Below are 57,671 nucleotides of genomic sequence, written 5' to 3'. Positions count from 1 at the left end.
GCTTATAAACCAGCAGGGCATTCTCTTTGGCATGTGCATGGGTTATTTATTTCTGGGCCTTTTTGAGCGCTATTTGTTCAATTTCGGAAATGCCACTTCACTGTTATTCATCATGGGAATAATGGCGTATCGGTCGGACGTTGAAGATATCTCACAGGCTGAGCCGGCACTTGAAGAGATCATGCGCCATGCCTGATACGAGGCTGAATGTTGTCATTACACACCACTTTCTTGCCCATTATAGAAGGACTATATATAACGCGTTGTGCAGACAACGGTTTCCGCTTCCTCATTATTCATTTGTTGCCGGCACCAGGACCAACATTCCTATCAAAACCATCGATGCAAAGACAGCGGAAATTGACCCTGATAGAGGCGGACTGAGGTGGAAATTTATTAAGAATTACTGGTTTTTCAAAATATTTCTGTGGCAAACCGGCCTCATGAAACTGGCTGTGAATCGTAATGTCGATGTAATTATTTACCTGGGAGTCATGTATCATCTCTCTACGTGGGTCAGCATTCTTATTGCGAAACTCACCGGCAAACGCGTTTTGATGTGGACACATGGATTTTTGCGGGAGGAAAAAGGAATTAAAGGTCATATAAGAGCGCTATTTTACAAATTAAGCGACGGTTTGCTGCTGTATGGAAATCGCGCAAGAGAGATTCTCGTGAAACGCGGATTTGATCCCGACAAGCTGTACGTTGTGTATAATTCTCTGGATTACGATTTACAATGCGCTGTCAGAAATGATCTATCAGACGAAGTTCTTGCCGGATACAAACGCGTATTTGCCCGCCCTCGTTTCCCAACATTAATTTACATAGGCAGACTCACTTCAGACAAGAGAGTAGACATGTTGATTCAGGCGGCTTATCTGCTGCGATCGCGAGGAATCAATGTAAACGTATTAATTCTTGGCGATGGACCTGCATTGGAGTCCCTTAAGCAGTATGTTGACTCCCGCGACATGAGCGAAAATGTATATTTTTATGGTGCCTGCTATAAGGAAGAGGACATCGGTGCCATGATAAGTTTGTCCGATTTATGCGTGGTTCCGGGCGATATCGGCCTGACCTGCATGCATTCCCTGGTCTACGGGACGCCCGTCATAACACATAACAATCCTGATTGCTCAGGCCCGGAATGGGAGGCAATCAAACCGGGTGAAAATGGGGATTTATTTCAATACAATGATGTTGATGATCTTGCGTTAGTAATAGAGAACTGGCTTAAAAGAAATAGACCAAGAGATGAGGTCGGGAGTGCATGTCGATCTTCAATAGATAAATACTATAACCCGCATTACCAGATAAAAATTATTAATAACGCCGTACAAGGTACGCCTGCCGGTCAATTAAACCAAATTCAATCGTAATGCTGCTCCTTAAAGCTTCCTGCCGTTTCGAATCGCACTGTGGCTCATATGACGATGAGAAAAAAAATATCAATTATAACGGCTTCCTTCAACAGCGGTTCCACTATCAAAGACTGCCTGGACAGCGTCGAAGATCAAGGGAACCAAGCCGAACACATCATTATCGACGGAGCGTCAACCGACGACACGCTGAGCATCGTCAGGTCATATCCACACATCGCCGAGGTCATTTCCGAGCCGGACCATGGCATCTACGATGCCATGAATAAAGGCATCGCTCTGGCAACCGGCGACGTGATCGGCATTTTAAACTCCGATGATTACTACGCCCATCCGCAAGTACTGGAAAGAGTCATGAAGGTGTTCGAAAACAGGGAAATAGATTCCTGTTACGGCGACCTGCTCTATTTCGATCCGGTCGACAAAACGAGGATCGTCCGTAACTGGATATCCGGCTCTTATCATGAACGAAGATTCTACTGGGGATGGATGCCTCCCCATCCGACTTTTTTTGTCCGCCGGTCCATGTATGAGAAATATGGCGGTTTCAAGCTGTCTCTTGGTTCCGCTGCGGATTACGAGCTCATGCTTCGTTTCCTGGTCAAGCACAAGATCAGTACGGCTTACCTGCCGGAGATCCTTGTCAGAATGCGTTCAGGTGGCATAAGCAATATGTCGCTCAGGAACAGGCTTACGGCAAATCGAATGGACCGCTATGCCTGGGAGGCCAATGAGCTGAAGCCTTATTTCTGGACTACGTTCGTCAAACCGCTATCGAAAATCATGCAGTTCTTCTGACTAGGGAGATGTTATTGCTCGTAAAGGGCGGGGGAGTGCCGGATGCTGAAAGGTTATAACGGAGGAAGAGGCGCTGAACAAGAAGCGGGAACGACTCCAGCGCCTCCTCTCAGGATGGTCCAGAGAGAGAGCTGAGCAAGAATAGGACGCATTTGGGGAGGAACGGAACATTGAAAGTTTTTGAAGGTACCACGATCAGACCGGAGAGCTGGCTTAAAGCAGGACTGTATGCCTCTGTTATCCTCCTCGTTTATTATTCCACATTCAAACAAATGATCTCGGCTTGGTCAGGCGAGGAGTACTCATACTGCTGGTTTATTCCTTTCGTCGCGCTCTATATCATCTGGGAAAAACGGGTCGAGCTTGCCAGGCTTGTCTCGGCCCCCTCCTGGCAGGGGCTGGCGCCGCTGGGCGTGGGCGTACTGTTTTACTGGTTGGGAGAACTCGGCGGAGAATACACGACTCTGTATCTGTCGCTCTGGTTTGTCATCATCGGTATCGTCTGGCTCCATATCGGCTGGCGAAAGATGCGAATTATTGCGTTCGCATTCATGGTGATGCTGGCCATGTTTCCCCTCCCTAATTTTATCTACACGCGGGTCACCGTTTGGGCCAAAATGATTTCGTCGCAATTAGGGGTTTGGATGCTTCATATGGCTGGAATGTCCGCATATCGCGAAGGAAACATCATCGACCTCGGGTTCACCCTTCTTCAGGTCGTCGACGCCTGCAGCGGTCTGCGGTATATCTTGCCGATGATGCTTTTCGGCCTCCTGCTTGCTTACTGGTTTAAAGCTCATATCTGGAAAAGAACGGCACTGTTCCTTTCGTCCCTGCCGCTCTCCATTCTCTTGAACAGTTTCAGAATCGCGCTAACCGGCATTTTGTACAGCGTGCTTGGGGCGTCAGCAGCGGAAGGCTTTTTTCACGGCTTTTCCGGCTGGCTTGTTTTTATGGCTTCCTTACCGGTTTTTCTGCTCGAGATGTTTGTGTTGAAAAAATTGCCGCCGAAAGAGAAGGGCGGAAGAGCCGCGCAGGTGTCTGCCGGTGAAGATGCCGATCGGTTTGAAAAGACAAAGAATGACAAAGCATTTTTGCAGCCCCCATTGATAGTGAGTATGGCGGTTCTCTTGCTTACGGCCGGACTTTCTCATGCCATAGAATTTCGGCAACACGTTGCGATCGGCAAGCCCCTCAGCCAGTTCCCCCTGCAGGTGGGGGAATGGAAGGGAGCGCGTGAAAACATGGAACAGCAGTTCCGCGATGCATTGATGTTCAGCGACTACATCATTGCGAACTTCACCGATCCGCAGAGCAAGTCTATAAATTTTTATGTGGCCTATTACCAGGATCAGCGCAAGGGTGAGGCAATCCATTCGCCCGAAACGTGCCTTCCCATGGGAGGCTGGACATTTATTGAGGAAGGCGACGCTGCGGTTTCCCTTGCTGACGGTAAATCCTCCCTGCCTGTGAACAGGGCATTTATAGAGAAAACAGGAGTGCGGGAGCTCGCCTATTACTGGTTCCCTCAGCGAGGGCGCACTCTCACGAAGCTTTACCAGCTGAAACTATACGCATTCTGGGATTCTTTGACAAAGCAGCGAGCGGACGGGGCATTGGTGCGGGTGATAACGCCAGTGTATCCATCTGAACGGCTAGAGGATGCCGAGAATCGTTTGCAGTCGTTCACGAGGGAGATCGTGCCGGTGCTGGATGGGTATATCCCGGGAAAGAGCTTGCAGCAATAAATGATATATTTAACCGCTTTACTTCTCTCGGTATTCATCACCGTCAGCCTGATACCCATGATGATCAGGCTCGCGGACAGATACCAGGTTGTAGACGTTCCCAACCCCCGGAAGGTCCATGTACGCCCCGTGCCGCGGATCGGGGGGCTGGCCATGGCCGTTGGTGTCTTCATCCCCATCGTTCTCTGGGCCTTGGCCGACGAGTTCGTACGGGCCTTCATCGTGGCAACGGGCATCCTGGTCGTCTTCGGATTCATCGATGATATGAAAGGGCTCGGTTACCGGGCGAAGTTCGGAGGACAGATCCTCGCGGCCCTGGTCATCATATTCTACGGCGGGCTCAAAATCAGCTCCCTCGGCAGCCTGTTGCCCGGAGAGATGCAGTTGACGGAATGGCTGAAGATCGCGCTCACCCTGGTGGCGATCGTCGGCGTCACGAATGCGGTGAATCTGGCCGACGGTCTTGACGGACTTGCGGGCGGGATCTCCCTGCTCAGCTTCTGCTGCATCGGATATCTGGCCTATCTTGACGGCAGCAATACGATCCTGACCATAACCATGGCCGTGGCGGGCGCGATATTCGGATTTCTCCGGTTCAACACCCATCCCGCCAGTCTCTTCATGGGCGATACGGGAAGCCAGCTGCTGGGGTTCTCCGCAGTCGTGCTGGCGGTCAAGACGACGCAGGGCAATACTCCCCTCAGCCCGGTGCTGCCGCTCATCATCCTCGGGCTGCCCGTGCTCGACACCCTGACCGTCATGGTGCACAGGATCAGCCGGGGCAGGTCGCCTTTTAAACCGGACAAGAACCATTTTCATCACCGGCTGATCAACTTCGGGCTATCCCATTCCGAAGCGGTTTTCGTCATATACGTGATACAGGCGCTGATGATCCTGTCCGCCATCTTCTTCAAGTATTATTCGGACTGGCTTCTTATTGCCGGCTACGGCGCCTTCTCCGTAGCCGTTGTCGGCCTGTTCGCCGCGGCGGACCGCAAGGCCCTGCGGCTCCCGCGCTTTCCCGGCATGGAGAACGTGGTCAGGGACCGGCTGCGCAAGATCAGGGAAAACAACTACACCATCAGGTGCTCCTTCGGCATATCGAAACTGCTCATCCCCCTCCTCCTGGTGGCCTCCTGCTTTATTCCGGCACGGATCCCGGCGTACGTCTCGATCACGGCCTTTTGCTTCAGCGTGCTGATCCTTGGGGTTTTTTTTGCACGGAAGAAATACCTGGGGACGGGTCTGCGCCTGGTGCTGTACCTGACGGTCCCTCTCGTTCTCTATTGCATCGAGGAGGGGAGCGCTGCCTGGATGAGCGAACAGGCGCTGTTCCTGTACCGGCTGTGCTTCGGCATCATTGCTGTGTTCGTGATGCTCACGGTCAAGTTCTCGAGACGGTCGAAAGGCTTCAGAATGTCGACCATGGACTTTCTGATCATCTTCATTGCCGTGACCGTACCCAATTTGCCTGGCCAGCTGGCGCAGCATTTCAACCTGGGCCTGCTGGCAGTGGAGATCATCGTGTTCTTCTTCGGCTACGAAGTGCTGATCAATGAACTGCGGGAAAAGTTCGATGGCCTTGCGATGGCGACGCTGGCGGCAACGGTCGTCCTCAGCGTGCGGGGATATGCGGGAGTGTGAGAAGGGCTTCCGGCAGGCGGGCCCTCTCCGGGGAGTGATACGGTCCGGCTCGCGCGAAGCCGGGCCGATAATCGTGAACAATGGCAGGGGGCTTAGTTCCCGGCCGTGGAAAAAGGGAGGCGTGGAACATGAACATTTTACAGAATAGATCGTTGCTGGGAATCGTTGCATTGTTGGCCTTGATGATCACGGTATCTTGCGGAGGGCCCGAACAGAAGAAGGCCAAGTTCTACAATAAGGGCAAAGCCCTGTATGAAAAAGGGGACTATGTAAAGGCGGGTCTGGAGTTTAAAAACGCGATACAGATCGATGTCAAGTATGCCGATGCCTATTACATGCTGGGCATGACCGCCTTGAAGAGCGGAGACCCGCGCGGGGCCTACGGCAGCCTCTCGAAGGCCGTTGAGCTGGATCCCCGGCACTGGGAAGCCCAGACTCAGCTGGGCTGGTTCCTCCTGGGCAGCGGCAAAACCGATGACGCCATGAACAAGGCGGAACTCGTCCTGAAGAACAACGCAGCCAACGAAGACGCTCTCATCCTCAAGGGAGCGGTGCTGCTGAAGAAAAAGGAGGTGGAAGAGGCGCGCCGGTTCTTCGAGTCAGTGCTCGGCCGTGACGTACATAAACCCGAAGGCTACCTGCTCCTGACCTCGATCTTCGTGCAAAAAGAAGACGCGAGGAACGTCGAGCGGGTCCTGCTGGACGGCATCAAGGAAAATCAGAAGGCCGTCCCCCTGCACCTCGGCCTTGCCGATCTCTACGTCAAGACAAAAAGGACCGACGATGCGATAAGCCGGCTGCAGAAGGTCATCGAGATAGAACCGGAGGTGAGCCAGCATCGCCTGAGCATGGCCGCAATCTACTGGCAGTCGGGCAGGGAACAGCAGGCAAAGGATGTTCTGAAAACGTTCCTCCAGGCTGATCCCAAAAAGGAGGAACGCTGGATTCAGGCTGCCCAGTTCTATATGGCGCGGAACAAACCGGGCGACGGCGAGGAGCAGTTGAAAGAAGGGATCCGGCAGAATGGAAAAAGCTTCCCGATCCGCTTCGCCCTGAGCAACGTCTATTTCGGGTCCAATCGCCCGGAGCAGGGGCTTGCCGTGCTGCAGGAATGCCTGGAGCTGGAACGGGATGCCGCGAATCCCAACATCCTGCACACCAAGAATGCGCTGGCCGGGTACTATCTTTCCCGTCAGGAACCGGACAAGGCGAAAAAGTACGCCGATGAGGTGATCAAGGAAAGCCCGAAGAACGTGGATGCCAACTACATCGAGGGCACCATTCATCTCGGGAAGCAGGAGGCCCTGCAGGCAGTGTCTTCTTTCCGGACGGTCATAAACGAGCAGCAGGAGTTCATCCCCGGTTATGTCGGCCTGGCTGGCGCCCATCTCCTGAACAAGGAGTACAATCTGGCCTTCGACACTCTTCAGAACGCATTGAAGATAGCACCGGACTCCCGTGAGGTGATCCGCGCCATGGCCCGCGTCTATGCCGCACAGAAGGATTTCAAGAGCGCCGAGGCCCAATATCGCAAGCTGCTGAACGCGAATCCCGGGGACCTTGACGTGCGTGCCGACCTGGGAGACCTGTTGCTGCTTGCGGGAGACGTGCGGCGGGCAGAAGGGGAGTACCAGGACATCAAACGCCAGGCGCCGAAGAATCCCGCAGGCTATGTGAAAATGAGCTCTCTTTATGGCAGGCAGAAGAAATGGGACAAGGCCATAAACGAACTGGAGCATGCGGTGCAGGCCAATCCGGAGCTTTGGACCACGACCAACGACCTGGCCTACCTTCTGAGCGAATACGGCAAGGGGAATAAGGACCTTGACCGCGCCTTTGTGCTCGCCGAGAAGGCCAGATTGCTGAAGCCCGATGAACCGTCCGTGTTTGACACCCTGGGCTGGGTCAACTACCGGAAAGGCGATGTGCAGAAGGCGGTGGAGTGGCTGGGAAAGGCGCAGTCCAGGAGCACCGGGAACCCGGTCTTCAGCTACCATCTCGGCATGGCCTACAGCAAGCTCGGCAATCAGGAAAAGGCGAAGGAGTATCTGAAGATAGCCCTCGCTTCGAACGTGTCGTTCCCCGGGAAAGATGAGGCCCAGAAGACTGCGGCAGTGCTCCGCTAATCTGAATCCCTCGACTTGCAATCCCCCGGCTGATGCCGGGGGGTTCCGCTCAAACGAGAGCAGACATGGCCAGGCCAGACCTATTCGCTGAATACGAAGATTCAGGCAGATTTAAAATAGGAGCAATGAATTTTGCATTAATCTGCTGAGTCTGTGTCATCTGCGGATAATATCGAATTTAATGTCGGTCTAAGCTCTTCTCAATATTGTCAGGAGGAACAAAGGAAAATGGTGCGAATAATACTGGCGCTGGTAATGGCAGGACTGCTGGGCCTCTCGTCTCCGGCCCTTGCCGCGGGATTGGGCGAACCGACTCCGTCGCCGGCGGCGGGAATCGCGGAACAGGGCTATCTTATCGGTCCGGGAGATGTACTGGATATATCCGTCTGGAAGGACGAGGCCTTGACAAGATCCTGCGTGGTCAGGCCGGACGGGTTCATCTCGTTCCCGCTTATCGGAGATATCCCCACCGCGGACAAGACCGTGTTCGAACTGAAATCGGAGATGGAGGGAAAACTGAAGCGCTTCGTCCCGGAAGTCGTGCTTTCCATCGACGTAAAGCAGATCAACAGCATGATCATCTATGTCATCGGCAAGGTGAATAGTCCGGGCCGGTTCATGCTGGGTGTCGACGTGAACGTCCTGCAGGCCCTGGCCACGGCCGGGGGGCTCAACGTTTTCGCCAAAGGGCGCAAGATCAGGATATTCCGTCACGGTAGCAACGAAACCACCATATTCCCCTTCGATTACGATGAGGTGGTGGACGGAACGCATCTGGAGCAGAACATCCATCTCAAGCGAGGCGACGTAGTCGTCGTACCGTGATGAATGCCGGACGCATCGTCTCACTGGTCCTGCTCCTGTTTGCCTTCACGGCGATGGCCCGGGGAGCCGAGATCTGCTTTGTTCCGTCCCTGGCCGTGAGGGAGGAATATAACAGCAATATCCTGCTATCGACTGACGCGGACTATGTCAGAAAGGATTATATCACCACCCTGTCGCCCGGATTTGAGTGGGCCGACAGGACTGAACGGCTCGATCCCATGCTGTCGCTCCGCCTGGACCGGCATCTCTATTCCCGGAACGATGAGCTCAATGCAACCGATCAGCAGTACAGCGGCAGCGTGCGATATGCAGCCACTCCGTTGCTTTCGATCTCCGCGGGCGCAGGATACCAAAAAACTTTCAATCCGAGCCTGGATACAGGGCCGGCCTTTCCCGGACCGCAGCCTGGCATGGTGTTCTCAAACACCAGCAGCGGAGGCGGTACCGGCAGTGGCGGAAGCGGTACCGGTACAGGCGGCGGAGGCCCGACCGGCAGCTCGAATACCGCCGGAGGAAGCACGTCTGCATCAGCGACGACACTGCCTTTTGCAGCGTCGCCTTTTCAGCGGATCAACTCTTCGGTGTCCGCGGGATATCAGCTGACGGAACAAACATCGTTCACGGCAGGGTACCAATACGGCTGGGACTCCTACGAAAATCCGCAGTATCGCGACACGACCCATGACGCGCAGGCCGGACTTGTCGTCGATCTGGGCGCGTATCTTCACCGGGTGAAAGGCATGCTTAACACGGGTTACAGCCAGTATCTCATCTACGGCCAGAATGTCGTGCCTGATTCGAGAACCATCAATGTCGCGGGTACCATCGGTTTTTCCTACGACATCAGTGAGACCTGGAGTACCCACATGGACGGCGGCTATCGCCGTACAGACGCGGAAACATTTGTGAACCAGGGGGTTCCCAACGGCACTGAGTTAATCGTTGTCAGGGAACGTCTGGACAATACCGAAACGGCGGGAACGGGCGACTTTTCCCTGAACTATAATGGGCAATACACGAGCGCCGGGCTTTCTTATGTTCAGGATTTCACCATGGCCTATCTTGCCTCGGGTCACAGGGCGCCGGCCGAGCGCGAAGCTTTGTCGTTCACTGCCCGGCATCAGATGACGCGTGAACTGTCGGTCAGTCTGACGGCTGGGTACACCAGATACATTTCCGAGCACGTCCTTACCCAGACCAGCGTCAACCTCTCTCCGCTCATCCGGTATGACCTTTTCCAAATGAGCGGCGAAAGGGACCTGGCACTCGAAGCGTCATACGAGCACGCGCGGATCGACTACACGGTATCGGGCACGGCGTACAGGGATCTGTACTTCATCCGCCTGACGGCCCGCTTCCCGTACTGCAGTTCGAGTCAGTACAAGTAACCACAGGAGCGTTTATGGAAAAAGCCAAAATAACGACTATCGAGGATGTCGTCAAGATCATCAAAAGACGGCGCTGGGCGCTCATCGTCCCTATGCTCTGCGTCCCTCTGCTTTCCGTGCTGGTCCTCATCATCTGGAAGCCCGTCTACCGCTCCACGTCCACGATCCTTATCGAGGAACAGGAGATTTCCCGGGAATATGTGATGACCGCCGTGACAAGCTACGCAGAGCAGCGGCTGCAGACCATCAACCAGCGGATCATGAGCGCTGCGCGGCTTCTCGAGATCATCAACCGCTTCAACCTGTATGCGGACAAGCGCGACAAGATGACTTCGGAGGAGATCATCGAGGACATGCGGAAGAAGGACATTAAGTTCGAGACAATCATGGCCGACGTCATTGACCGGCGGACGGGACAGAAAACGGCTGCTACCATCGCGTTTACGGTCTCCTACGAGGGGAACAATCCCCAGGTGGTCCAGCAGGTGGCGAATGTCCTCGCGTCCCTCTATCTCGAGGAGAACATGAAGGTCGTGGGGCAGCAGACGGAGGGAACAACGAGGTTTCTGGATGAGGAAATGAAATCCGTTCAGGCTACGCTGGGCGACCTGGAAAGGAAAATCGCCGTTTATAAAGAGCGGCACAATCAGGCCCTGCCTGAACTGCTCCAGTTCAACCTGCAGTCCCTCGACTGGAACGAGCGGAACCGGGACCAGTTGAATGAGCAGCTCCGGTCGCTCAGGGAAAAGGAGGGCTATTACCAGACCGAACTGGCCACAATGGCGCCGGACACGATCAACCAGAATAAAGACCGGCTGAAGGAGCTGCGTGTCGCCCTTGTCGCCCTCAAAGCGCGATATTCCGAGGAATACCCCGACGTTATCAAGACCAAGGCCGAGATAGCTGTTCTGGAGAAGAAACTTCAGGAATGGGCGAGCGAACCCGATGTTCAGGAAAAGCCGGACAATCCGGCATACGTCGCGCTCTCTTCTCAGCTGGCAAGCATCCGGGCCGAGATCAAGTCCGTCAAGCTTCAGCTCGAGGACCTCGACCGAAAGCAGGAGGATTACCGGCGCAGGCTGGAAGCGTCGCCCAAAGTAGAGGAGGGGTACAAGAAGCTGACGGTCGAGAGGAACAATACCCAGGCCAAATATGACGATCTCATGAGGAAGTACATGGAATCCAAAGTGGCCCATGGCCTGGAAAAGGAGCAGATGGGCGAACGGTTCACGCTGATCGATCCGGCAAGGCTCCCCGAAAAACCGGTACGCCCGAACCGTCCGGCCATTCTTCTGATCGGGCTCATTCTCGGCATAGGGTCCGGAGCGGGGACCGCGTCCTTCCAGGAAGCATCCGACCGGTCCGCCCGGAAGACGGAGGATCTGGCCAGGACATTCCCTTTCCCTGTTCTGGCGGAAATCCCGGAGATCGTAACAATCGAGGAAGAACTGCGAAAAAAGAAACGGTTGAAAATAGCCGCCGTCTCTTCGTTCCTCTTTATAGTGATCATCGCCCTGGCTATCCATTTCTTTGTGATGGATATGGATATCCTCTGGATCCGTGTTATGCGACACACTGCCATGTAACGACGCCGCTACGGCGCAAAGGAGTGAACCGATGATTCACAGGATCAAGGAAACAGTTGCCCTGATCAGGCGAAACAACGGAAATGGGCGACCGAAAAAGTCGCAGCCTTCTTTCCGGGACAATGCTTCAGAACAGGACAGGGAACAGGCAGGATGGATATCACCGGCCTACGTCCAGTCACGGTCGGTCAAGCTGGATCCGCAGGTCCTCGCCCGGAACCGTTGTCTCCTGAACCTGGACGACGCCAGGGAGGCGGAGTCCTACAGAATATTGCGAACGCAGATACTGCAGCGGACCAGGGAGTCGGGTGCCAACACGATCATGGTCACCAGCGCGCTCCCGGGCGAGGGAAAAACAATCACCGCCATCAATCTCGCCATCGCGATCGCGCGGGAGTTCCAGCATACGGTCATGCTCGTCGACGGCGATCTGAAACAGCAAAGCATCCATAAATACCTTGGCAGCGGCGGCGAACAGGGGCTCATGGATTACCTTGCCGGAAGCTCGCCCGTTTCCGAACTGATCACCTGGGCCGGCATAGAGAAAATGACGCTTATTTCCGGAGGCCGCCTGCTGCATGAAAGCGCCGAGATCCTCGGCTCTCCCCGCATGCGGGAACTGGTGCCCAGCATGAAGGTGCGCTATCCCGACCGCTATATCATTTTCGACATGCCTCCCATCCTGACCGGCGCAGACGTGCTGACGATGGCGCCCCTCGTCGACAAGATCCTCATTGTTGTTCGGGCCGGCAAGACCTCAATGGATGACGTCGGGAAGGCGCTCCAGTATCTTCCGCAGGAGAAGATCCTGGGGCTGGTCCTGAACCGCTGCTAGCGGAAATTGCTAAAAAAGCAAAAGGTGGAGCGATGGAAAAACTGACTCAGATCATCAATTTCGTCAAGATACTCATGGACAAGAAGTTCACGGGTTCGATCAAGATCAAGTTCACCCGCGGGACAGTCGAGCGAGTGGAGCAGTTCGAAGAAATATTGAAGAACAAATGATACAGGTCCTTTGCCGGGTGCCAGAAAGCCCGAAGCGGGAAGATGCGCGCGCTTCTCACTTCGGGCTCGTTTTTTTCACAGCTGGCAGCGAGTGTCCAGGGAGGAGAACAAGTCATGAACGTGAGGAAGGTATGGCGCAAGGCGATCAGGGAACAGCGGCAGCGGGAAAGGGCCGACGACGCGGTCAAAGGAGCGATCTTCTGTTTTCTCGGCCTGGTCGTGCTCGCGCTGCTCGCCGGCTGCGGCGGATCCGGAGAGTCATCGGGAGAGCCGGTCTCGACCTGGAGCGTGGCAACGAACAATGAGAACGGGGTCGAACGGAGCCGAGCCTGGCAGCTCTGCGGCGGAACGATCTCCTGCTCGTACATGCGTGAGACCCCGCCGGACAAATCATCTGCGGGGGGCTTCATCGGATCAGCGACTGCGAGCCAAGCCGCATGTTACCAGCAGTACAGCGGTTCGAATAATTTGATGGAAGCAACGGAGCAATGTCCATAAAAAGGGGCGGATGTTGGGAAGAAAGCTTCGTAACGTCCTGCCGGCCAGCCAGGCGCTTCAACTGCCGCAAATCCATGGCGTCCATTGACGCAAGTGAACTCTAATCGCTCTATAAAAAACGACTAATACGAAGGAGGACGAGATGCCCAATTTCTATCGCTACGCAAGGGTTATTGCATTGTCTGCGGCGCTGATTTTTTGCACACGGTTCGTGCAAGCCGCGGACCCAAAAACGGATGCGCTCCAGTCGAAAATCAATCATGTCATCGTCATCTACCAGGAGAACTGGAGCTTTGACGGCCTTTACGGCAAGTTTCCCGGCGCGAACGGTCTCGCGAATGCGGGAGATGCGGTGAATCAGGTGGACAAGGAGGGCAAGCCGCTGAAAACTCTCAAGCGGCCGTTGGACACCAGTCTGAAGCCTCCCGTGGATGACCTTCGTTTTCCAGAGCAGATGCCGGCAAAGCCGTACGATCTGGCCCAATATGTTCCCTGGAACGAAAAAACAGGGGACCTCGTGCATCGCTTCTACCAGAATCAGCTCCAGATCGATGGAGGCAAAATGGACAAGTTCGCGGCCTGGAGCGACAATCCCGGACTCGTCATGAGCTATGTTGATGCCAGCGACCTGCCCGAGGGAAGGCTGGCTAAGCAATACACGATCGCCGACAATTTCTTTCAGGCGGCCTTCGGCGGCTCGTTTTTAAACCATTTTTGGCTTGTCTGCGCCTGCACACCGGTCTGGCCTGACGCGCCGACCTCGATGAGAGTAAAACTCGATCTGAAGGGGGTCCTTGAAAAAGACGGCGCCGTAACGCCTGACGGCTTCGTGGTCAATACCGCCTACTCCGTAAACCAGCCTCACCCGGACAGCGCAAAGGACCTTGTCCCCCTTCAGACCCAGCCGACAATCGGAGACCTGCTATCGGCGAAGAGCGTTTCCTGGACATGGTATTCCGGCGGATGGAACGACGCCCTCGCCGGAAAACCGGCCGGAGATTTTCAGTTCCATCACCAGCCTTTTGCCTATTTCGCAAATTTCGCCGACAACACACCGGCCAAGGCAACGCATCTCAAGGACGAGAAGGAATTTATCACGGACCTGAAAAAAGGCGCATTGGCCTCGGTGACCTTCATCAAGCCGAACGGCTCCTACAACGAACATCCCGGGTATGCCGCGCTCCTTTTCGGCCAGCAGCACGTGGCGGAACTCGTCAAGGCCGTGCAGGAAAGCCCTTATTGGAACGACAGCGTGATCATCATCACCTATGACGAGAACGGCGGCCGGTGGGACCATGTGGCCCCTCCGAAGAGTGACCGTTGGGGACCTGGCGCGAGAGTGCCTGCAATCATCATATCTCCCTTTGCCAAGAAAGGGTTTGTCGATCACACAGAGTACGACACGACATCTATTCTGAAGCTTATCGAACGCCGATGGAATCTGATGCCCTTGGGCTCGCGCGACGCAGCGGCAAACGACCTGACTAATGCCCTCGACCTGGCATCGGCTCCGCTGTCGTCGCCGGCACGCTAAGACGCAAAGCTCAAATCATGTGCAGTGATGTTTTTATGAGTAATTGAAAATATTGGAGAAGCCTTTTCCTGACGATGCGACGATTACCAAATATTCACAGGAAAGTAACCATCCTTTCATCAAATTGTAACGTACGAATAATAAAGTGGTGAAAAGAAGTAAATAGTACGCTTTCTTCGTCGTGAGGTACTCTTGCCCGGTTGGAAGTAACGCTCTCCATCCGGACAGTTATTCCTGACGTAATCGTAGGGTACTTTTTGGCCCCTGATCGGGGTACCTTGAAGCCCGCCGCGAATCCTTTCGTGGCGGGCTTTTTTTGTTTCAGGAAATCTGAGGTTTGCCTGATCGGCAAACAAATAGTCAATATATTGAGCGGATTGCAAACACAGCAAACTGCTTGGCCGTTACAGCCAAACCCATCGCAAGATGGGGACGGAAAGCCACGGGTCCCATGAGGATAGCCGGGTTGCCCTTTCTCTCAGGAGAGAGCACCCGGCTTTTTTTATGTTCGCTTCGTGAGGGCTAAGCGGCATCCCAAAGAGAAGGGGGTGAAATAGAGGGCGGCAGGAACTGTGATGTAATTCGTGCGGTACAAATATGCAACTAAATATCTCTTAGTAAAACAGTCATTCCATTCGATGAGGAGACAGAAAAATGAAGAGAAGGACTGCAGCACTGCTGGGGATGACCACCCTTTGCGTTTTTCTAATGGGCGGTGTCGTGTACGGTTTCGAGCAGGCTGATCTGGATAGATTGAGGGCAACCAATCAATGTCCCCAGTGCGACCTGAGCGGGGCGGACCTGAACGGGATTAACCTGGAGGGGCGGGACCTGAACGGGGCGGACCTGAGCAAAGCGAACCTGAAAGGGGCGAACCTGAAAGGGGCGGACGTGGACGGGGCAAACCTGAATGGGACGGACCTGAGCGGGGCGAACCTGAGCGGGACGGACCTGAGCGGGGCGAACCTGAGCGGGACGAACCTGAGCGGAGTGAATCTGGAGGGGCAGGACCTTAGTGGAGTGGACCTGAGCAAGGCAGACCTGAAAGGGACAAACCTGAGCAAGGCAAACCTGAAAGGGGCGAACCTGAGTTGGGCGAACCTGGACGGAGCGAACCTGAACGGGGCGGACATGAGCGAGACAAACCTGGATAACGCATTGTTGACGGACGCAAAACAGGTAGACCTGGATCAATAGAACAATGCATTCAGCAGCGGTAGTTGTCTTTAACTGCTGGACAGCAAGCGAAAAGGAGGTGAAATAATAGTTAATTAAGAAATTTAGAAGGGTGAGAAGAGTCACAACCGGCAGCATTACTTTTAAACAAAAAGGAGAAGAGATGAATACCATGACGAAAAAGGCATTGTCCGGCCTGGTCTTCGTGCTGGCCATTACCGTGTTCAGCACGGCGGCCTTCGCCGGCATTCTGAAACACCCCTATATGATCTACCCGGGGCAGAATACTCAGATGCAGATCCTCTGGCAGGACAACGCCAGCGAGGCAACGAACGTGCTCAGCTGGGGCCCCGACACGACCTACAGCATGGGGACAGTAACGGTACCCGAGTACGGAAGCGCCAATCAGCACGCCTATACGATCGCCGGTCTGACGCCGAATACGAAATACTACTATCAGGTGGCTGACCAGACCAACGGCCTCTACGGAGCCGGATCATTCATCACCGCGCCCGACAACAGCGTAACGGCGATACGGTTCCTCGGCATGGGGGACTCAAGGAGCCAACCCTTTGCCCTGGATAACTTGATGCAGGCGATGAAGAGCTTTTATTCACAGCCGGGCAACGAAGACTATCAGCGCTTGGTTATTCACAATGGGGACTGGGTGAGCACCGACGGAGAAAGCTACTGGACGTCCCAGTGGTTCGACCCGACCAAGATTGACGTCGTCGCGTTCACGGCGAATACGCCCATCAATGGGTGCAAAGGCAACCACGACAACAGCGGAAGCTACCCCAACGGGAAGAGCACCTACTTCCCCAAGTATTTCCCCTTCCCTTATCAGAACGCAACCCCTGTTTTCGACCCGGCTACGGTCCAGGCGTACAATAACCTGTACTGGTCATTTGATTACGGCCCGGTCCACTTCACCGTTGTTGACAACTACTCGAACCTTGCTGCTGGCTCCGCCCAGTACAACTGGGTCGTCAATGACCTCGCCTCAACCACAAAGCCGTGGAAGATCATGATCTACCACGAACCAGCCTATTCCGCGGGCAGCGATGGCGACAACAGCAACGTGAGGGTGCTCGAACCCCTCGTCACCCAGTATGGTGTGGACCTGATCTACTGCGGACACAGCCACAACTATGCCCGCACCGGGGCCTATACCCTCGCCCAGGCAAACGGTGACCAGATTGCCCTGAACGTGCCGCACATCACTAGCGGCGGCGGCGGCGCGCCTGTGTATCAGCCCGATATGACAAATGCGGGGAGCTATCCGCACGTTATCACGGCCTGGCCGGCTTTCGAATTCATGACCTTCGACGTGGAGGGGAAAACCCTCACGATGACTTCCTACCAGGTCAATAACGTGAGCACGACCGCTATTCAGTCGGCAGCGACGTTGACCCTTTCACCGATCGAGACGATCGTCCTGAACCACTTCACCAACGTCTCGCCGCAGGTCAGCGCGACAAGCACCGGTTTCCTTTACAGCCGTGCCACCAAGCTTTATGCAGGCAACCTGACCATCACCAATAACGGCCCCGACCTCACCGGCAACGTCCACGTTGTCCTGGACGGCATCCTTAACCTCCAGGGGATCGGCAACGCAGATAACCAGTACAGCACGACCACCCCGAAACTTACTTCGAAAATCGCCAATAAACCGGCCACGGGAAAAGGAAGCAGTGATCCCGGCCTTATCGCGAATGTCACACTGGTCAATGCAACGGGCTCGAACAACGGCGAACCGATGATACAGGTTTCGGCCAACGGTCTTGCTTCCGGAGCTTCGATCACCGTGCCGCTGCAGTTCAGCAACCCGGCTAACGCCACAATCACATTTAACCCTGTCGTGTTACAGGAATAGGAGAAATAAAATGAAACGTCATATTGTCAAACTTCTCGTCTTTGCGGTGATCATGTTTGCAGCCACGTCGGCCTTCGCGGATTATTCCTACAATTTCGACGTGAACACATCGTCCGTTTCCGGTCAAACCGGGTATCTGGAGCTCCAGTTCAACCCGGGGCTCAATCCGGGCGTGGCCAGCGCCGTCATTTCAAACTTCACTTCCGATGCAACGCTTGCCGCCGGTTCCCAGCAAGTAACGGGCGCTGTCACAGGCGCGCTCCCCGGGGCGGTAACGATCAGCAACACCACCGGATGGAACGACTACTATCAGCAGATCACCTTCGGCAGCAGTGTCCAGTTTGCTCTCAATCTGTCCGGAAGCGCTCATAACTCGTTCGCGCTGTCCTTTTACGGAGCAGATGGCTTCACGCCGCTGCTCACGAACGATTCGACGAATGGTTTCGCAACCACCGTTGACCTGAATGCAAACGGTGCTGTTGTGAACAACCTGAGCAGCCAGGTTGCCGTGGCTGCGACCCCGATCCCGGCAGCCGCCTGGCTGCTTGGCTCCGGGCTGATGGGCCTTGCGGGCATCCGCAGAAGGATGGCCGCGTAATTGATGAAGAAGGAACGGTGAACTTTTGGGGGCCTTCGTAGAAAGGTGAAGGCATAGGAGAAAAAACATCTTCCCTCTCTCCGGCAGAGTACATCTTGTCCGGAGAGGGGGCCTTTTAAAAAAGTGAATAGACAAAACCGGCATTCCGAACATACCCCGTTCAGGAGAATAAATGCATACATTGACAAAAACCTGCAAGTTGCCTGACAACCCCTCCGTCAGCAGGGTTGCTTTCGTAGCAATAATCTTTTCAATCTGCACTGCCTTTCAGGTTGCCTTTTTCGAACCTTACGGCCATGCACAGAATCTGAATCCTGCGGGAACCGCCATCACCGCGTCCCAGCTAACCGACATTACACCACAGGTCCTCGTTTCAACGACAGGGTTCATTTACAGCCGGGCATCCAAACTGTACACCGGCACGATGACCGTCACAAACCCCGGTACGAATCCGATCACCGGGCCGATAGCCGTATCACTGAACAATCTCTCCTCCGGCGTAACTCTGTCCAATGCCAGCGGACAATACAACGGATTCCCCTATGTCTATCAAAACCTGTCACTCTTGTCTGGTGGTTCGATCAGCTTTCCCCTTCAGTTCAGCAACCCATCCAATGCGCTTATCGGCTTCTCTGCGTTGATCTACCAGGTGGGGCCAAACGCCTATCTGACAACCGCCACTCCTTACCAGCCGCAGCAAAACGCGGCAAGTTACGAGGCAGAGCCGGCCGGTTTCACTCCTGTCTTCACCGAAGCGGTGGTGCGGCACGGGTCGCGCGGCCAATCCAGTTTCGACGGGACTGTTTACAACATGTATCTTAAGGCAGCCGCAGATGGCGCCCTCACTCCCCTCGGAGCCCAGCTCGGTCCGGATGTTATGACCATGATGCAGGCAAATGCGCTTTTAGACGTCGGCGTTGCAGGGATTACCGCTCCCGGCTACGGCAATCTGAGCCAGACCGGCATTATGGAAGAGCAGCAGATCGCAGCACGGCTCCTGCAGAGGCTGCCCTCCTATTTCGCCCAGCTCCCCGCAAGCAATCGCCAGATCGTCATGGTCAATTCCGGAGTGAACCGTGCAGCGGACAGCGCAGGTTTCTTCGCTCTGTCCCTCTTGACCAACAATCCATCCCTGGGACCTCTGATCTTGAAGTCAGCTCCCCTTACCGCCTATCCGTCGAACAAACCGGTGGCCCAGGCGGCAGGGGTGAACCGTTTCCTGCTCTATTTTCACAAGCTCGCTGCGAAAACCGACCTGGTGAACAGCGCCAGTGACCCTTATTACCAGACCTACCAGGACAGCCTGACTTATCAGGCATACCTCAAGAATGCGAACATGGTCGCCAAGGTCAATAGCATTCTGACTGATCCGGATGCAGCTGCCAACGCACGCGCCGTGCTGGAAATGCTGTTCACAAAGGATTTCGTGGACAAGATCGACAATGGAACCTACACTTTCACCAATTCCGGCAGCTACATATTCACCACGAGCGACGGCAGCTACTCGACGACGGTTTCAGGCGATGGCAGCACAACGGTGCAGAGCCTCTCGGACGCCGCAAACGAGCTGTACTCTTTCTATGCCACCGCACCGGCGATGCAGAACGAACTCAACAATATGGATTTTTCGAAGTACATCCCTGCCGCTCAGGCGAGCGTCCTGTCGTATCTGGACGACGTACAGAGCTTCTATCAGAAGGGCCCCGGGATCGCTGAGGACGGATCTTCCACCTTCCGGATGGCGCAGCTCCTCATAAATGACTTGTTCAATGAGGTGGACGCCGTCGCCAAGGGAGATTTCTCCCACGGCGCCAAGCTCCGCTTCACTCACGGAGAAGAGATCATGCCCCTCGCTTCCATTCTGGGGCTGAAGAACGTTTTCGTGCAGGTCCCCAACGCCAGCAACTACAGCTACAACACCAATCCCTGGCGCGGAGCAATCGTCTCGCCGTACGCTGCCAATGTGCAGTGGGATGTTTACAGCAACGGGGCCGGAACGCTGTTGGTCAAGATGCTTTACAACGAAAAGGAAGCCGACTTCAAAGCTGACTGCGATCAAGCCCGGTATGCCCCCGGCAGCCACTACTACGACTACGGTAGGCTGACGGCCTGCTACAATCATGTTTCAAATTGACCTTCTCCTTCCGCATGCCGGGCAGAAATGCAGGAGTAGGGACCGTTGCGTTCTACCAAGCGATCCATTTCGGCAATAGCCTGAGCTTCAGCTTGGCTCTGGCGAACACGCCTAACAGCGGGTCCACAGGCACGAGTACTTTTCCCTCGGGTTGTTCGCTGACGACTCGGGCATTAACCCTCTGATGACCGCGGATGGAACGCTCTTCACAGTTGATTTGAGCGATAATGGGGCAGCAACCACGAATATCATGGCGTCTCAGGCGAATGTTACCCCGACCCCGATCCCGGCAGTCGCCTGGCTGCTCGGCTCCGGGCTGATGGGCCTTGCGGGCATCCGCAGAAGGATGGCCGCATGATTGGCGAATAAGGAACGATGAAGTTTTGGGGGCCTTCGGGCCCCCCGTATTTTAAGGTTTTCCCTGTCCCATTAATCCTCACCGGTGAGAGGGGGCCAGGGGGCGGGTGAAGCGGCGTTCTTCTGCGATCAACGCGTTTTACCCCCGCCCTGATCCTCTGCTCTTAATGAGAATTCACGGATACATCCATTTTCAGGAGGCATTATGAAAAGGATACTTGGCTTCATCGTCACGCTGTTCTTCGCTTTTATCGTCCCGGTGGCCGGTTTTTCCGCCTCGCCCGACATCGTCATCAGCCAGGTTTACGGCGGGGGCGGGAACAGCGGGGCAACTTACAAAAATGACTTCATCGAGCTGTTCAATCTCGGTTCGCTACCGGTCAGCCTCAACGGCTGGTCTGTCCAGTACGCGTCGGCAACGGGGACGAGCTGGCAGGTGACCAACCTCAGCGGCATTATTCAGCCGGGGCAGCATTACTTGGTTCAGGAAGCGGCAGGAACCGGCGGGACAGTGAATCTGCCGGCTCCGGACGCGACAGGCATCATAAATATGAGCGCCACTGCCGGCAAGGTAGCGCTGGTGACCAGCACGACCGCTCTTTCCTGCGGCAGCAACTGCGCCACAAATGCTGCGGTCCGGGACTATGTCGGTTTTGGTACAACAGCCAACAATTTTGAGGGGAGCGGCCCGACGCCGGCTCCCAGCAACACGACAGCAGTGCTGCGGGCGGGCAACGGCTGCAGCGATACGGACAACAACAATGCCGACTTCACAGCAGGAGCGCCGAATCCTCGCAATAGTGCATCGGCGTATACCTATTGTGTGGCGCCGGTCAACGGCGTCTGCGGCACGGACAACAACCAGAGCCTGGCGGCAACAGCACCGGTCAACCTCTGCTCCGCAGGAAATGCCTCGGCAATCAGCGGCAACGGCCACCCCTGGACCTGGAACTGCAGCGGGCTGTACGGCGGCAGCACTGCTGCTTGTTTGGCCACGATCCAGACCTACACCCTCACCTTCGGCACCGACGGCCATGGCACCGTAAGTGGGACGACTTCGCAGACCATTGACTACGGCGGTTCCACCGTACCGGTCACGGCATCGGGCAACGGCGGGTATTCCTTCCTGAACTGGACCGGGACCAACGGCTTCGTCACTTCAACGTCAAACCCGCTGACGGTAAGCAATGTCACAACCAGCCAGACCATCACTGCAAACTTCACCGCCACGCCAATCAACGGCGCCTGCGGCGCGGACAACGGCCAGACTCTGGCGGCTACGGCCCCGGCTAACCTCTGCTCAATCGGCTCTCCTTCGGCTGTCGTCGGAAGCGGCCATCCCTGGAGCTGGACATGCACAGGGAGCAACGGCGGGAACGCAGCGAGCTGTTCGGCCGCGATCCAGACCTATACCGTAACCTTTACGACGGACGGCCACGGCACGCTCACCGGGTCCGCGACGCAGACCGTCGATTACGGCGCATCGGCGTCTCCCGTAACCGCGAAGGCAAACAGCAGCTACTTCTTCACCAACTGGACCGGGACCAACGGGTTCGTGACGAGCGCGGCAAATCCTCTCACTGTAACCGGCATCGCCGTCAGCCAGACCGTCACGGCCAACTTTACCGGAAGTTTCACCATCTTCCATGTGAACGATACTCACGCGCGCGTCACGCCTCACAAATGGATCGTGACCGAGCACGGTACCAATCCACCTGCATTCGAAGATGTAGGCGGCGCAGCGTACCTGGCCTCCGAGATGCTGCAGCTCACGGCTGAGCAGCCCAATTCTCTCGTGATCGACGCGGGGGATATCTCCGAGGGGAACCCGATCGGCGACATGAACGGCAACGGCGCCATGACGCAGTTCTATACCATGCTCTCGGCAAAACTTCAGAAACAGCGCGGTCGCGGCATGGATGCGGTGGTCGTCGGCAATCACGACGTCCGAGACGCGTCTTACATTAGTAACATGGTCGCTCTCCAAAATTCGGGGGTGCCGGTGATTTCCGTGAACGTCAGGGACGTGATGACGCACCAGCCCTTCTTCCCCCCGTACAACATCGTAACCATCGGCGGCACGAAGGTCGGCATTCTCGGGTATACCACCTCCGAATCCGAGGTGGGGGCCTCGCTGTCCAACACGCTTGAGGTAGACGCCTGCGATTGGAGCAGCACCGACGCCACCAAGATCCATCTGGCCGACTACGTGAACGAACTGCGCAATAATCAGGGGTGTAATATTGTGATTCTCGCCGCTCACATAGGCCACAGCGCGCTCGTCGATCCGGCAGCGCCGCTGCTCGTCGATGACGGCGCGGCAAAGCTTCCGGAAGCGGTCGTGACCGGGCACTGGCACAGCTGGGCCGACACCGTGTGGCAGCCGTCAATGCTCAACTACAAGACGATCTTCACGGAGTCGGCCAGCTATATGAAGTACATCGGCGAGCTGCGATTGACCGACACGGGCAGCTACGCCGGATCGGCCCAGCATGTGATTCGAGACGCCGATCTTACCCCCGATCCTGATACGCAGACCCTGATCGAAGGCCTGACCGCGCAATACAATACTGCGCATCCCGGTCACCCGGTCGACGAAGTGATCGGCTACACTGCGGACAACCTGATGCTGGATAACACCATGAAATGGTGGTCGGCCGACGAGTATCCCTGGAGCGGCAACAACACCGCCGGCCAGTGGATCTGCGACGCCATGCAATGGAAGGCTGAGCAGCTATTCGGCCAGTGTGACCTCGCCATGGAGGCGGGGGGCGGCGTGCGCGCCGATATTCCTGCCGGCCCGGTGACCTATATGCAGATCTACGAAACGTTCCCCTGGAACGACGATACGTTCACCCGGGTCAACATGACCGGCCAGGAGATCATCAATTTCCTGAAAGCAACCACCATGGATGCCGGGTTCTCAAGCGCTTTGGACGTGACTGCTTTTGACGGCATCCCGACCTCGGTCAAGTTCAACGGCCAGCCTATCGACCTGAACCACACCTATACGGTGGCCATCAATAACTACATGTACGCTCATCCACCAACCGGCTGGACCTGGTCGGACACGGCCCCGCTTTCCTCAAGCGTCCTCTGCCGCGACGGCATTGTGGACTACATGCGGCAGTTCACCGCCGGCAACCCCTACCGTGTCGGCGGTCCGCGCTACCATCTGAACACCGAGTTCTCCGGCGGATACCGCGCCGTGGTCACGATGATGAACGACAACGATACCAAACCGGTTTATGAGTACGCATTCATCCGCCTCCTCAGCGCCACCCCGGAGACCCTGGCGCGCCGCGGAAGCAATCAGGTTCCTGCCGACCTCGTCAATGAAGACGGCACCATAAACGCCGCCAACCGCCTGGCCGAGCAGGAGCTTTACCGCAGCTACCTCGGGTTCAAGACCGGCGCCCTCAGGCCGGGTGACATCATCGAGACCTGGGGAAAGGGGAGCTTCTACGGCGGCAATCCCGAATTCGTGGACCAGGAGGGGATCTATGCCGACGGCGTCGAGTTCAGGATCGCAGGCCACGACGAAAGCCTCGCTAAGCCTGCCTTCCTGTCGTCCATCGGCGCGTTCTGGAATGACTCTTACAAGAACCACTATGTGCAGTTCCTGGCGAAAAAGGCGGGACCGGGCACGGTGACCGATCAGAACGGGCAGACTCTTTCGATCATGGACGTGACCGGCTATGCCGCAAAGACCCTCCCGGGGAACGTGGGCGACACGCTCCTCATCTCGGGCGTGCCCACCATGGAGAGCTACGGGCTGCGCTTCCGCTGCGACAGCGCCGCGACCACCACAGCTCAGCTGCCGTCGGTCTCCGCTGTTTCGTCCCGCCTCGATCCGATACCGGCCGGGACGACCGGATCGTCTCTTACCCTGAGCGCCACCGCCTCCGTCACCAATGGAACGTACTACCTCGCACCGGTCGCCGACGCACAGGTGGCCAGCGGCAAACCGACAACGAACTACAACACAACCAACCTCTACATACAGAGCAGCAGCATGAATTCCTATGGGAACGAGCGGGCCTGGCTGAAATTCGACCTCTCCGGCATCCCGAGCGGAGCAACGATATCCGGCGCTTCCCTTCAGCTCTGGGACTGGAAGGCCACGGGAGCGGCACTGCCGGCCGAGGTGCGGGGCGGCAGCGATGACACCTGGACGGAGACCGGCATCACCTGGAACACCCAGCCGGCTTTAGGCGCTGCGGCGCTCGATACGCAGACCCTTGCGGCAGCCACCGCCAACCTTTGGTACAACTGGAACGTCACCCCCTTCGTCCAGGGGAAATGGGCCGCCAACAAACTGGTCTCGCTCGTCGTCAAACCGGTCACCGAGGGGGCGGCTGACGCAACGGCGCCGAGCTACGGGTTCGACTCAAAGGAGTATGGGAGCAACGCTCCGGTGCTCCAGGTGACGATGCAATCGGGCGGAACGTCGGTCACGCAGGTGCAGTTCTTCTACCGCTATTCAACGGACAACGCATCCTGGGGCGCGTGGACACCGGTCTCCACTGCCACGGCAGCTCCGTACACGGCGGCCTTCGGCTTCCCGCAAGGCTCGGGCTACTACGAGTTCTACAGCTTAGCCACGGACAGCAACAACAATGTCGAACCCGCTCCGGCCGCGGCCCCGGCAGCAACGCACTATACCGACACTCCCGCCTATTACCCGATCGTCTCGCTCGAAGGGGTGTATCAGAAATTCGATGCTTCGCCGAAGCAGGTCACCGTCTTCACCATTCCGGACGGCATTCCGGTAAGCGTGACCTACAACGGAGACTCCGCCGGGCCGATCTCGGCCGGGACGTATGCGGTAGAGGCAAAGGCAGCTCAGACCGGGAATACGGTACTGGCCAGCGGCACCCTGACCGTTGCCAAAGCGGAGGCCACTGTTCTCTTCGGGAGCATGGACTTTAGCTATAATGGCGCGCCCAGGAGCGTCACGGTCGCGACCGACCCGGCAGGGCTTCCCATCACGGTAACCTACAACGGTTCAACGACCGCTCCTGTCGCTCCGGGTACGTACTCGGTCGCAGCCTTCATAAACGATGTCGACTATCATGGAAGCGCATCCAGTACCATGACCATCAACTCGCCCGTCGATGTATCTTCGCAGTTCAGCGTGACCACCACAGGGTTCAGCTACAGCCGCGCGGCACGGGTGTCCACGGGCACCATGACCGTCACCAATATCAGTTCATCGACCGTGTCCGTCCCGCTGAACGTGGTGCTGAACAACCTGACCTCCGGTGTCATACTGGCAAACGGAGCCGGCATGTACAACGGTTTTCCGTACATCGGCACGACCGGCCAGTCGCTAGCCCCCGGGCAGTCGATCAGCATCCCGCTTCAGTTCAGCAACCCGTCGAACGTGAGAATCAACTTTGCGCCCGTTGTTTACCAGCGATTCTGACAGAAGAGGCATGGCGTATGCGTAAAGATCGTCGGTCGTCGCGTCTGCGTTTATTAAAGTGGCAGACGCGACATTTTTACCTGGCTGTAACAGAAAAGAAATTTAATTTTAATAATATTGTAATAAAAGAGGACTAGCATCAGGTTCTAAAAAACTGTAGAGGTCGATAAATGACAACAAGAGCGGATATGCAGCCGCTGAAGACGGTCATCATGAGATGCATGAAGCTTATTCCATTCTCTATTCTGACGCTCCTCGTGAGCCTGTTCCTACTGCCACTCGCCGGATTTGCGGCTCAGGACAGCCCTGCAGTGAACGAGCTGAAACAGAAGGCCCAGCACGCGTATATCAACGGCCGCTATGCCGAGGCCGCAGCCTTCAACCTGGAGATCGCCGGGAAGCATCCTGAAAGCGAGGCTCGCCGCTATGCCGTACAGATGCTGGGTACCCTGTATGAAAACAACCTAGTGGATATAAAGAAGGCCATTAAGTGGGACCGGGAATTCCTGAAGAAATATGCCGACCCCCGTCAGGTTTTTTTTTATAAGGAGAAACTGGTCTCTCTGGAAAAGCTGGGGAGCCAAGAGGAGGCTTTCAAGACCTATCAATCCATTCGGTCCGGTGATCAGGGCGATGAAATCATGGTGAAGAAGTTCGAGGAGTTGCTGCAGGAACACCCCGACTTTATTTTAAAGGACAAAGTACTGAGTGAATTGGGATTTGCCTATGACCGCCTGGACAATGACAGGCAAAGTTATCTTGCTTTTCAGGCCCTTGCCGGGAACGGCAAAAAAAAACTATCCACGAGCGACCAGCTTGCCTACGAAACGGCCAGCCGCCACTGGAAAGAGACAACGGCCTGGGCATGGGTTGCGTGGGCAGTCATCGTCATGCTCTGGGCCGCGGTCCTGCTGATGAAGCCCTGGAAGCGGCTTACCTGGAAATCGATCAGAATGTTTCTGATCTGGCCTGTTTTATGGCTGCTGCTGAACGCGGTCAGGATGCCGACCTTCTATTCCCTGGAGACCGGGGGCTATCCGATCGTCATACCTGATACGGTGGTCTATATGCTGGCAGGACTCAACCTGACGGTCCTTTTCTGGCTGCTGCTTTTGACCAGGGGGGAGTGCTGGCAGACCCGGCCCCGGGCACTGCGCTGGCTCAGCCCTGTCCTCACGCTGCTGATGACTGCGGCGTTCCTCTACCTGTTCTTTATATACCAGCCGAATGGACCTGAGATCATAGACGTTTTTGCCGAGACGTTCCATTACAAGTTGGGGCTTCTGTGACGGACCAAGGGACGAATGATGAGCGGAGAACGAGGTAAATGACCCGCCGAGCTGCCTGCAACAGAGAGAGAATCAAAGAAGGAAGGCGTGGAAAATGAAAGGACGAATCCTGAAGATCAAGACCGGATACAATCCGAACTCAAGCAGTATCGGCGTGGATATGGTGGTCTTCTTCACTGCTGGAGCGGCCATGACGGTCCTTTTCAACACGATGGCCGCGATTATCTGTTCGGCGAAGGCCAAGGAACGCGCGGTGCCTGAAGAGTCGCATGAACCCACCCCCGCTTCGTAGGCAAGAGCAGCAAGGATGAGTGACTTTTTCTGCCATGTCCTCGCCTGGTTCTTGCGATGCGGAACCGGCCTCCGGGCCTGCCGGCTCGTCTGCCTGTCGGTGGGAATGGGATGCCTGCTGTGGGGCGTCAGAGTTTCGGCCGGGGACCTGACCGGACAGAATACGTCGGCCGGCATCGTCACGCTACCCATGGTGACGGTGCAGGAGAAGGCCCTGGACAACGCCCGGGCCCAGATTTCCCCCAGTCTCGGGGCCACCACGTATACGCTTGACAGCGAGAAGATCGATTCCCAATCACAGGGGGAATTCGCATCTTTCGACCAGACATTCTATCGCTTTCCCGGCGTGGCGCAGGACGAACTCGACAAGCGCCTTCACGTGCGGGGCGAGGAGGCCAACCTGCAATATCGCATCAATGGTCTGCTTCTTCCGGATGGGCTTTCCGGGTTCAGCCAGGAACTTTCCACAACATTCCTCGACTCCGTATCGCTCATTACCGGCATACTGCCCGCCCAGTACGGTAACCGCACCGCGGGGATCGTCGACATTCAGACGAAGAGCGGCCGGAACCTGCATGGCGGCACTGTTTCGGTATACGGCGGCGATTACAATACTTTCATGCCGATAGTCGAATACGGTGGCAGCAGCGGCCCGTTCTCCGGGTACGGGATGGTCAGCTACCTGCACAGCAGCCTCGGCATGGCCAATCCCGCTCCTACTTACCGGCCGACACACGATGATACGAATCAATACAAGGGGTTCGGCAACTTTTCGTATCTGATTGACGACACAAGCCGGCTGACATTGATACTAAGCGGCGCATACGGCACTTTTGAGATCCCCACGATAGCCGGTCAGGAGCCGCAATTCCCCTATGGGCCGATTACCACATTCGATTCCTCCAAACTGAATGAGAACCAGTACGAGCAGGCATACTACGAAATCCTGGGATACCAGAAGATCCTGGGGAACATCGACCTGCAACTGACCCAATCGATGCGTTTTAGCGATGTTTCCTTCAAGCCAGACCCGGTGGGTGACGTGATCTTCAACGGGATCGCTTCGGATACCGACCATCAGCTCATCTCCAACAATCTGCAATGCGACGTCAGTGACCGCATCAACGACCGGCATACCGTGCGGGGCGGTTTCTCGTTAAGTGTGCAGCACGCGGCGGTAAACACCACGAATACGGTGCTGCCCGTCACGGTGAACGGCTTCGGGGACCCATTCCAGATTGTCGATAACTATGAGAAAACGGCCGGGCTGTATGGTGCGTACCTGCAGGATGAATGGCGCATCACTCAGGAACTGACGGTCAACTACGGTTTGAGGGCTGATTTATGGGACGCCTACATCACTGAATCGCAACTCAGTCCGCGCGTCAATTTCGTCTACAAGCCGGTATCGCCCACGACCCTGCACGCGGGCTACGGCCGCTATTTCACGCCCCCTCCCCTGGAATTCATCCAGGCCGGCGACGTGGCGAAATTCGACGGCACGACAAACGCCGTGGACCCGTCCTTGGAGGTTACCGCGGCGATCCCGGTGAAAAGTGAGCGTTATCATTACTTTGATATTGGCGTCAATCAGGACATCACGCCCGATCTCCACGTCGGAGTGGATGCCTACTACAAGATAAAGAAAAATGTGCTCGACGAGGGGCAGTTCGGTCCGGCAATGATCTTTTCGCCCTATAACGGAGATAAAGCCCTCGTCCGAGGCGTCGAGGTGACCGCTTCCTACGAAAAAGGCGGTTTTGCTCTTTGGGGCAATGCCGCGCGGAGCCAGGCCACGGCGAAAGGCCTGACATCCGGGCAATGGCAGTTCAGTCCGGAGGAAGTCGCTTATATGCAAAGCAACTGGTACCATCTCGATCACGACCAGGATTGGACTGCATCGGCCGGAGGGTCCTATAAGTGGGGCAGTACCAAGGTGTATGCCGATGCACTTTACGGCAGCGGACTCTACAGCGGCTTCGCCAACGAAACTGAACTTCCGGGCTATACAACGTTCAACGTGGGCATGACTCACATCTTTAAACTGAGCCCCGGCAATGATCTTAAATGCAGGCTTGATGTGACCAACGTAACGGATCTTAAGTATGAAATCCGGGACGGGGACGGGATTGGGGTGTTTGCGCCCCAGTATCTGCCCCGGCGCGCAATTTATGTGGGGATCTCAAAAAACATCTAGCGGTCTGTGTCCACGCAAAGGCGTGTTGAAAGCGGATGACCTTTGGAGTTTTCAACTCGGCAGCGGTCGCTGATTTTATGCACTGAAGGCGGGAGCCGCGCTCCGTCAAGCTCTCTATGACACTGGTGTTTTAAGAATCTGCACCGGGACCGGATAGATGAAAAGCCAATTTTGGGGGCGCTCGTGATCCCATCCACCTATGCCGCCATTATTGATGATTTTGCTGAAAAGTTCGCGGGGGAGTGTGAAAAAAAATGGAATGGCTCAGGGTCACTATAGATTATGGAATCATTGGGTTAATGGTGCTTCTCAGTGTTATTGCCGTCGCAATAGCTATTGAAAGGCATATGGTATTCAAGAAGGTGAAAATAGGCCAGTACCGCGATATCAAGAGCCTGGAACTAGTGCTTACCGAGAAGCTTCACTTTATTGCAACCATAGGAAGCAATGCTCCCTACGTCGGGCTGCTCGGCACGGTGCTTGGCATCATGCTCACCTTTTATACCATGGGGAAAGAGGGACTCATGGATTCCGGGAAGATCATGGTTGGTCTTTCCGTAGCCCTGAAGGCCACCGCAGCGGGCCTGCTTGTCGCCATCCCCTCCGTCGTGCTTTATAACCTTCTGGTGAGAAGGGCAAAAGTCCTTATGATGCAATGGGAGATACAAAATGGACGAGAAAGAGTTTGATTACATCAATGTCATTCCGCTTGTTGATGTAATGCTTGTGCTTCTCACCATCGTGCTGACGACGTCCACTTTTATCGCAACGGGTGCGCTGCCGGTCGCCCTTCCCAAGGCAGCGAAGAGCCTGGCGGAGACCGTAAAAACGCTGTCCATCGAGATCGACGTCAGCGGGAACATATATCTGAACTCTCAACAGGTCTCCCTGGAGCGGTTAAAAGATTCGCTGAAAGCGAGGCAGAAAGATACGCCGATTCTCATCAGGGCCGACAGAAACAGCCATCTCCAGGCCTTTGTTGACGTTCTCGATGTCGTAAAGAACCTTGATTTCAAAAGGGCCAGTTTGCAGACAGAAGAGATAAAATGAACCATCAACTCACCGGCCTAAAACTTTCTTTATTTATTCATGCTGCAATGTTCGCGCTCATATTCGGCGTCAGTCAATTGTACGCGATTCCGGGTAGGCCCGTTGCCATCGAGATCGGCATTCTTACCGGGGGGGCGGATGGCGCAAAAAACAACTCGCAGGGAAAAGTCGTTCCTCAATTAGCAAGACCGGAGAATAGAAATAAAGTTGCGACACCGGTGGTACTACAGAAAGAAGCGCGCGCTGAGGCAGCCTTGGCGGAGAAGCCAACATTGAAGCCGGAAGGAGAAACATCCGCGCCGGAGTTACATAAGAAAGAAGCGTCCGCTGAGTCAGCCGCAGCGGAAAAACCGGTATTGGGGCGGGAAGGAGAAACATCCGGTCAGAAAACAGCAAATGAACCATTCATTGCAGGCGAGGCCGTGTCTGGCAGCAATGCCTCGGCAGTGGTCGGACCCCTCTTTAACGCCGCTTATCTCAATAATCCAAAGCCTCTGTATCCGCCAGTCGCCCGACGAATGAAGGTGGAGGGAACGGTCGTCGTACAGGTGCTCGTAAATTCCAATGGAAAGCCGGAAAACGTTCGCCTTGAGAAAAGCTCGGGGTCGTCAATGCTGGACCAAGCCGCTTTGACGGCGGTGCAAAACTGGTCGTTCGTGCCCGCCCGGGAAGGGAACAAAATCATATCAGCCTGGGTCGACATACCGCTTCGTTTTCGGCTTCTTGATTGAAGCCTTTGACAATAAGACCCTCAGTGATCAACAAATGGTCTGTTCCATTGCTTTATCGTAATGATAGCCACTGAAGCGCCCGTACTCGGTCACGGGAAGGAGAAGGTATGAGCAGTGTGAAGCATCGGTTTGAGTCGTTTGGAGGGATACTGGCCCTGGAAAATCCCCCGACGCTGGTGCATGTGGACCGGGACTTCATGCAAGGACTGGGTTATGGTCACAGTCCGCTATGGGAAGGGCCGGAAACCCGTGTTCTCTCCGCCCCCCTGGAAGTGCATTTTTCGGTCACGAACGCCTGTTCCCAGCAGTGCAATCACTGCTACATGGATTCGGGAACAAGGGATGCAGGAGAGCTGTCGGCTGAAAGTTTCCGCAAAGCAGTCGACCTGCTGGCCGGGATGGGCGTGTTCCATATGGCCCTGGGTGGTGGAGAAGCGCTGGAGCGACTCGATTTTTTTGAACTGGCTTCCTACGTGCGCTCCCGCGGCATTGTCCCCAACCTGACTACCAACGGGGTCTTGATGACCAGAGAAAGCGCTGCAAATTGCCGGATGTTCGGCCAGGTAAATGTCAGCATCGATGGCACAGCGAGTTTCGAGAAAGCAAGCCGGAACCCTCTTGCTCTTACAGCGGCAATGCAAGGCGTGGATATGCTTCTTGAGGCGGGTGTCAAGGTCGGTGTGAATTGCGTCGTGACCCGCCGGAATTTAGATCAACTGGCTGATGTGTTCGCCTTTGCCGAAGAGCGGGGCCTTTCTGATGTGGAGCTCCTTCGCTTAAAGCCCTCGGGTCGGGGAAAGTTGGACTATTTCGAAAGACGATTAACGCCGGCCCAGAACCGGGGGTTCCATCCAATGATCAAAGGCCTCTCCCTGCAATTCGGAATCCCGGCGAAGATCGACTGCTCTTTCGTCCCGATGTTCTGCTGGCACCGGCCGGACAAAGCGATGATGGAGCAGTTCTCGGTTTACGGCTGCGAGGCCGGCAACGTCCTGCTGGGAGTCCGCTCAGACGGCAGGTTTGCAGGCTGCTCCTTTTTAACGAACGAGGACAGCATTCTTGAATTGCCCCGGCTCTGGAGCGGTTCGGAACATCTCACGCGCCTGCGTACCTGGGTCGACCGGGCCCCGGAGCCCTGTCGCTCGTGTGACTATCTCGAGATCTGCAAGGGAGGGTGCCGCGCCGTGGCCGGGTTTGTCTCCGGCGACAGATTCGCTCCCGACCCGGAGTGCCCTTTCGTTGGCGCGGTGAAGTGAATTTATCATAGAGGGGACTTTCATGAAACTACCGACAAAGGAGAATGAAAAATGGCCAACCAATTTCTGACAGCGTTCCTGTTTACGACAGCTTATGCAGTCATTCGGTATGCCGGGTTCGGTCATGTTTCCCTGATTCACGTACCCGTCTATATCATGAACAAATCTATCTCCATGACAGCTGTGGAGGCCCTGTTTATGGCGGCCCTCGGCCTCATGCGCTCGGAGAAGGACGCGGTCCGTTTCTGGACTGATGCATGCTCACAGTTAGTATTCGTCCACATCTTATTGTCGCTCGGCATTCTTACGAAGGGATATTTCGCAAGTTACTTTGAGGGTGACAAGATGAGCCTGACAGGTGAAGTAGTGCTGCTCATGGGAGCGTTGGCCGCCTATTGTTTCTGGCGCCTGAAGGCAGCCGCAATAAAGCCGGCCCTTCAGCGGACGCTGACTCTCCTTGCGTGTACCCTCGTGGCGGTCCACCTTTTTGCCATGGGCTTCGACGGCTGGCTGCATGTCGAAAAGTGGAACGGAGGCATGCCGCCCATCACCCTGCTGAGCTTTCTTCTCGTGATATCCAGCCTGACAGTGTACCTGCGGGCCAAAGAGAGGCACGTTTCCCCAACATCCGAGGAAGGGCGTGTCCTTCCCTCCGAAGTAGACGCGTAGGTTGTAAGAGCAGGATCATCATCTGACCGCAGCGTTCACGGAGAGAGTAACTTCATCGGCATTCTAAATTTTTATCAAAGTATCCGTGTACCATGCGGCAGCCGTTATCCAGGGGGAATGTATATGCATGTGCTATTGAGAAAAATATTTTTATCCGGTGCGGCGGTATTGTTCCTTTTTACATTCGCTTCCGCCCATAACCTGCCTATGGGGGGCTCGAGATGGTGTTTTGGCAAAGACAAAATTGTTGCCAACATAGATCTCAGCCCGTCTCTGCTGGCAGAAATAAAAGAAATCAAGGCAGGACATTACGATCTTGATTCAAGTTCCGACGAGCAGCTGCAGCAGATCGCAACGGATATCCTGCAACCTTATATAAACAAGAGGCTTTCCCTATCTGTCGGTAGCAAGACCTATCCGGTAAAGGTTACGAGGATGGTCAGAAGCGGAAATATTTATACAATCTGGCTCACCATAGAAAATATCAGTTTCAATGACCCGGTAAACCAGGTCAGGATCGGCTACACCTTACTGTTCGAAGAAACGAACAACACGCATGTGAACCTCGCCTATGGATACTTGTCCGATGCCACGGGAGATGCCCTGCAAAGCGTATTTGATTTCACTCCACCCGCATTCCAGACCACGATTGATTTCAAAGCTCCCGTCTGGGAAGTGACCATCCCTGGCACAATCACCAACTTCGGTTCGAATGATCGTTCAGACGCGAAGAATATCTCCGTACATCAAAAAGACATAGCAACCGGCGCATCCGCGTCACGAAAAGCTTCAGTAACGCCTGCACGCGCACAAGGCGGGCGGAGTCCGGATAATAACGGAACCGTTCTACGTCAGGCCATCGATGGAAAAGGCAAAAAGGAGTCAGGGGGTCCGGCAAGTTCCGGAAGGAAGAGAGTATGGGTCAGCATCGGCCAATTCGTACTGCTCGGCATCGAGCATATTCTGACCGGTTATGACCACATCGCGTTTCTCCTGGCCCTGATTGTCATCGGACTGTCGATCAGGGAAGTTTTGAAGATCATCACGGCTTTTACCGTTGCGCACAGCATCACGCTGCTGCTCGCGGCGCTGCAAATAGTCAGCCTAAATGCCAGGCTAGTTGAGTCGGTCATCGCTTTTTCCATTTGCTATGTCGCGCTCGAAAACCTGTTTAAGAATAAAGCCGATTACCGCTGGCTGATTACCTTTGGATTCGGACTCGTGCATGGATTCGGCTTCGCTAGCGTGTTGCAGGAGCTGATAGCCGGGAAAGCGAACCTGCTCGTCTCGGTGGTCTCCTTTAATATTGGCGTGGAGCTCGGACAGGTTATGATATTCCTCGTCATGCTGCCTGTATTATCTTTTCTGAAAAATAAGATTGAATTCAGAAAAGTCACGACCGCCACGTCCCTGGCTATTTTTCTTCTGGGTTTTACCTGGCTTATCGAACGGGGATTTAATATGAAATTTCTGCCGATATAAGAACAGCATGGGCCCGATAACCGCTTCGGCCTTGTCAGCAACATCATGGCCATGGAAAAATGAAGGCCAGATAAAAGCTAATAAGGGTTTTAACCTGAATGTAACGCGGTCATCATCATTTCGTAATACGCTTCCAGCATAATAGTGTCAAACGGTTCGAGGAATAGGGTCTGGTTCAGTGTTATACACGGCATGCTCTGTATCTTCTGCTGTGACGATGAGTATCTGAAGCGTTACGTTTAGTCCGCAGGTGTAAAAAAAAGGAGAAGGAGATATCATCATGTCATGCAGGTCATCCATGATTAGGAGAGCATGCCTGTTCATGATAGCTGCGCTCGCCGTGGCCGCTCTGTTAGCAGGATTCGCAGCCGAGCCGTGCCGTGCATTAGAAACGGGGGGACCAGAACAGACACCGGCCGCTGCCGGGGACAGCTCCTCAGAGAAGTCGAGAGCCGCTGCAGACTCGTTCAAACAGGACTTTCCGAGCGTCAATTTCAGCAGGGTCCTGGAATCCGGGATCGAGGGGCTCTACGAAGTAATCTCGGGAACGAATATCGTGTATTACGCTCCAGCTGCCCACAAAGTCATTGCAGGTGATTTGTTCGATGCCGGCGGTTTGAACGTAACCGCTGAAAAGCGCGAGACATTGCGCGCGTTGCAAGAGGCGGAAACCGCGAAGCTGATCGACATCCTGCCTCTGGACAAAGCCATCAAGATCGGACACGGGAGAAACGTCGTCGTCGAATTCACCGATATCGATTGCCCCTATTGCCGGAAAGTGGAGGAGTTCTTCAAGAACCGGAATGACATCACCCGATATGTCTTTCTGCTGCCGCTTGACCAGATTCACCCGAGGTCTGCGGCGAAATCCAGGGAGGTGCTCTGCGCAAAGGACCCGGCCATGGCCTACGCAACCGCTATGGACGGCGGATTCGACAAGGCGGCGCTGAAAGGCTGTGGCAGCAGGGATAAGGACATCGAAAAGGTTCTTTCCCAATACAAGGCGGTTGCCGGAACCATGGGAGTGGAAGGAACCCCAATTATGTGGGTCAACAAGAAACAGGTGACCGGTGCCGATACCAAGAAGATAGAGGACTTTCTCGCATCGAAAACGACAGGGACGGCGGCTTCTTCAGGGTCATGAGGGTCCCGAGCGGGTGAGGCAGTTGGAAACGGCCGGCCGTTCGCGGAAAGCGGACGGAACGTTCCCAGGAGTGAATGATGGAAGAAAAAATCAGAAAAGCAGCGGTTCGGCGCTACATTCTGCAGGGGGAATCGCCGAAGACAATCTATATTAGCCTCAATCGATCGAAGCAATGGTTTTATAAGTGGCTGAGGCGCTATCAGTCCCGGGGAAAGGGCTGGCACCAAGACAGGGATGTCTCGGTAAACCGGTAACCAATATCCATCGTCTCCTTGAACGGCACGAGCGAAAGTCGAATCGTCTGTTCCTTTTATCAGAAACCGCGGGCTTTAGCTGAGCATATTTCATTGAAGTAATCTTTAGACGACTATCATTCATAATTAACAGGAGATAGCTGCATATGCAGAGGATGATTGCATCTCTCATCGTTCTATTTTCCATGTCGGTTGTTCTCGCCGCCTGCGGCGGAGGGGATGGTAGCAGTGTAAATGTAGGCTATTCAATTAGCGGAACAGTCTCGGGTCTGTCCGGCACAGGACTTGTGCTACAGGTCAATAGCGGGGATAATCTTGCTGTCTCCACAAACGGCACGTTCACGTTCGCTTCGAAGGTCGCTGACGAAGGTCGTTACGAAGTCGAGGTCAAATCACAGCCGAAGAACCCCAGCCAGCTTTGTCTGGTGACACAAGGCAGCGGGACCGTTTCAGGCGCAGACGTTTCAAACGTAACCGTTGACTGTCACATGTCCATTCCACGCATCATTTGGAGAGTTGCAGCATCAACAGTGTCTTACAATACGCCATCAGTGAGGACGGCAGTTTCACGCCTATGACGACTGCAGCCGTGGAGCCGCCAAAGGCAGCCCTGCGCAAAGAGGAGGGAATATGCAGAACCAGATAACACCGCGGACGAACCGGCAATTCTACGATAAAAATAATGATCAGCATGTCCATGCAATTGACAGACTGGCCTATGAGCTCGGGATTCCCGCAGAAGAAGTCAATCGGTCCTATCGGGAGATACTGGACGAGCTGAAAAAGGATGCCAAGGTGAAGGCGTTTTTGCCTATCCTGGCGAGCAAGGGAGTAAAAGCGCGGTTGCAGCAAAAGTGAACTGCAACCATCCTAACGAGCAGCCATCACTCACTGCTGTAGATACCTCGTCGACGGTGGTATCAGCCAAACTATCAAATGGCGGAGCGCACGCGGCGGATCCTGGGGCTGGAAATTCTTTTTGCTTTATTTCTTCTTAAGTGCTTTTTTGCGCGGCCTGGGGCGGGTCTTGGCACGTACTTCACTGCTTTTGCCTTCAAGTATCCCGACCTGCGCTTCAAGGTCCTGGATCCGGGCCATGATCTCCTTCACTCCTGTGTCGAGAGCGGGGTTTTTGGCCCTGGCACCGCTCAGGAGCACATACGTCTTTGCGCCGAGGTCGGTGATCGCTTCGTGGATCCTCGCTTTGATTCTTAATACGTTGTATTGTCGTTTCCCTTCTTCCGTGAGTTCCCCGGCCTTCTTCTGTACCTCGAAGGCGCCTTGCTTCACGACGGCCATGCTTTTCTCCAGCCCCTCCTGCAGGTCTTTCTTTATCGCGTCCCAGTTGAAGCTCTCCAGATAGCCCATACGACCTCCTGTTGGCTTAAAATGCTCATTCTTACGATGCCACCATTTTAGCATAGTGGACCCGATTTGGGTGATGAAAGCACAGACACCATTTTAATCAAATGTTCATGGAAAAGTAATGATCATGTAATATTCATGCGATATTGTGTTAGCATGTCAAGAGCTTATAAAGTCGACCTGCATGTCCATTCTAGCTATTCGAACAAGCCCACCAGTTGGACCCTGCGCAAGTTCAATTGCCCCGAAAGCTATACGAGGCCCGATTTCATTTACCACAGTGCCCTGAAAAAAGGCATGGATTACGTCACCATCAGTGATCACAACTCGATCAACGGCGCCCTTGAGATCGCTCACCTTCCCGGAACCTTCATCAGCACCGAAGTAACGACCATTGTCCCTGACAACGGTTGCAAACTGCACGTCGTGACGCTCGATATTACCGAGAGCATGTTCGGCGACATCATGCACCTCCGGAACAATATCTATGAGCTCGTCGGGTATCTTCAGAAGAACAACATTGCCCACTTTCTCGCCCATCTTCTGTATGACATGAACGGGCGGCTTACCCTTGAAACGATCGAAAAGACACTTCTCCTGTTCGATACCTTTGAGGTGAAAAACGGTTCGCGGTCGGGAAGGTACAACAGACTTATCAGCGACCTGGTAACCTCCCTTACCCCTCAACAGTTGGAACGTCTGGCTGTCAAGCATGGCATCAATCCCGTGGGCAGGGAACCGTGGATAAAGGCTGTTGTCGGCGGGTCCGATGATCATAGCGGTTTCTTTATCGGCAGGGCATATACATCCTCCCTGCAGGGTGCGACGCTCAAGGACTTCATAAACTCCATCCGCGAACGAAGCGTCTGGGCGGATGGCGAAGACGGCGATGCGCTCACCTTGTCGCACAGCATCTACGGCATCGGATACCGGTTCTTCAAGGAAAAGATCGAACCTCGGCAGAAAAACCAGTTCCCCTTTATCAGCGCCCTTTTGAACCGGGTGTTCGGGGCCAATAGCGATAAATCATCCCTGTTCGACAAGATCAATCTCTTTATCAAAAAGAACATCCCCGAGGTATATGACGGACACGATGGAAAATCGTTAGAACAGATCCTCGACCGGGAAGCGAAGAGGCTTCTCAACGATACGAGGTTTCTCCAGACCATCAGTTCGGAAGATGTCAACAGAAAGGTCTTTGCCGTGACGAGCTATCTCGTCAACAGGCTGCTTTTTATCTATACCGAGCGTCTCACCAGGGAATATCCGGCCATAAACATCCTGGAGCTCGCGAATTCTCTCGGGACCATCGGGCTCGTTCACTTTCTGGCCTCGCCCTATTACGTCGCATACCACCACCAGCACAGAAGCAAGGCCCTGGTACGGGCGCTTACGACGCGGTTCGCTCTGCCTGCAAGCAACAACGGCCGCCAGAAGATCGCCCTCTTCACCGATACCCTGCATGAGATTAACGGGGTTGCTATCACCATCAAGCGCCTCATCGAAACGGCGAAAGCACGGGAAATAGAACTCGTGGTCATTACCGCAAGCGAGCGGGATACCGGTTTCAGCAATGGCGTAATGAACTTCAAGTCGATCGGGGAATTTTCCCTTCCCGAGTACCCCGATTTGAAGCTCCATTTCCCCCCGGTACTCGACATCATCGACTATTTCGATCGCCAGGGCTTTACGAGAATCCACTCAAGCACGCCCGGTACGATGGGACTTCTTTCCCTGTTCATCGCCAAGCTCATGGACATTCCGGTCTCCGGCACCTATCATACCGACATTCCCCAATACGTGAAGAGCCTGACCGGCGATACCTTTCTCGAGGATGCCGCCTGGAATTACATGATATGGTTCTACAACGCAATGGACGAGGTGATGGTGCCATCCTCAAGCACGCGCACGCAGCTCATCGAGAAAGGGCTCGCTTCCGGCAAAGTGAAGCCGCTGCCGCGATGGGTCGATTCGGATGCGTTTTCGCCGGGGAAAAGAGACCCCAATCTCTGGCTCCGTTACGGGCTGGACGGCGCGATCAAGTTCCTGTACGTTGGCCGGCTGTCCAGGGAAAAGAATTTGGAACTCCTCGCGAATGCGTTCCTTTCCCTGGCAGACTCCGGCGACCCGGGCAATCTTGTTCTGGTCGGCGATGGCCCGTATCGGAAGGAGCTCGAGGACAAGCTGAAGGGATATCCCGTCCTGTTTACGGGGTTTCTGTCCGGCGAGGAGCTTTCCCGGGCCTATGCCTCCGCCGATGTTTTTGTCTTCCCGAGCACCACGGACACCTTCGGCAACGTTGTCCTTGAGGCGCAGGCGTCGGGCCTTCCGGTCATCGTTTCCGACCAGGGCGGACCGAAGGAGCTGCTCGATGACGGCAAAACCGGTTTCATTATCAAAGGCGACAACACGGCTGCGCTGGTCGACGCTATGCGCCGCTTCATAACGGACAGCCATGCTGCTTCCATCATGGGAAGTCATGCAAGAGAGTTCATCGAATCCAATAGTCCCCAGGCAAACGAGGTATACTCGACCATACTTCATCATGACCTCCAGGAGGTTTCACCGTGATCACCGGGAAAGGACCCGCAGCCAACGTGCTGAAGAGGGCAGATCGAACAGCATCATTTACCGCGTTCTTTCCGCTCCTGAAAGGCCGGGGGCCGGGGCAGCTCGTTCTTCAATATACCGATGCATGCAATGCCCGCTGCCCGCAGTGCTCCATGCGGGTAACGGAGCTTTTCAGGCGGTCAAAGCTGGACCGCGATTCCGCGAAGCGGATCATCGATGCCGCCGCACAGCGAGGGGTCAAAGCGCTCTCCTTCACCGGCGGAGAGCCCCTGCTCTACCTTGACGAGATCGTCGACTTGCTGAAGCATGCCAAGGCCGCGGGGATCAAGTTCACGAGGACCGGCACCAATGGGTACCTCTTTGCCAACCCCGATAGACCCGATTACCTGAACCGGGTAACAGAAACTGTGGAGAAGCTTGCGGAGAGCGGCCTGTATACGTTCTGGATCAGCATTGACTCCGCGGAACCCGGCGTCCATGAGCAGATGAGAGGCCTGCCCGGGGTAATAGACGGCATTGAGATGGCGCTCCCGATCTTTCACTCCCACGGGATGTACCCTTCAGCAAACCTCGGGATCAATAAAAAAATCGGAGGACTGTCACAGCCTCCTTTGTCGGCCCCCGAGGAACTCTATGCGTTTTATCGGACGGCATTTCGGAAATTCTACAACTTGGTCGTTGATCTGGGCTTTACGATCGCCAATGTCTGCTATCCGATGAGTATAGAAGAGAACGACGGGAGCGGACTGCAGGCCGTTTACGGAGCGACCGCCGCCGGAGGGATCACGCACTATACGCCGGCTGAAAAGGAACTTGTTTTCAAAGCGCTCTTTCACACCATCCCTGAATTCAGACATCGCATACGAATTTTTTCACCGAGAAGCTCTCTTTTCTCCCTCATGCGGCAGCATCGTGGCGGGGATCATACCGGTCATCCCTGCAGGGGAGGGACTGATTATTTCTTCATTGACGCCCGGGACGGGAATACGTATCCCTGCGGCTACCGGGGGAATGAAAACCTCGGCAAGTTCTGGGAACTCGGCCCGGCACAGATCGACCACCGGCCGTCATGCAAAAAATGCGATTGGGAGTGTTTCCGGGACCCCTCGGAGATGATCGGTCCCCTGATATCGCTTTTTACGTCGCCGCACCTGTTCTACAGCAAGATCCTGCGGGACGAACAATTCCGAAAACTGTGGCTCGAGGACCTTAAATATTACTGGGCCTGTGACTTTTTCGACTGCAGCAAGGCGCCGGACTTAGAAAAACTCGCTTCTTTCGGCTGTCAACAAGAGGTTCCGATCGGCTAGGAGGGCAGGATATTCGGAACGGTGAACCAGAAAAAGCCGTTCTTTCTGTTATCAGTACCACAAAGCATAGCATGAAAATCGATAAAAAAGAGGGGGCCGCTCATGACGGAAACTTCCGAGGGGAAAGAGACAGACCAGACCATCGGGCAGGCAGGTTTTGTGGTCAAGCAGGGTGTCATCAGCAGTCTCAGGGGGATCAACGAGATCGAGGCTGAAATCGTCAGCCTCGTCAGAAACACCGTATCCAACACGCTTCGCGCAACAAGTTTAGTTGCAGGCGAAACGGTCGGCTTGACCAAGGACGTGATAATGGGCGCGATCCAGGCCACGGAAGAGGTCGGCACAGGGCTCATCCTGAGCACGAAAAGCGTGGCAAAAGGGGTCGTCATGGGCGTTAGTGACGTCGGCGGAGACATCATTTTCGTTTCGGGTCAGACGGTGAGGGGCGCTGTCAAGGGCGCTGCAACGATCGGCGCGGATGTGGCCATGGTGGCCAGGCGGGCTGTGGACGGCGTGATCGAGGCCACGAAGGAGGTCGGGGGAAATGCCGAGGAAGTGGCAAAGGTTGCCGTGACTGGCGCGATTGATGCGGCATCTTCGATCGGCAACACGGCCGTCAAGGCGGTCAAGGATATGCTAGTCGGCGTTGTAGAAGGTGCGAAGGATATCAGCCGTAGTGCCTTGCCGAAAGAAAAGAGGGCATGATACGCAGCAAGGCCACGAATGACCGCCATGGCTTGCGTCTCCCGGAATATGCCGGCCGATCATGTAGACAACCTATTGACTGAGTACCCGATCCGGATGTTCGCCCGGCAGCATGACTAATTTTAATACTAAGGAATCCTGAGGCTCTTTTGAAGATCCTGCTCGTGTACCCCAAATACCCGGAGACCTTCTGGAGCTTCACATACGCCCTGAAATTCATATCCAAGAAAGCAAACCTGCCTCCGCTTGGACTTCTGACGGTGGCAGCAATGCTCCCTGCCGATTGGGAACTGCGTCTTATCGATAAGAATGTAAAATCGCTCACGGATGCCGACCTGCGCTGGGCCGATTATGTGTTTTTGAGTGCCATGTCCATTCAAAGGGGGTCGACCGAATCGGTAATCAGCAGGTGCAAGGCGCTCGGGGTGAAAATGATCGCCGGCGGCCCCCTGTTCACGTCAGTTCCTGAAGAGTTCAGCAGCGTGGACCATCTGGTCCTGAACGAGGCCGAGATAACGCTCCCGCTCTTTCTCGAGGACCTGATGCAGGGAAGGGCCCGGCACGTCTACACCTCTCCTCAGTGGGCCAACCTCTCTTCCACACCCATACCGCGCTTCGACCTCCTGGACAAAAGGAAGTACGCCTCCATGAGCGTCCAGTATTCTCGGGGGTGCCCATTCGACTGTGACTTCTGCAACATCACCGTGCTCTTCGGCCGTGTGCCGAGGACGAAGGATACGGAGCAGATCCTTGCCGAGTTCGATGCGCTGTATAACCAGGGCTGGCGCGGCGGCGTGTTCATAGTAGACGACAACTTCATCGGTAACAAGGGCAAACTCAAGAAAGAAATTTTACCGGCCATCATCGAGTGGATGGACAGACGAGAGCATCCCTTCATTCTCTACACCGAAGTTTCCATCAACCTGTCCGACGACGAGGAACTGATGAACCTCATGATCAGGGCCGGGTTCGACCAGGTGTTTGTCGGAATCGAATCGCCGAATGAAGAAAGCCTCGTCGAATGCAGCAAGCTCCAGAACCGGAACCGCGATCTTATCGCTTGTGTCAGGAAAATCCAGCAGGCAGGGTTCGAAGTGCAGGCGGGGTTTATCGTGGGGTTTGACAAGGACCCGGATACGATCTTCGAGAGGCTTATCGGGTTCATCCAGGAAAGCGGGATTGTTACGGCTATGGTGGGGCTCCTCAACGCGCCGCAGGGCACCAAGCTGTACCGCCGTATGAAGCAGGAAGGAAGGCTCTTGAAGACATTGACGGGCGACAATACGGACTTCTCGATCAATTTTATCCCGAAGATGAGTTCAGAATCACTCCTTGCCGGCTACCGCTCTATCCTGCATACGATCTACTCGCCGAAACACTACTATGCCCGGGTAAAGAAATTTCTCATTGAGTACCGGCCCGTCGAAGTACGGCGGAACCGTCTGTCGCTTTCTCACCTCATGGCCGCGCTCAAGTCTATCGTGAGGCTCGGCGTCATCGGGAGAGAACGTTTTCAATACTGGAAGCTCTTTATCTGGTCGCTCTTCATGCGGCCGCGGCTTCTCCCCCTTGCCATCACGTACTCGATCTACGGGTACCATTTCCGGCGGGTCCTCAAACGTCACGAAAAGGTCCGTTCCCTGGGCGCATAGTACGGCCTCTGCGCCTTCGATATCCTTTTATTCTCTTCAAGCCGAACGACGTCCTCCTTTCTTCGGCAGAGCTTTACCCCCGCATCCCATACCAAGTATCCATCCTCACAAAACAGGTACCAGGCATACTCTTGCCTCTTATGCTATTGTATAATAATGGAGAGAAGGGCCGGTGCGTCAAGAAGGGCAATTCTCCGGCCAACTCAGAGTGCTTACCGTGGAATTTCACAGCAAGACCTTACCATCATCGCCGCCTTACGGTTTTTCCTCGACCGGGTGAGGTCATACAGGGGTGGAGAAAAAACCTCGACGTGAACAAAGAGAATCAGGCAAAGGATGAGATGAATGCATGGGTGATACTCCTACACGGCCTGGGCCGCTACAGACAGTCCATGCGAAAACTCGAGCAACACCTGAAAAGCCTCGGCTATTCGACCGTCAACCTTGCCTATCCCTCAACAACCAAATCGATCGAGACGATCGCCGAAACGCATCTTGCGCGCGCCGTACAGGTCTGTGAAGCGCAGAGAGCGGAAAAAATCCATTTCGTCGGCCATTCCCTGGGTGGCATCATCGTCCGTCAGTACCTTCAGCGGCATTCGGTGCCCGCAGACAGCAGGCTTGTCATGCTCTCCCCGCCGAACCAGGGGAGCGAGCTTGTCGATCTGCTCATGAAGGTCCCCCTCTACCGATGGATCACCGGCCCTGCCGGCCAGGAGATAGGCACGGGACCGGAGTCGGCGGTCAGCCGCTTGAAGCCGGTCGGGATCGACGTCGGGGTGATCGCAGGCAACCTGAGCATCAATCTGGTGTTCTCCGCTTTCCTGAACGGGCCTGACGACGGTATGGTCTCGGTGAAGAGCGCCATGCTCCCGGAGATGCGAGACTTCATCGTCGTCCCCAACACCCACACGTTTATCATGAGAGATCCGCTGGTGATGCGGCAAGTCGCTCATTTTCTCAGGCACGGCAGGTTTGATCACGGCGGGACGAAGTGATCGGGGCAGGGCGTGGTTTGAAACAGTGCAATCGCATACAAAACAATAGGTCAAACCTTGAACGGTTGGTTGCTGCATATTTCTTTGAAAGGGCGGCAAACCGGCAAAACAAAGGGGGTATCCATGACTGCAAAGCAAGAACTTGAACTGAATGCACCCGATCTTGATATAACGAAACTATTGGGCACATCACCTAAAGTCATCCTTGATACGAAGGTCTTGGATCCCACGGGGCTAACCTATGTAGGTACGATCTTTTCCGGGACTTGCAGAACCATCAGCATTCACGGTCAGTGGTCGCCCGGGAAAACCCGTCCCTATTGGGGGCCTGCCGGTGATTCTCATACGATATTTAACGGGGCACCTAAATGGTCCGCGCTCACACTTGTACTTACCGAGGATGGTCAATTTGTCGGCGCAGCATATGGTCCCGGCCCCTTCAAGATCACGAACAATCGGGACAGCATGGGCTGGATCGTCTGCGCAATGATGAATGATAGTTTCTATCCGGATAATTTCAATCATCCCACTGATCCTATGACAGCCGAATGGACCCTGTGCGTGCGGGGGTAATCAAGACTGCTTGAAACGATGATGAGGAACGCTTCCCGGGATCCAGCAGCGACTGCACTCTCCGAGATAAGTGCGGCAGCAAGCAGAGGCAGGACGGTTCGGGCAGAATGGCTTGAAAATACTAACTGAGATCGGTTCGGACAGGTGCCGCTTTATTTGAACGATCAGAGGGAACATGATGCCGATGAAACTGGTGAGATGGATCGAGATGGCCGGGATTTTCCTTGGAGTGCCGCTTCTCCTCTTGGGAGATCTCATCCCCCGTCCCAAGATCATCGCACTCCTGGCCGTCTGCATCACATGCTTGGTCCTGCTTTTGCGCGACAAGACCTTCGATCGAGGCCGACTCGGACTGAACGGCTTCCGCAACTGGTCCACGATGTCCATGCGCTTCGCGATCATTGCGGGTGGCCTCGTACTGTATATGGTCCTCGTCGAGCCGGGCAACGCTCTGGCGATCCTTCGTCACAAGCCTGCGCTCTGGGCGCTCATCATGATCGTCTATCCTGCCCTCTCGGTTGTGCCGCAGGAGATCATTTATCGTGCGTTCTTTTTTCACCGGTACGGCGCACTGTTTGCTCATGAGCGTATAAGTATCGTGGCAAACGCAGCTCTCTTTGCATTCGCCCATATTCTTTTCAGAAACTGGGTCGCCGTTATCGTGTCGTTCGCTGCCGGGCTTCTATGGGCGACGACCTATTTGGGGAGCAGATCGATCCTGGTAGTTTCGATTGAGCACGCCCTTTACGGCAATTTTGCGTTTACGCTTGGCATCGGGTATTATTTTTATTCTCCGGACTTTTGACCTGGAGAATCGTTGCAGCAGCGCTGCGGCAGGCACTTTTTGTCATCCGTTCAGGGATCCGGTTCACACCATGATTCAGTGTGGTGTGCATCTTGCATTTTGAAAGGAGCATTGTATTGTATGGATTATTATTATCATTATGTGCCCGGCAGATTAAGGATTCAGACGCCGTTCGTCCATGGTAATCCTCAGAATGCGGCAATCTTTAAAAAAAATATACGGGGTCTGGAAGGGATAACGTCGGTAGAAACTAATCCTCTTACCGGCAGCGCATTGATTCATTTTGATGAAAATAAGATCAAAGAAGAGCAGCTCATCGCCTTTCTCGAAAAGCAGGATTATTTTATTCTGGCGAAGGCAAAAACGGCCGATGAAGTTATAGAGCAGGCCGCGGAAAAGGTACTTAGTCGGCTCGGTTGAAGGCGGAATGGAGCGATTATCTGAGAAGAAGGGATAAACGGTTTCGTTCGAAGATGCCGCCTCCGATGATGAGAACAGTCCCGGAAGGCAAATCGTGCCGGAGCCGCGGTACGATAAGCCTGCGATCAAATTGAAAATATTGCCACAATTCCAAATGATTTTCCCGACAGGGATTTAATGACTGCTGCACTATTATTACTACTTGAGCTTATGGTAAGATAATAATAATGGTTTCCCAACGGCTTCCTCGAATTGGGATGAAGCAATTGAGATAGCTACGACGGAAGTCAAAGCCTGCGGTCGAATGTATTGTTGATGGCGCGAAGGCTGCGGGGAGGGGGAGTCGAACCATGACAGACACATTAACAACGGTAATCGAGAAAGTTCAGCACGGTCTTGGACAAGGCAGCGTTCTAGAGCAGGTCGATAAGATCTTTCGTAAGCAGCAAAGGATCAATCTGTTCGAAAAGCTCGAACAGATCAAGGCGAATGAAGCGGATGATTGTCCGGTCTTTCTTTATAAGAGCATTATGCCGAATGGGAAAAAACAGCCCGCCTTATTGCGTTTTCACCTGCCGTCCTGGAAAGATCACGACGAGATCTTTTGGCAGTCGCTCGGCGATTATGTCATTCTCGCAATGCATCGGGTGACGGATGTCGATTTCGACAGCTCCAGAGGCCGGATGAAGGTGAGCTATTTTCCCAAGATAAAAGGCAGGATAAAACATCCGGAAGATATCAGGATGATCATCCAAAAGATTGCTTATCTTGTGGATACCGAAGGTCTGCCGACGGACTTCACCCGCTTCCGGCGCATGACAGAACGACGCGGCAGTTTGGGCGAGATGAGCAAGATAGAGGCCGCGGTATTGGGAACAATAATAGCGGAAGCTCCTACAATCTTAAGGTAGAATACGAAAAATTAGGATTCTTGGTAGGCGCGGCCCCAATGTTCCGTTTATTCAGGAACCGCTTTTCTAAAGGGATGCGGAGGTCACATAACTTCTTAAGCATGAGCAATCTGGCAAGAAGAACTATACTGGGATTCGCGGCTACTCGATGAGGGATAAATTCCTGCTTAAGAACCTGCAGGGATACGCGGACTACACGGAGAAGGTGCACTACCGGCTTGTGCCCTTCGTGTGGTGACATAAAAGAAGAGCTCCTTGTTTCGTTCTAGTGGAACAGCCGAAACCGGATAGAGTGAACATGTTTTACAAAGGATGTGCCGAAAAAGTGGTCCGATGCGTAGGCAACCGGATAGAGCAGCGCCTGCCAGACCGTGAGCTTGGTGTGTCCGGTGATGAGATAGGGCGCGACGAGGAACCGGAAAAAGACGACATAGGCGACAAGGGCCGTCGCCGTGGCTGTGAACCGTCCAACCACCCGGCTCCAGATCGCGGCTGTGGCCTTGTGCGCCACCTTGAGCGCGATCTCTTCGTTCGGGCGGAGCAGCAGCTGTTTGAACAGCCGCCTGAACATTGAACTGCGTGCATCAGCCTCGACGAGCCGCTGGTACACCTCCCGATGCACTCTCCCACTGATAAAAGAGCGGGGATTGCCGTGGTGTACGAAGAGGAGCGAGAAGAGGTCGGGCAGTCCGCGGAGCAGCCGCACAAGGCTTTCGACGACCGACGCCATGTACACGGAGCAAATGACGAGGACGCTCGTTCTGCGACTGAGGATCCAATCGGCGCCATAAACGGCAACCAGCAGGAGGAGCACGTTCACCACGATCCTGACGATCTGCCCGCTGAACATTTTGAGAATCCGTCTCACGGACTCATATTCTGTCTTGACCTGTATGCGGCTGGAAACATAGTCTGAGGCCAGCAGCTTGGCGATCGCAAGGCTGAATGGAAAAGCGAATTCCATGGTCACCCGTGGGCAGGCAATGCAATTCCGTCAAACCTGCCTGCTCATATTATCAAACTATAAGATGTGCCTTGTCAAGGATCACCACGCAAGACTCTCGATCCCCACGATCCTCCGGAAGTTCCAGATATTCATAAAGAAGGCGTCGAAGCGCTGTTTCTTCACCTGCTCTTCTTCGCGCTGCCAAAAATGAAGGTCTCTCACGGGATAGAGATAGCCGAGGTGGTAGGCTGTGAAGTCCTTTCGTTTCCGGGCGATCAGGTCCACGGGATAGCGATAGCCCTGCTCCCGTCGCATCACGATGTCCCTTGCCTGTCCTCGCACAACCGCGGCCGCGGCAAGGTTAGATTCCCTGTCCTGGCCGGCCAGGCTTCCCTTTCTCGAGGAGATCAGCGCACGGAGCGTCAGACTTCGGTGCTGTGCCCTCATGGCAGTGATCTCCAGCGCATCAGTCAACTCCTGCACGAGCGCTTTCTGTTTGCCATGGTACGCGCCGGTCCGGTCCCGGAGTTGCGCTACGAGCTTATTCATGGCGCGGCTGTATTCTTCGAGCAAAGCCAACGGGCCGCGCAGTACAGCGTCCACCTCTTTTTCCGTGGCCTTGTCCAGAAGCCATTGGTACGTGAATGGAATTCGCGGAGCAAAGGGGACATTGAATGGCCAGAAGAGTTCGGCGGAGGGGTCTGCAGCTGCGAGGAAGGGCATAAGCCCCTTTTCCTTCAAATAAATATTTTGAAGCGACAATGCCTGTGCCAACAGTCTTGCCGTGCTTCCTTCGGGGAAGAGATCGCGAATTCTCGTCATGGGATCGCTCGGTTTTAAGACGCCGTTTTCCTCGTAGTCCCAGGACCACCTTGCTATGCTCCAGTCGATCAGCCAATAACCCCATTCCCAGCCTGAAGAGAAGGTGAGGTGCCCTTGCACACCGACCTGTTCCATGGTTCTCATGTCCGACCATCGGGCGTCGAGATAGGGCAGGAGCAGGAGCGGCACGGAGTTGTCAAAAGCGACCCAGTAAGCAGATTCAGGCCAGTACCATGTCTCTCGCTTTTGCACCTCTTCCTTCGCCCGCGCCAGCATGTGGCGCTGATTTGCGTTGCCGTAGACCGGTGCAAGGGGTTCGTCGACGGAATAGCACATGACGGTATGTATGAGCATGCCGGCCCGCACGTCCGGCATGACATTGACCTGGTGGTCGTCGCCACGAATCACGTGGGTCGTAAGCATGATCTTCCTGTTGTATCGCTCCGCGATTTCCCGCACGACAGAGTCCCGCAGACCCGGCATGCTCGTGCCGAGGTCGGGCTGATATTCGCCCATGGAGAAATCAACGGTCACGAAGTCCCAGGGAACGGGCATGAGCCACGCAAGGGCGGATTCGGCCTGTCGTTGGTAAGGCCAAGGTCGAAGGAGCTTCACAAGCTGAAAGGCCTTCTGTTGAAGCATGGAAAGAGATACCTCGACTCCGACGAGAATGCCCCGCGAGTGGGCGTAATCCGTGAATGCTTTTGCATGGCTGATCCATCGCGAGCGGTCCACGTCGCGGAGCAGAAAGAACTGGAACAGGTTCTGCTGGTTCCTGGCGAGCCAGTCGAGGTACTCCCTGACGTCTTCGATCGCATGAGGGTAGTCTGCATTCTCAATCTGCTCGGTCAGCTCGATGGGATGCAGCGTATGAATATGGAACCCCTTTTTATCGAAGCGGGGAATCGCCTTCCATCGAAAGACGGCGGCCAGCGGCCAAACAATGTGCGATGGGATGATGGTTTGCTTCGGGTGATAGAATCTGAACCCCAGTCGTTCCTGCAGCAGCCCGTAAAGTCCGAAGCTCACGCCTTGATACGATGACGTGTCGAGTTTGAGAATCGTTCTGCCGTCCTTGACAAAAGAGCGCCACTCATACGCGTGGTCAGGATAAGAAAGCTTATGATACGGCCGGGGGAATGTGATTGCGGATTGTTTTGCCTGGCGATCTGGTCTAATTTCAGGCAGGACAATCTGGACATCCGCCGTGGAATCATTGAGATGTATCGAAGCCTTTGGAAACCCTTTTATGAACAGCCGCATCACATCGTCAATCGTTATCCGGGTAAGAGGATTTATGAGAATGCCCTTGGGAGCGTTGATGCTGATGGTGTGCAAAGGAGGGGAGTCGCAAAACGCGAAAACGGCAGCGGGAGTCAAGGAGAAAACAGCACTTATCAGGGCGTAACTGAAGAACAACACCAGGAAAGATCGGCCTTTCAGAGTATGCTTCCTGGGCGTTCGCAAATCTCTGTTGAGCATGAACGGCATCATTACTTGACTATGATAGCACATATTGACGGCCTTCCTGGCTGTTGAAGTTTGATAATAGGGAAGTAATGATTTTATTTATTCCGCAGACGCAGCTATTCATACTCCTGTAACGCCTTTCTGGTATCATCGCCGCTATACTGAAGGTGCGATCTCGCCCTCAAAACTGTTTGTCAAAGACCAACCGAGGCAGGGAGGCGGAATGATTGACTGCAATGAGCAGATGTCGCAGGAAGTGTTTGAGCGCTCCTATGAACGGGTGAGATACGAAATAAGCCGGTTTCCTCTCTACGATCTCAGATCCGCCATCCATTACCTACGAAAGTATAGAAGAAAGAAATACTCTGTCAATCAATACCTCCTCAGACATTTTACACTCAAGAACATTGATTTATTCGGAAGCAGCGATGACGGTCTTCATAGGGGAAAGCATGCACGCAAAGGTGATTTGCAGGTCAGTATGGTGGGCGATATTATGTGGATGAGAAAAGGCTGGAAAGAATATTTATCAGAAGAGGTCGTGTCCTTTTTACAAGGTCGAGATGTCGTGCTCGGGAACCTGGAAACCCCGGTCTCGGCCGATCACCGGGTCATCGAAGATCTGCCGGACTTGTTTACATTCAACAGCCCGCCGGCAATGCTTGATCAGCTTGCTCAATGCTTCACGGCTGTATCAATTATCAACAACCATTGTCTCGATAAAGGCGTCAACGGCTTGTTGAATACAATCTCTGAACTTGATGCAAGGAATATTCTACACGCCGGTGCAGGCGCCTACGGCCGGGGACGGGAATACGTCGTTATCCGGAAGAGGGGATGCCGTATCGCGTTACTGGCCTATACCTGGGGTCTGAACAATGTAAAAAAATCTGATGCATGGCATGCAGCTTCTCTTAACATCCTGGAAATCTCCGATCCATTAAAACCGATCGATTATTCCCGGGTAAAGGAACATATGCGCAGAGCGCGTGAAGATAATGTCGATCTGGTCATTTGTTCCCTGCACTGGGGCTACGAATTTGAGATGTTCCCGACCTACCCTATGATGAATGTTGCCAGGGACCTGATAGCTCTCGGCGTGGACGTTATTATGGGGCATCACCCCCATGTTCTTCATCCCTTTGAGCTGATCGATGTAAATGCAGACAGACCGTTCGGTTTTGACAACATTGAGGACCGTGAAAGGCCAGGGGCCAGAAAGGCGGTGATTGTCTATTCACTCGGCAATTTTGTGTCTGCCATGTATACCCGGGAATGTCTTCAATCCTGCATCTTCAATCTTGACTTCTCCTGGAATGACGGCATGTTCGATCTGCATTCGATTTCTTACCTCCCTACTTATTGCATGAAAAAGCATCGAGGGAAAATCAGCCCCAAAGTAGTTCTTCTCCTCCAGGAAATAAAGAACGCTCATAATCCGCAACTGCAACGCGAGCTTGATCTCTGCTACCGCGATATTACCGAGCACCTTGGAACGGGCTTTTTGCACGGATGGGGAACGAATGTGCAGAAGAAGTGTTAAAGCAATCGAGAAAAAAGAGCCTCCAATATCATTCACCATCTACGTAATATCCGGCTCCCCGCCGTGTCTTTATATATTCGGGTTGGGACGCGTCTTCCTCGATTTGCATTCTCAATCGCCGTATATGCACATCGACGGTCCTCGGCTCCACAACCGTGTTATTTCCCCATATGGCTTCCAGTAACTGCTCGCGGCTCAGCACTCTTCCTTTTCGTTCCACAAGATAGAGAAGAAGTTTGAATTCTGTGGCGCTCAGGGTCAGTTGGATATTTTCCTTGCTCGCAAGGTGTTGATCCTTGTTGATATACAGGCTGCCAATCCTGACGACGGCTTCGTGAGATGTTCTACCGCCCGTTCTTCGGAGGACGGCATTTACGCGAGCGATCAGTTCTCGAGGTATGAAGGGCTTGGTCAAGTAATCATCGGCGCCGGTTTCAATGCCCCGTATCCTGTCAGCGACATCACTCATGGCCGTCAGCATGATTATGGGGATGGCCGCCGTTTTCGGGTTATTTCTGATGATCCGGCAGAGTTCGGTCCCCTGAAGGTCAGGAAGCATTAGATCGAGAATGATGAGATTGAAGGCAGTTCTATTGATTTTATCGAGAGCCTCCAGACCGCTGAAAGCTGAAGAGATCTTAAATCCCGCCTTGGTCAGATTATACGTGACCAGTTCGACAAGATCGTGTTCATCATCAACGATGAGTATTCTTGTTTGTATGTTAGTAGGCTTCATCATTCGTATAAAGTGACCTTAACATGAATGTCCTTCAGCAGGTGCCCTTCCATCATACGTGCAGGATCATTCTGTAAGTCTTGCAGACCGGATACCGTGAACACCTGAAACGTATGCCCGCGGGCTCGCGCCTATACAGATGCATGGGGCTGCCGCACTCCGGACACAACGGTCTTTCGCTGACCTTGGATCGCTGTGAATCGGTAAACTGCATCCCGCACATTAAACAGAGAAAGCGCTGTTTCCCTGTTCGTGCCTTTCCATCTCTGTTTAACGCAACCGATGAGCACCTTGGGCAGCATACTGGTTCGAAAGTATCTTTAGACATAACCATCCTTACAACAACGGGAAGATGATAAATATTACAATTGAAAGGCTCTTCTGCGATGTGTGCCCGTATTGTCGTGGCCTTGAACTATCTGATAATAGGTTCCCGTTTCAATGCTCACCCCGAAGTACCCCGTGCCTTGGCTGTTAGACATAATGTTACATTTTAATTGTTACAGTAATATTACAGAATCCAGGTAGTCTCGAATGGCGAAACGATGCGATTATCATGGTAGTTGCAAAGAGATGCATTTTCTTGAGATCGCCGTCTGCCATTCGACTTCTCTGTTAATATTTTGTAATAAATTTGTAACATAACAGATATATAGTTTTAGCGAAAGATATCGAAGAATTTACATAGATCAGAAATCGAAACAAGTACCGGTTGCAGGAGATATGAGATGCTGATAGCAGTATTCGGTGATATCCATGGAAATATCGAGGCCGTCAAGGCTGCCTACCACGAGGCACGACTTATCAAAGCTGATGCCATATACCATCTTGGGGACCTGGGAGGATATGCTCCGTTCGTGAACGAGGTCGTGGACTTTCTTGTAGAACACAATATCGAAGGCGTTCAGGGTAATTATGACGAGGCGGTGGCGAATGACCGCGAACACTGCGGGTGCAAATATGAAGACCCTTTACAGGCAGAAATGGCGCAGATGTCCTTTGAGTGGACAAAAAAGCATACTTCACACGACAGTAAAGAGTATATGAAAAAATTACCGACGGAACTATCGCTCACAAGTAACGGGAAAAGAATGAAGCTCTTCCATGCCACACCACACAAGAACAATCTCTACTGGTATGAAGACCGGCCAGGGAAATTCTTTCAGGAAATGGCCGACAAGGCCGATGCCGACATCCTGGTCTATGGGCATACGCATAAACCCTACACAAGACGTGTCAGCGGTAAAACATTTATAAACGCAGGAAGTGTAGGAAAGCCGAAGGACCATGACCCAAGAGCATGTATTGCTGTTATAAAAATAACATCCGGGACAGTAACAGCCGACTTCATCAGAGTCAAATACGATGTTCAAAAAATCTCCACAGCGATCATTACGAGCGGGTTGCCTCCGTACTATGCGGAAAGGCTTAAAAAAGGGGAATAGGCGCGTCTGCTCATCTTCGAAAAGATCGTCGTCAAGCCGTTTTTTTATTCTCGTAAGACAGGCCATGGGTCGGTGCTTTTCGTCTGATTAACTGCGACTATTGTGTTAAAAGTGCAAAGGTTCTGCCTTTTTTGTGTGTAGCAACCTGCTGCATAATCTTGGTGAGATACTTTGATGAGTGAAATAATAAAAAATGAACTCAGGGACATTTACGACCGCTATGCCCGGACGAGAGATAATGCTGACCGTCCTTCATGGAAAATCCGTGAACGGCAGTATGCTCTTGACGCCTTTATCCGGAACAATTCAGGGAGAATTTTGGAAATCGGAGCCGGCACCGGCCAGGATAGTCTCTTCTTTAAGGAGAATAGTCTTGATGTGACTGCGATTGACCTTTCAGAGGAGCATGTGAGCTGTTGCATAGAAAAGGACGTCCATGCCATAACTATGGACGTTTATGAGATGAAATTCGAGGATGCTTATTTTGATGGCATTTACTCGATAAATTGCTTTCTGCATGTTCCTAAAAAAGACCTGCCAAAGGTACTCTATGGCGCACGTAGGATCTTGCGGACGGGAGGTCTGTTTTACCTGGGGGTCTATGGGGACAGGGATTATGAGGGAAAACTCAGATGGACCGACTATAATGACGAAGAAAGATTCTTTGCATTCTATATGTTTGAGGATTATCAGAGAATATTAGGGTCGGTCTTTAAAATCAAGGATGCGCGGGTCATCACGTTGAAAGACGACCTGATATATCATGCTTTTTTGCTGGAGAAATGATTTTGTGTTGCTCGTGCCCATACTGTAACATTATCAGAGGAATTAATTCCGTCCTTGGTTTCTTCGATCAATTCAAGGATATCATCCGGATACTCCAGCAATGCAAGGCTCTTTAGCATGTCAATTATAATAGCCAACAGGCTTGTCATACGTTTTAGCAAACGGTAACTCCTTCTGTATGGTGGGTCAAATCACGTACTTGTTTAACGCTGGTACAATGCTGAGCCGATCTTAACATAGACATGCTGTTGCGAAAGGATCAACTTGATAAAGATATATCAAAGGCTCTTTTTATAAACTAAAAGTTATTTAGTAGTTGACCAAGCTGCAGACAGGCTTGGAGAGACGTAATCAACCAGGCGAGCTGCAAATCATTTTACGGTTGATGGCATTTCTTGCTGTTTTCACATGGTACGAATAATAAGAATGGTAAAGAGAAGGGCGATTAGAAGTCCTGCAGTCGTCAGAACATATTGAATTACTTTCAGGACGCTAATTTTCATTCGATGCACCTCTCAATTGAAATAAGAATAATGCAATCTTGATTTCATGAATCCTATTTATTTATGCAGTTCAGATCCCGCAAAAGACAAGTCATCATAATAAAGCACATAGGAGCGGAATGCGATCCCATAACCCCAGATCGAAGCGGGGCTCGACGTCTTAGGATTCGAAAACTCTCTCCGCAGTCTGAGCCGGAGCAGCACACTCCTCATGAATCCCATCTGCCAATTTTCCTCGCTCAAGCACCAGCGACCGCACCAGACTACCGATTTCCTCGGGTACGACATGCTGCTCGATCATCATGATGACCGCTTTTAACATGCGTTCCTCAAACGTTTCTCCGTCCTTGATGGTATCGCAATCGACAACGATCACATTGGCAGATGCAGTGCAATAAACATCCGCGACAAACCCATTTTTTATCTTTATAATAATATTGTTCATATGAACGTCAATATGACTGAACCAATTGGTAAGTCTCCGCTATTTTTCATCTAAAGGCACGTAAATCCTGACCGTTAACTTCTGAGAATGATACAGATGACCCGTTACACGGGTATGACAGCATTGTTACATTTTGATTACATCATCTCCACGCTATCTCTGCTTGATGTGTGGTGTGCAGTTTACCGATTGTTATCGTACGAGAGTCCAGAAGAGACCATTATGCGATGCCTGCGGTAGCATCATGTATCTATACAATTATGTATGACGAAAATACTATGCGTTTCAGGTGCTCGAGATATCCTGACTGCAGGACGTACAAGAAAGTACCAAGAAATGAAGCCGTCTCGGGCGACATCAGCAAAGTTTCCGATTTCCGAATGACGAAGCATTAGCGTCGATCCGATGTTTGATCAGGCGGATAAGCGGCGATCCGGCTGCTCTCGCCATTCCCGATGTGATCGTTTACATAAAAATCTCGGGTATACCCCGGTCGTCACGGGCCTTTACACCATTCTCATCCCGATGACCCTATTCGCGCTTTTCAGCTCACCCCGGCATCTCGTCGACTCTGCCACAGCGGCTTGAGCGTGCTAGTGTTCCATTACATATCGAATCTTACCCTCTCCAGAAAACCTATTTAATGATAATTACTATCGCAGTCTAAGCGGCAGGGAGAAGACCCGTTTACCCTGCCTAAGACAGGACAGGTGTCGGTGCTTTCCGCTTGATTAAATGCGACCTTCGTGTTGAAAACTCGAAGGTCACGGCCTTTTTTCGTGTGATAAAAATGTGATAAAAAATATCCTAAGGGGCAAGATAGACGCAATAGACACATACAATATGCAGCTGATAAAGCCTCGATTATGAAAGCAAAACGGGAAACCAAGCTTTTATCAACGGTCTCTAAAAAATGGCTTTATGCCGCTCATAACCCGAAGGTCGTCGGTTCAAATCCGGCCCCCGCTACCAATCAACTCAAGGGGTTACAGCAATTGCTGTAGCCCCTTTTCTTTGGCCTGCTCCCCTTTTTGTGCTCCCAGGGTATCCAACCCCTATCGTAAGCTTCCCTAAAAAAGAGACATGCTAAAAGTAGAGCTTTCTGGCATTATATGGACGCCAGGAGGTTCTCATGAAAAGCTCGAGATTCACCGAAACACAGATCATCGCGATCCTCAAAGAAGCAGATGCCGGGGTGC

General features: G+C 53.8%; 50 protein-coding genes, 1 pseudogene and 1 riboswitch (1 of these 52 running past the window's edge). Of the genes and pseudogenes, 45 read left to right on the top strand and 6 right to left on the bottom strand.

Annotated features, from left to right (window positions below; genetic code table 11):
• The 32 genes and pseudogenes from VL197_02150 to VL197_01995 form a co-directional block, all read left to right on the top strand.
• Window positions 1-196, top strand: partial view of an O-antigen ligase family protein gene (locus VL197_02150; GenBank protein HUJ16768.1) — the end only. The gene continues 1,097 nt to the left of window position 1, outside the view; only the last 196 of its 1,293 coding nucleotides appear in the window; the start codon falls outside the window, past its left edge; the stop codon is at window positions 194-196.
• Window positions 189-1,382: a glycosyltransferase gene (locus tag VL197_02145; protein HUJ16767.1), complete on the top strand. Its 1,194-nt coding sequence runs from the start codon at window positions 189-191 to the stop codon at window positions 1,380-1,382. The genes VL197_02150 and VL197_02145 overlap by 8 nt, the downstream gene beginning before the upstream one ends.
• A 48-nt stretch (window positions 1,383-1,430) precedes the next feature.
• Window positions 1,431-2,180 (top strand): glycosyltransferase family 2 protein, encoded by a 750-nt coding sequence (locus VL197_02140; protein ID HUJ16766.1) that lies wholly within the window; start codon window positions 1,431-1,433, stop codon window positions 2,178-2,180.
• Window positions 2,181-2,350: 170 nt separating this feature from the next.
• Window positions 2,351-3,928: a VPLPA-CTERM-specific exosortase XrtD gene (xrtD, locus tag VL197_02135; protein ID HUJ16765.1), complete on the top strand. Its 1,578-nt coding sequence runs from the start codon at window positions 2,351-2,353 to the stop codon at window positions 3,926-3,928.
• On the top strand, window positions 3,929-5,572 hold the full coding sequence (locus tag VL197_02130) for an MraY family glycosyltransferase (protein HUJ16764.1): 1,644 nt from the start codon (window positions 3,929-3,931) through the stop codon (window positions 5,570-5,572).
• 128 nt (window positions 5,573-5,700) lie between these two features.
• Complete coding sequence (locus VL197_02125; GenBank protein ID HUJ16763.1) at window positions 5,701-7,698, top strand: tetratricopeptide repeat protein; 1,998 nt, start codon at window positions 5,701-5,703, stop codon at window positions 7,696-7,698.
• 228 nt (window positions 7,699-7,926) lie between these two features.
• Entirely contained in the window at window positions 7,927-8,523 is a 597-nt protein-coding gene (locus VL197_02120; GenBank protein HUJ16762.1) for a polysaccharide biosynthesis/export family protein, read from the top strand.
• Complete coding sequence (locus VL197_02115) at window positions 8,520-9,911, top strand: hypothetical protein (protein ID HUJ16761.1); 1,392 nt, start codon at window positions 8,520-8,522, stop codon at window positions 9,909-9,911. Before VL197_02120 ends, VL197_02115 begins: the two co-directional genes overlap by 4 nt.
• Before the next feature lie 14 nt (window positions 9,912-9,925).
• Complete coding sequence (locus VL197_02110) at window positions 9,926-11,497, top strand: chain-length determining protein (GenBank protein ID HUJ16760.1); 1,572 nt, start codon at window positions 9,926-9,928, stop codon at window positions 11,495-11,497.
• 31 nt (window positions 11,498-11,528) lie between these two features.
• Window positions 11,529-12,332, top strand: coding sequence for a P-loop NTPase (locus VL197_02105; GenBank protein HUJ16759.1), 804 nt, complete (start codon window positions 11,529-11,531; stop codon window positions 12,330-12,332).
• A 32-nt stretch (window positions 12,333-12,364) separates the two neighbouring features.
• On the top strand, window positions 12,365-12,502 hold the full coding sequence (locus VL197_02100; protein HUJ16758.1) for a hypothetical protein: 138 nt from the start codon (window positions 12,365-12,367) through the stop codon (window positions 12,500-12,502).
• A gap of 114 nt (window positions 12,503-12,616) precedes the next feature.
• The gene (locus VL197_02095; protein ID HUJ16757.1) at window positions 12,617-13,000 is read left to right on the top strand and encodes a hypothetical protein; all 384 of its coding nucleotides are present in this window, start codon (window positions 12,617-12,619) and stop codon (window positions 12,998-13,000) included.
• 142 nt (window positions 13,001-13,142) lie between these two features.
• Window positions 13,143-14,534, top strand: coding sequence for an alkaline phosphatase family protein (locus VL197_02090; GenBank protein HUJ16756.1), 1,392 nt, complete (start codon window positions 13,143-13,145; stop codon window positions 14,532-14,534).
• A gap of 399 nt (window positions 14,535-14,933) precedes the next feature.
• Window positions 14,934-15,008, top strand: a riboswitch (cyclic di-GMP riboswitch).
• A 180-nt stretch (window positions 15,009-15,188) separates the two neighbouring features.
• Complete coding sequence (locus VL197_02085) at window positions 15,189-15,731, top strand: pentapeptide repeat-containing protein (protein ID HUJ16755.1); 543 nt, start codon at window positions 15,189-15,191, stop codon at window positions 15,729-15,731.
• 142 nt (window positions 15,732-15,873) lie between these two features.
• Complete coding sequence (locus VL197_02080) at window positions 15,874-17,586, top strand: metallophosphoesterase family protein (protein ID HUJ16754.1); 1,713 nt, start codon at window positions 15,874-15,876, stop codon at window positions 17,584-17,586.
• A 10-nt stretch (window positions 17,587-17,596) separates the two neighbouring features.
• On the top strand, window positions 17,597-18,184 hold the full coding sequence (locus tag VL197_02075) for an NF038129 family PEP-CTERM protein (GenBank protein HUJ16753.1): 588 nt from the start codon (window positions 17,597-17,599) through the stop codon (window positions 18,182-18,184).
• A 172-nt stretch (window positions 18,185-18,356) separates the two neighbouring features.
• Window positions 18,357-20,318 carry a histidine-type phosphatase gene (locus VL197_02070; GenBank protein ID HUJ16752.1) on the top strand — a complete coding sequence of 654 codons (1,962 nt, stop codon included), beginning with the start codon at window positions 18,357-18,359 and terminating at the stop codon, window positions 20,316-20,318.
• A 184-nt stretch (window positions 20,319-20,502) separates the two neighbouring features.
• Window positions 20,503-20,676, top strand: coding sequence for a VPLPA-CTERM sorting domain-containing protein (locus tag VL197_02065; protein ID HUJ16751.1), 174 nt, complete (start codon window positions 20,503-20,505; stop codon window positions 20,674-20,676).
• A gap of 204 nt (window positions 20,677-20,880) precedes the next feature.
• Window positions 20,881-21,483, top strand: a pseudogene (locus VL197_02060) (lamin tail domain-containing protein).
• Window positions 21,484-21,498: 15 nt separating this feature from the next.
• Complete coding sequence (locus VL197_02055; protein HUJ16750.1) at window positions 21,499-26,103, top strand: MBG domain-containing protein; 4,605 nt, start codon at window positions 21,499-21,501, stop codon at window positions 26,101-26,103.
• A gap of 188 nt (window positions 26,104-26,291) precedes the next feature.
• Window positions 26,292-27,392, top strand: coding sequence for a hypothetical protein (locus VL197_02050; protein HUJ16749.1), 1,101 nt, complete (start codon window positions 26,292-26,294; stop codon window positions 27,390-27,392).
• 94 nt (window positions 27,393-27,486) lie between these two features.
• Window positions 27,487-27,684: a hypothetical protein gene (locus VL197_02045; GenBank protein HUJ16748.1), complete on the top strand. Its 198-nt coding sequence runs from the start codon at window positions 27,487-27,489 to the stop codon at window positions 27,682-27,684.
• A gap of 15 nt (window positions 27,685-27,699) precedes the next feature.
• Window positions 27,700-29,880: a TonB-dependent receptor gene (locus VL197_02040; GenBank protein HUJ16747.1), complete on the top strand. Its 2,181-nt coding sequence runs from the start codon at window positions 27,700-27,702 to the stop codon at window positions 29,878-29,880.
• 254 nt (window positions 29,881-30,134) lie between these two features.
• A complete protein-coding gene (exbB, locus tag VL197_02035; GenBank protein HUJ16746.1) occupies window positions 30,135-30,569 on the top strand; it encodes a TonB-system energizer ExbB in 435 nt (144 codons plus the stop codon).
• Window positions 30,550-30,930 carry a biopolymer transporter ExbD gene (locus tag VL197_02030; protein HUJ16745.1) on the top strand — a complete coding sequence of 127 codons (381 nt, stop codon included), beginning with the start codon at window positions 30,550-30,552 and terminating at the stop codon, window positions 30,928-30,930. The genes exbB and VL197_02030 overlap by 20 nt, the downstream gene beginning before the upstream one ends.
• Window positions 30,927-31,661, top strand: coding sequence for an energy transducer TonB (locus tag VL197_02025; protein HUJ16744.1), 735 nt, complete (start codon window positions 30,927-30,929; stop codon window positions 31,659-31,661). Before VL197_02030 ends, VL197_02025 begins: the two co-directional genes overlap by 4 nt.
• A 107-nt stretch (window positions 31,662-31,768) precedes the next feature.
• Window positions 31,769-32,917 (top strand): radical SAM protein, encoded by a 1,149-nt coding sequence (locus VL197_02020; protein ID HUJ16743.1) that lies wholly within the window; start codon window positions 31,769-31,771, stop codon window positions 32,915-32,917.
• A 51-nt stretch (window positions 32,918-32,968) separates the two neighbouring features.
• Window positions 32,969-33,586, top strand: a complete 618-nt coding sequence (locus VL197_02015; GenBank protein ID HUJ16742.1) for a hypothetical protein — start codon at window positions 32,969-32,971, stop codon at window positions 33,584-33,586.
• A 123-nt stretch (window positions 33,587-33,709) separates the two neighbouring features.
• Window positions 33,710-35,068, top strand: coding sequence for a HupE/UreJ family protein (locus VL197_02010; protein ID HUJ16741.1), 1,359 nt, complete (start codon window positions 33,710-33,712; stop codon window positions 35,066-35,068).
• A gap of 322 nt (window positions 35,069-35,390) precedes the next feature.
• Window positions 35,391-36,212, top strand: a complete 822-nt coding sequence (locus VL197_02005) for a DsbC family protein (protein HUJ16740.1) — start codon at window positions 35,391-35,393, stop codon at window positions 36,210-36,212.
• Window positions 36,213-36,612: 400 nt separating this feature from the next.
• Window positions 36,613-37,044 carry a hypothetical protein gene (locus VL197_02000; protein ID HUJ16739.1) on the top strand — a complete coding sequence of 144 codons (432 nt, stop codon included), beginning with the start codon at window positions 36,613-36,615 and terminating at the stop codon, window positions 37,042-37,044.
• A gap of 52 nt (window positions 37,045-37,096) precedes the next feature.
• The gene (locus VL197_01995; protein HUJ16738.1) at window positions 37,097-37,324 is read left to right on the top strand and encodes a DUF3562 domain-containing protein; all 228 of its coding nucleotides are present in this window, start codon (window positions 37,097-37,099) and stop codon (window positions 37,322-37,324) included.
• Window positions 37,325-37,450: 126 nt separating this feature from the next.
• Here VL197_01995 and VL197_01990 read toward each other — a convergent pair whose 3' ends face one another.
• On the bottom strand, window positions 37,451-37,834 hold the full coding sequence (locus VL197_01990) for a hypothetical protein (GenBank protein ID HUJ16737.1): 384 nt from the start codon (window positions 37,832-37,834) through the stop codon (window positions 37,451-37,453).
• Window positions 37,835-37,987: 153 nt separating this feature from the next.
• Between VL197_01990 and VL197_01985 the strand changes: the two genes are divergently transcribed.
• The 9 genes from VL197_01985 to VL197_01945 all read left to right on the top strand — a co-directional run bounded on the left by VL197_01985 (window position 37,988) and on the right by VL197_01945 (window position 47,776).
• A complete protein-coding gene (locus VL197_01985) occupies window positions 37,988-40,402 on the top strand; it encodes a glycosyltransferase (protein HUJ16736.1) in 2,415 nt (804 codons plus the stop codon).
• Window positions 40,399-41,712, top strand: a complete 1,314-nt coding sequence (locus tag VL197_01980) for a radical SAM protein (protein ID HUJ16735.1) — start codon at window positions 40,399-40,401, stop codon at window positions 41,710-41,712. Before VL197_01985 ends, VL197_01980 begins: the two co-directional genes overlap by 4 nt.
• A 102-nt stretch (window positions 41,713-41,814) precedes the next feature.
• Complete coding sequence (locus tag VL197_01975) at window positions 41,815-42,417, top strand: hypothetical protein (GenBank protein ID HUJ16734.1); 603 nt, start codon at window positions 41,815-41,817, stop codon at window positions 42,415-42,417.
• A 149-nt stretch (window positions 42,418-42,566) separates the two neighbouring features.
• Entirely contained in the window at window positions 42,567-44,069 is a 1,503-nt protein-coding gene (locus VL197_01970; protein ID HUJ16733.1) for a DUF4070 domain-containing protein, read from the top strand.
• A gap of 311 nt (window positions 44,070-44,380) precedes the next feature.
• The gene (locus VL197_01965) at window positions 44,381-45,067 is read left to right on the top strand and encodes an alpha/beta fold hydrolase (protein ID HUJ16732.1); all 687 of its coding nucleotides are present in this window, start codon (window positions 44,381-44,383) and stop codon (window positions 45,065-45,067) included.
• Window positions 45,068-45,124: 57 nt separating this feature from the next.
• A complete protein-coding gene (locus tag VL197_01960; GenBank protein ID HUJ16731.1) occupies window positions 45,125-45,640 on the top strand; it encodes a hypothetical protein in 516 nt (171 codons plus the stop codon).
• A gap of 175 nt (window positions 45,641-45,815) precedes the next feature.
• Window positions 45,816-46,445: a CPBP family intramembrane glutamic endopeptidase gene (locus VL197_01955; protein HUJ16730.1), complete on the top strand. Its 630-nt coding sequence runs from the start codon at window positions 45,816-45,818 to the stop codon at window positions 46,443-46,445.
• A 120-nt stretch (window positions 46,446-46,565) separates the two neighbouring features.
• Window positions 46,566-46,865 carry a hypothetical protein gene (locus VL197_01950; protein HUJ16729.1) on the top strand — a complete coding sequence of 100 codons (300 nt, stop codon included), beginning with the start codon at window positions 46,566-46,568 and terminating at the stop codon, window positions 46,863-46,865.
• A gap of 350 nt (window positions 46,866-47,215) precedes the next feature.
• Window positions 47,216-47,776, top strand: a complete 561-nt coding sequence (locus tag VL197_01945) for a hypothetical protein (protein HUJ16728.1) — start codon at window positions 47,216-47,218, stop codon at window positions 47,774-47,776.
• 265 nt (window positions 47,777-48,041) lie between these two features.
• Here VL197_01945 and VL197_01940 read toward each other — a convergent pair whose 3' ends face one another.
• Both VL197_01940 and VL197_01935 read right to left on the bottom strand, forming a co-directional pair.
• A complete protein-coding gene (locus VL197_01940; protein ID HUJ16727.1) occupies window positions 48,042-48,740 on the bottom strand; it encodes a hypothetical protein in 699 nt (232 codons plus the stop codon).
• Window positions 48,741-48,821: 81 nt separating this feature from the next.
• A complete protein-coding gene (locus tag VL197_01935) occupies window positions 48,822-50,573 on the bottom strand; it encodes a hypothetical protein (protein ID HUJ16726.1) in 1,752 nt (583 codons plus the stop codon).
• A gap of 93 nt (window positions 50,574-50,666) precedes the next feature.
• On the opposite strand from VL197_01935, the gene VL197_01930 reads away from it, so the two are divergent.
• Window positions 50,667-51,083, top strand: coding sequence for a hypothetical protein (locus tag VL197_01930; GenBank protein ID HUJ16725.1), 417 nt, complete (start codon window positions 50,667-50,669; stop codon window positions 51,081-51,083).
• A gap of 154 nt (window positions 51,084-51,237) precedes the next feature.
• Window positions 51,238-52,557 carry a CapA family protein gene (locus tag VL197_01925; GenBank protein HUJ16724.1) on the top strand — a complete coding sequence of 440 codons (1,320 nt, stop codon included), beginning with the start codon at window positions 51,238-51,240 and terminating at the stop codon, window positions 52,555-52,557.
• 28 nt (window positions 52,558-52,585) lie between these two features.
• Here VL197_01925 and VL197_01920 read toward each other — a convergent pair whose 3' ends face one another.
• Window positions 52,586-53,296, bottom strand: a complete 711-nt coding sequence (locus tag VL197_01920; GenBank protein HUJ16723.1) for a response regulator transcription factor — start codon at window positions 53,294-53,296, stop codon at window positions 52,586-52,588.
• Between the two features lie 49 nt (window positions 53,297-53,345).
• Complete coding sequence (locus VL197_01915; GenBank protein ID HUJ16722.1) at window positions 53,346-53,621, bottom strand: IS1 family transposase; 276 nt, start codon at window positions 53,619-53,621, stop codon at window positions 53,346-53,348.
• Between the two features lie 400 nt (window positions 53,622-54,021).
• On the opposite strand from VL197_01915, the gene VL197_01910 reads away from it, so the two are divergent.
• Together VL197_01910 and VL197_01905 are read left to right on the top strand one after the other, a co-directional pair.
• Window positions 54,022-54,738 carry a YfcE family phosphodiesterase gene (locus tag VL197_01910; GenBank protein ID HUJ16721.1) on the top strand — a complete coding sequence of 239 codons (717 nt, stop codon included), beginning with the start codon at window positions 54,022-54,024 and terminating at the stop codon, window positions 54,736-54,738.
• 174 nt (window positions 54,739-54,912) lie between these two features.
• Window positions 54,913-55,524, top strand: coding sequence for a methyltransferase domain-containing protein (locus tag VL197_01905; protein HUJ16720.1), 612 nt, complete (start codon window positions 54,913-54,915; stop codon window positions 55,522-55,524).
• Between the two features lie 663 nt (window positions 55,525-56,187).
• Here VL197_01905 and VL197_01900 read toward each other — a convergent pair.
• On the bottom strand, window positions 56,188-56,472 hold the full coding sequence (locus VL197_01900; GenBank protein HUJ16719.1) for a hypothetical protein: 285 nt from the start codon (window positions 56,470-56,472) through the stop codon (window positions 56,188-56,190).
• Between the last annotated feature and the right edge of the window lie 1,199 nt (window positions 56,473-57,671).

This window comes from Nitrospirota bacterium, from assembly GCA_035516965.1.
GTDB lineage: Bacteria > Nitrospirota > UBA9217 > UBA9217 > UBA9217 > MHEA01.
The sequence above is the reverse complement of the archived record's forward strand: the minus strand, read 5'-3'. Positions and strand labels throughout refer to the sequence as shown.

Coding starts and splice junctions, on each gene's coding strand:
- VL197_02145 (HUJ16767.1), top strand. CDS start 189: ATGCCTGATACGAGGCTGAATGTTGTCATTACACACCACTTTCTTGCC.
- VL197_02140 (HUJ16766.1), top strand. CDS start 1,431: ATGACGATGAGAAAAAAAATATCAATTATAACGGCTTCCTTCAACAGC.
- VL197_02130 (HUJ16764.1), top strand. CDS start 3,929: ATGATATATTTAACCGCTTTACTTCTCTCGGTATTCATCACCGTCAGC.
- VL197_02125 (HUJ16763.1), top strand. CDS start 5,701: ATGAACATTTTACAGAATAGATCGTTGCTGGGAATCGTTGCATTGTTG.
- VL197_02120 (HUJ16762.1), top strand. CDS start 7,927: ATGGTGCGAATAATACTGGCGCTGGTAATGGCAGGACTGCTGGGCCTC.
- VL197_02110 (HUJ16760.1), top strand. CDS start 9,926: ATGGAAAAAGCCAAAATAACGACTATCGAGGATGTCGTCAAGATCATC.
- VL197_02105 (HUJ16759.1), top strand. CDS start 11,529: ATGATTCACAGGATCAAGGAAACAGTTGCCCTGATCAGGCGAAACAAC.
- VL197_02100 (HUJ16758.1), top strand. CDS start 12,365: ATGGAAAAACTGACTCAGATCATCAATTTCGTCAAGATACTCATGGAC.
- VL197_02095 (HUJ16757.1), top strand. CDS start 12,617: ATGAACGTGAGGAAGGTATGGCGCAAGGCGATCAGGGAACAGCGGCAG.
- VL197_02090 (HUJ16756.1), top strand. CDS start 13,143: ATGCCCAATTTCTATCGCTACGCAAGGGTTATTGCATTGTCTGCGGCG.
- VL197_02085 (HUJ16755.1), top strand. CDS start 15,189: ATGAAGAGAAGGACTGCAGCACTGCTGGGGATGACCACCCTTTGCGTT.
- VL197_02080 (HUJ16754.1), top strand. CDS start 15,874: ATGAATACCATGACGAAAAAGGCATTGTCCGGCCTGGTCTTCGTGCTG.
- VL197_02075 (HUJ16753.1), top strand. CDS start 17,597: ATGAAACGTCATATTGTCAAACTTCTCGTCTTTGCGGTGATCATGTTT.
- VL197_02070 (HUJ16752.1), top strand. CDS start 18,357: ATGCATACATTGACAAAAACCTGCAAGTTGCCTGACAACCCCTCCGTC.
- VL197_02065 (HUJ16751.1), top strand. CDS start 20,503: ATGACCGCGGATGGAACGCTCTTCACAGTTGATTTGAGCGATAATGGG.
- VL197_02050 (HUJ16749.1), top strand. CDS start 26,292: ATGCAGCCGCTGAAGACGGTCATCATGAGATGCATGAAGCTTATTCCA.
- VL197_02045 (HUJ16748.1), top strand. CDS start 27,487: ATGAAAGGACGAATCCTGAAGATCAAGACCGGATACAATCCGAACTCA.
- VL197_02040 (HUJ16747.1), top strand. CDS start 27,700: ATGAGTGACTTTTTCTGCCATGTCCTCGCCTGGTTCTTGCGATGCGGA.
- exbB (HUJ16746.1), top strand. CDS start 30,135: ATGGAATGGCTCAGGGTCACTATAGATTATGGAATCATTGGGTTAATG.
- VL197_02030 (HUJ16745.1), top strand. CDS start 30,550: ATGGACGAGAAAGAGTTTGATTACATCAATGTCATTCCGCTTGTTGAT.
- VL197_02025 (HUJ16744.1), top strand. CDS start 30,927: ATGAACCATCAACTCACCGGCCTAAAACTTTCTTTATTTATTCATGCT.
- VL197_02020 (HUJ16743.1), top strand. CDS start 31,769: ATGAGCAGTGTGAAGCATCGGTTTGAGTCGTTTGGAGGGATACTGGCC.
- VL197_02015 (HUJ16742.1), top strand. CDS start 32,969: ATGGCCAACCAATTTCTGACAGCGTTCCTGTTTACGACAGCTTATGCA.
- VL197_02010 (HUJ16741.1), top strand. CDS start 33,710: ATGCATGTGCTATTGAGAAAAATATTTTTATCCGGTGCGGCGGTATTG.
- VL197_02005 (HUJ16740.1), top strand. CDS start 35,391: ATGATAGCTGCGCTCGCCGTGGCCGCTCTGTTAGCAGGATTCGCAGCC.
- VL197_02000 (HUJ16739.1), top strand. CDS start 36,613: ATGCAGAGGATGATTGCATCTCTCATCGTTCTATTTTCCATGTCGGTT.
- VL197_01995 (HUJ16738.1), top strand. CDS start 37,097: ATGCAGAACCAGATAACACCGCGGACGAACCGGCAATTCTACGATAAA.
- VL197_01990 (HUJ16737.1), bottom strand. CDS start 37,834: ATGGGCTATCTGGAGAGCTTCAACTGGGACGCGATAAAGAAAGACCTG.
- VL197_01985 (HUJ16736.1), top strand. CDS start 37,988: ATGTCAAGAGCTTATAAAGTCGACCTGCATGTCCATTCTAGCTATTCG.
- VL197_01975 (HUJ16734.1), top strand. CDS start 41,815: ATGACGGAAACTTCCGAGGGGAAAGAGACAGACCAGACCATCGGGCAG.
- VL197_01955 (HUJ16730.1), top strand. CDS start 45,816: ATGATGCCGATGAAACTGGTGAGATGGATCGAGATGGCCGGGATTTTC.
- VL197_01950 (HUJ16729.1), top strand. CDS start 46,566: ATGGATTATTATTATCATTATGTGCCCGGCAGATTAAGGATTCAGACG.
- VL197_01945 (HUJ16728.1), top strand. CDS start 47,216: ATGACAGACACATTAACAACGGTAATCGAGAAAGTTCAGCACGGTCTT.
- VL197_01940 (HUJ16727.1), bottom strand. CDS start 48,740: ATGGAATTCGCTTTTCCATTCAGCCTTGCGATCGCCAAGCTGCTGGCC.
- VL197_01930 (HUJ16725.1), top strand. CDS start 50,667: ATGATACGGCCGGGGGAATGTGATTGCGGATTGTTTTGCCTGGCGATC.
- VL197_01925 (HUJ16724.1), top strand. CDS start 51,238: ATGATTGACTGCAATGAGCAGATGTCGCAGGAAGTGTTTGAGCGCTCC.
- VL197_01920 (HUJ16723.1), bottom strand. CDS start 53,296: ATGATGAAGCCTACTAACATACAAACAAGAATACTCATCGTTGATGAT.
- VL197_01915 (HUJ16722.1), bottom strand. CDS start 53,621: ATGTCTAAAGATACTTTCGAACCAGTATGCTGCCCAAGGTGCTCATCG.
- VL197_01910 (HUJ16721.1), top strand. CDS start 54,022: ATGCTGATAGCAGTATTCGGTGATATCCATGGAAATATCGAGGCCGTC.
- VL197_01905 (HUJ16720.1), top strand. CDS start 54,913: ATGAGTGAAATAATAAAAAATGAACTCAGGGACATTTACGACCGCTAT.
- VL197_01900 (HUJ16719.1), bottom strand. CDS start 56,472: ATGAACAATATTATTATAAAGATAAAAAATGGGTTTGTCGCGGATGTT.